Annotated in this window: 48 protein-coding genes and 1 riboswitch (2 of these 49 only partly in view); of the genes, 16 read left to right on the forward strand and 32 right to left on the reverse strand. The window is 55.8% G+C overall.

Going from position 1 to position 57,671, the window contains the following annotated elements:
- A protein-coding gene (recG, locus tag OHL19_RS19065; RefSeq protein ID WP_263359416.1) for an ATP-dependent DNA helicase RecG crosses the window boundary here: on the forward strand, positions 1-1,830 show its 3' portion. The gene continues 441 nt to the left of window position 1, outside the view; 1,830 of the gene's 2,271 nt are visible here — the last part of the coding sequence; the start codon falls outside the window, past its left edge; it ends in the stop codon at positions 1,828-1,830.
- Positions 1,831-1,869: 39 nt separating this feature from the next.
- Here the strand turns inward: recG and OHL19_RS19070 are convergent, their stop codons facing one another.
- Positions 1,870-2,316 carry a hypothetical protein gene (locus tag OHL19_RS19070; RefSeq protein WP_263359417.1) on the reverse strand — a complete coding sequence of 149 codons (447 nt, stop codon included), beginning with the start codon at positions 2,314-2,316 and terminating at the stop codon, positions 1,870-1,872.
- A gap of 91 nt (positions 2,317-2,407) precedes the next feature.
- Between OHL19_RS19070 and acpS the strand changes: the two genes are divergently transcribed.
- The 6 genes from acpS (at position 2,408) to OHL19_RS19100 (ending at position 10,801) form a co-directional block, all read left to right on the forward strand.
- On the forward strand, positions 2,408-2,809 hold the full coding sequence (gene acpS / locus OHL19_RS19075) for a holo-ACP synthase (RefSeq protein ID WP_263359418.1): 402 nt from the start codon (positions 2,408-2,410) through the stop codon (positions 2,807-2,809).
- 165 nt (positions 2,810-2,974) lie between these two features.
- Entirely contained in the window at positions 2,975-4,051 is a 1,077-nt protein-coding gene (locus OHL19_RS19080) for an MlaD family protein (protein ID WP_263359419.1), read from the forward strand.
- A gap of 144 nt (positions 4,052-4,195) precedes the next feature.
- A complete protein-coding gene (locus OHL19_RS19085; RefSeq protein ID WP_263359420.1) occupies positions 4,196-6,295 on the forward strand; it encodes a M13 family metallopeptidase in 2,100 nt (699 codons plus the stop codon).
- 338 nt (positions 6,296-6,633) lie between these two features.
- On the forward strand, positions 6,634-7,962 hold the full coding sequence (locus OHL19_RS19090; RefSeq protein WP_263359421.1) for a beta-propeller fold lactonase family protein: 1,329 nt from the start codon (positions 6,634-6,636) through the stop codon (positions 7,960-7,962).
- A 125-nt stretch (positions 7,963-8,087) separates the two neighbouring features.
- Positions 8,088-9,371 carry a lactonase family protein gene (locus OHL19_RS19095; protein ID WP_263359422.1) on the forward strand — a complete coding sequence of 428 codons (1,284 nt, stop codon included), beginning with the start codon at positions 8,088-8,090 and terminating at the stop codon, positions 9,369-9,371.
- Positions 9,372-9,553: 182 nt separating this feature from the next.
- On the forward strand, positions 9,554-10,801 hold the full coding sequence (locus OHL19_RS19100; protein ID WP_263359423.1) for a lactonase family protein: 1,248 nt from the start codon (positions 9,554-9,556) through the stop codon (positions 10,799-10,801).
- A gap of 263 nt (positions 10,802-11,064) precedes the next feature.
- Here OHL19_RS19100 and OHL19_RS19105 read toward each other — a convergent pair whose 3' ends face one another.
- The 14 genes from OHL19_RS19105 to OHL19_RS19170 form a co-directional block, all read right to left on the reverse strand.
- On the reverse strand, positions 11,065-12,159 hold the full coding sequence (locus tag OHL19_RS19105) for an acyltransferase family protein (protein WP_263359424.1): 1,095 nt from the start codon (positions 12,157-12,159) through the stop codon (positions 11,065-11,067).
- A 56-nt stretch (positions 12,160-12,215) separates the two neighbouring features.
- Positions 12,216-12,920, reverse strand: coding sequence for a UMP kinase (pyrH, locus tag OHL19_RS19110; protein ID WP_263359425.1), 705 nt, complete (start codon positions 12,918-12,920; stop codon positions 12,216-12,218).
- A 119-nt stretch (positions 12,921-13,039) separates the two neighbouring features.
- Positions 13,040-15,784 carry a glycoside hydrolase family 2 protein gene (locus tag OHL19_RS19115; RefSeq protein WP_263359426.1) on the reverse strand — a complete coding sequence of 915 codons (2,745 nt, stop codon included), beginning with the start codon at positions 15,782-15,784 and terminating at the stop codon, positions 13,040-13,042.
- Between the two features lie 92 nt (positions 15,785-15,876).
- Positions 15,877-16,710, reverse strand: a complete 834-nt coding sequence (locus OHL19_RS19120; RefSeq protein ID WP_263359427.1) for a glutaminyl-peptide cyclotransferase — start codon at positions 16,708-16,710, stop codon at positions 15,877-15,879.
- A 124-nt stretch (positions 16,711-16,834) separates the two neighbouring features.
- On the reverse strand, positions 16,835-17,665 hold the full coding sequence (locus tag OHL19_RS19125; RefSeq protein WP_263359428.1) for an oxidoreductase: 831 nt from the start codon (positions 17,663-17,665) through the stop codon (positions 16,835-16,837).
- A 12-nt stretch (positions 17,666-17,677) separates the two neighbouring features.
- Complete coding sequence (locus tag OHL19_RS19130) at positions 17,678-18,511, reverse strand: SDR family oxidoreductase (RefSeq protein WP_263359429.1); 834 nt, start codon at positions 18,509-18,511, stop codon at positions 17,678-17,680.
- A 146-nt stretch (positions 18,512-18,657) separates the two neighbouring features.
- Positions 18,658-19,278, reverse strand: a complete 621-nt coding sequence (locus OHL19_RS19135) for a TetR/AcrR family transcriptional regulator (RefSeq protein WP_263359430.1) — start codon at positions 19,276-19,278, stop codon at positions 18,658-18,660.
- Positions 19,279-19,379: 101 nt separating this feature from the next.
- Positions 19,380-20,042, reverse strand: a complete 663-nt coding sequence (locus OHL19_RS19140; protein ID WP_263359431.1) for a translation elongation factor Ts — start codon at positions 20,040-20,042, stop codon at positions 19,380-19,382.
- 121 nt (positions 20,043-20,163) lie between these two features.
- Positions 20,164-21,042: a 30S ribosomal protein S2 gene (gene rpsB, locus OHL19_RS19145; RefSeq protein ID WP_263359432.1), complete on the reverse strand. Its 879-nt coding sequence runs from the start codon at positions 21,040-21,042 to the stop codon at positions 20,164-20,166.
- A 160-nt stretch (positions 21,043-21,202) separates the two neighbouring features.
- Positions 21,203-21,598 carry a 30S ribosomal protein S9 gene (gene rpsI, locus OHL19_RS19150; protein WP_263359433.1) on the reverse strand — a complete coding sequence of 132 codons (396 nt, stop codon included), beginning with the start codon at positions 21,596-21,598 and terminating at the stop codon, positions 21,203-21,205.
- A 58-nt stretch (positions 21,599-21,656) separates the two neighbouring features.
- A complete protein-coding gene (rplM, locus tag OHL19_RS19155; RefSeq protein WP_263359434.1) occupies positions 21,657-22,091 on the reverse strand; it encodes a 50S ribosomal protein L13 in 435 nt (144 codons plus the stop codon).
- A gap of 601 nt (positions 22,092-22,692) precedes the next feature.
- Positions 22,693-23,211 carry a Uma2 family endonuclease gene (locus OHL19_RS19160; RefSeq protein ID WP_263359435.1) on the reverse strand — a complete coding sequence of 173 codons (519 nt, stop codon included), beginning with the start codon at positions 23,209-23,211 and terminating at the stop codon, positions 22,693-22,695.
- Between the two features lie 78 nt (positions 23,212-23,289).
- Positions 23,290-24,822, reverse strand: a complete 1,533-nt coding sequence (locus tag OHL19_RS19165) for a sensor domain-containing diguanylate cyclase (RefSeq protein ID WP_263359436.1) — start codon at positions 24,820-24,822, stop codon at positions 23,290-23,292.
- Between the two features lie 169 nt (positions 24,823-24,991).
- Entirely contained in the window at positions 24,992-26,320 is a 1,329-nt protein-coding gene (locus OHL19_RS19170) for a sugar porter family MFS transporter (protein ID WP_263359437.1), read from the reverse strand.
- A gap of 303 nt (positions 26,321-26,623) precedes the next feature.
- Between OHL19_RS19170 and OHL19_RS19175 the strand changes: the two genes are divergently transcribed.
- The 3 genes from OHL19_RS19175 to OHL19_RS19185 all read left to right on the forward strand — a co-directional run bounded on the left by OHL19_RS19175 (position 26,624) and on the right by OHL19_RS19185 (position 31,919).
- Positions 26,624-27,778, forward strand: coding sequence for a DUF481 domain-containing protein (locus OHL19_RS19175; protein WP_263359438.1), 1,155 nt, complete (start codon positions 26,624-26,626; stop codon positions 27,776-27,778).
- Between the two features lie 216 nt (positions 27,779-27,994).
- A complete protein-coding gene (locus tag OHL19_RS19180; RefSeq protein ID WP_263359439.1) occupies positions 27,995-30,712 on the forward strand; it encodes a glycoside hydrolase family 3 C-terminal domain-containing protein in 2,718 nt (905 codons plus the stop codon).
- Positions 30,713-30,851: 139 nt separating this feature from the next.
- Positions 30,852-31,919 carry a LacI family DNA-binding transcriptional regulator gene (locus OHL19_RS19185; RefSeq protein WP_263359440.1) on the forward strand — a complete coding sequence of 356 codons (1,068 nt, stop codon included), beginning with the start codon at positions 30,852-30,854 and terminating at the stop codon, positions 31,917-31,919.
- 38 nt (positions 31,920-31,957) lie between these two features.
- Here OHL19_RS19185 and OHL19_RS19190 read toward each other — a convergent pair whose 3' ends face one another.
- The 10 genes from OHL19_RS19190 to nuoI form a co-directional block, all read right to left on the reverse strand.
- Positions 31,958-32,710 carry a lysophospholipid acyltransferase family protein gene (locus OHL19_RS19190; RefSeq protein ID WP_263359441.1) on the reverse strand — a complete coding sequence of 251 codons (753 nt, stop codon included), beginning with the start codon at positions 32,708-32,710 and terminating at the stop codon, positions 31,958-31,960.
- Positions 32,711-32,733: 23 nt separating this feature from the next.
- The gene (locus tag OHL19_RS19195) at positions 32,734-33,666 is read right to left on the reverse strand and encodes a GNAT family N-acetyltransferase (protein ID WP_263359442.1); all 933 of its coding nucleotides are present in this window, start codon (positions 33,664-33,666) and stop codon (positions 32,734-32,736) included.
- 213 nt (positions 33,667-33,879) lie between these two features.
- A complete protein-coding gene (locus OHL19_RS19200; RefSeq protein WP_263359443.1) occupies positions 33,880-34,161 on the reverse strand; it encodes a MoaD/ThiS family protein in 282 nt (93 codons plus the stop codon).
- Positions 34,151-35,419, reverse strand: a complete 1,269-nt coding sequence (thrC, locus tag OHL19_RS19205; RefSeq protein ID WP_263359444.1) for a threonine synthase — start codon at positions 35,417-35,419, stop codon at positions 34,151-34,153. The genes OHL19_RS19200 and thrC overlap by 11 nt, the downstream gene beginning before the upstream one ends.
- 126 nt (positions 35,420-35,545) lie before the next feature.
- A riboswitch (SAM riboswitch) is annotated at positions 35,546-35,653 on the reverse strand.
- Positions 35,654-35,801: 148 nt separating this feature from the next.
- The gene (locus OHL19_RS19210) at positions 35,802-36,065 is read right to left on the reverse strand and encodes a type II toxin-antitoxin system RelE family toxin (RefSeq protein ID WP_263359445.1); all 264 of its coding nucleotides are present in this window, start codon (positions 36,063-36,065) and stop codon (positions 35,802-35,804) included.
- Entirely contained in the window at positions 36,062-36,577 is a 516-nt protein-coding gene (locus OHL19_RS19215) for a hypothetical protein (protein ID WP_263359446.1), read from the reverse strand. Before OHL19_RS19215 ends, OHL19_RS19210 begins: the two co-directional genes overlap by 4 nt.
- An 84-nt stretch (positions 36,578-36,661) precedes the next feature.
- A complete protein-coding gene (locus tag OHL19_RS19220) occupies positions 36,662-37,816 on the reverse strand; it encodes a chitobiase/beta-hexosaminidase C-terminal domain-containing protein (RefSeq protein WP_263359447.1) in 1,155 nt (384 codons plus the stop codon).
- A 173-nt stretch (positions 37,817-37,989) separates the two neighbouring features.
- A complete protein-coding gene (locus tag OHL19_RS19225) occupies positions 37,990-39,030 on the reverse strand; it encodes a HEAT repeat domain-containing protein (RefSeq protein WP_263359448.1) in 1,041 nt (346 codons plus the stop codon).
- 788 nt (positions 39,031-39,818) lie between these two features.
- The gene (locus OHL19_RS19230) at positions 39,819-41,093 is read right to left on the reverse strand and encodes a ComEC/Rec2 family competence protein (protein ID WP_263359449.1); all 1,275 of its coding nucleotides are present in this window, start codon (positions 41,091-41,093) and stop codon (positions 39,819-39,821) included.
- Between the two features lie 115 nt (positions 41,094-41,208).
- Positions 41,209-41,676: an NADH-quinone oxidoreductase subunit NuoI gene (gene nuoI, locus OHL19_RS19235; RefSeq protein WP_263359535.1), complete on the reverse strand. Its 468-nt coding sequence runs from the start codon at positions 41,674-41,676 to the stop codon at positions 41,209-41,211.
- Between the two features lie 39 nt (positions 41,677-41,715).
- Between nuoI and OHL19_RS19240 the strand changes: the two genes are divergently transcribed.
- Entirely contained in the window at positions 41,716-42,249 is a 534-nt protein-coding gene (locus OHL19_RS19240; RefSeq protein WP_263359450.1) for a molybdopterin-dependent oxidoreductase, read from the forward strand.
- A gap of 13 nt (positions 42,250-42,262) precedes the next feature.
- Here the strand turns inward: OHL19_RS19240 and OHL19_RS19245 are convergent, their stop codons facing one another.
- The gene (locus tag OHL19_RS19245) at positions 42,263-43,189 is read right to left on the reverse strand and encodes a hypothetical protein (protein WP_263359451.1); all 927 of its coding nucleotides are present in this window, start codon (positions 43,187-43,189) and stop codon (positions 42,263-42,265) included.
- 167 nt (positions 43,190-43,356) lie between these two features.
- Entirely contained in the window at positions 43,357-44,130 is a 774-nt protein-coding gene (locus tag OHL19_RS19250) for a histidine phosphatase family protein (RefSeq protein ID WP_263359452.1), read from the reverse strand.
- A 176-nt stretch (positions 44,131-44,306) separates the two neighbouring features.
- On the opposite strand from OHL19_RS19250, the gene OHL19_RS19255 reads away from it, so the two are divergent.
- The 4 genes from OHL19_RS19255 to fba all read left to right on the forward strand — a co-directional run bounded on the left by OHL19_RS19255 (position 44,307) and on the right by fba (position 50,637).
- Positions 44,307-47,015, forward strand: coding sequence for an ABC transporter permease (locus OHL19_RS19255; protein WP_263359453.1), 2,709 nt, complete (start codon positions 44,307-44,309; stop codon positions 47,013-47,015).
- A gap of 472 nt (positions 47,016-47,487) precedes the next feature.
- Positions 47,488-48,612 (forward strand): DEAD/DEAH box helicase, encoded by a 1,125-nt coding sequence (locus tag OHL19_RS19260; RefSeq protein WP_263359454.1) that lies wholly within the window; start codon positions 47,488-47,490, stop codon positions 48,610-48,612.
- A gap of 55 nt (positions 48,613-48,667) precedes the next feature.
- A complete protein-coding gene (locus tag OHL19_RS19265) occupies positions 48,668-49,075 on the forward strand; it encodes a CxxC-x17-CxxC domain-containing protein (protein WP_263359455.1) in 408 nt (135 codons plus the stop codon).
- A gap of 509 nt (positions 49,076-49,584) precedes the next feature.
- The gene (gene fba, locus OHL19_RS19270; protein WP_263359456.1) at positions 49,585-50,637 is read left to right on the forward strand and encodes a class II fructose-bisphosphate aldolase; all 1,053 of its coding nucleotides are present in this window, start codon (positions 49,585-49,587) and stop codon (positions 50,635-50,637) included.
- A gap of 121 nt (positions 50,638-50,758) precedes the next feature.
- Here the strand turns inward: fba and OHL19_RS19275 are convergent, their stop codons facing one another.
- The 4 genes from OHL19_RS19275 to guaA all read right to left on the reverse strand — a co-directional run bounded on the left by OHL19_RS19275 (position 50,759) and on the right by guaA (position 55,582).
- Complete coding sequence (locus OHL19_RS19275; RefSeq protein WP_263359457.1) at positions 50,759-51,367, reverse strand: DUF421 domain-containing protein; 609 nt, start codon at positions 51,365-51,367, stop codon at positions 50,759-50,761.
- Positions 51,367-52,587: a POTRA domain-containing protein gene (locus tag OHL19_RS19280; RefSeq protein WP_263359458.1), complete on the reverse strand. Its 1,221-nt coding sequence runs from the start codon at positions 52,585-52,587 to the stop codon at positions 51,367-51,369. The genes OHL19_RS19275 and OHL19_RS19280 overlap by 1 nt, the downstream gene beginning before the upstream one ends.
- Before the next feature lie 168 nt (positions 52,588-52,755).
- Positions 52,756-54,012, reverse strand: a complete 1,257-nt coding sequence (locus tag OHL19_RS19285) for a glycosyltransferase family 4 protein (RefSeq protein WP_263359459.1) — start codon at positions 54,010-54,012, stop codon at positions 52,756-52,758.
- Between the two features lie 19 nt (positions 54,013-54,031).
- Positions 54,032-55,582: a glutamine-hydrolyzing GMP synthase gene (gene guaA, locus OHL19_RS19290; protein WP_263359536.1), complete on the reverse strand. Its 1,551-nt coding sequence runs from the start codon at positions 55,580-55,582 to the stop codon at positions 54,032-54,034.
- A gap of 210 nt (positions 55,583-55,792) precedes the next feature.
- On the opposite strand from guaA, the gene OHL19_RS19295 reads away from it, so the two are divergent.
- Positions 55,793-56,947, forward strand: coding sequence for an acyltransferase family protein (locus OHL19_RS19295; RefSeq protein ID WP_263359460.1), 1,155 nt, complete (start codon positions 55,793-55,795; stop codon positions 56,945-56,947).
- Positions 56,948-56,966: 19 nt separating this feature from the next.
- Here OHL19_RS19295 and OHL19_RS19300 read toward each other — a convergent pair whose 3' ends face one another.
- Positions 56,967-57,671: the 3' portion of a hypothetical protein gene (locus OHL19_RS19300; protein WP_263359461.1), read on the reverse strand. 255 nt of this gene lie beyond the right edge of the window; the window shows 705 of its 960 coding nt (coding positions 256-960); its start codon lies beyond the right edge, outside the window; it ends in the stop codon at positions 56,967-56,969.

Below are 57,671 nucleotides of genomic sequence, written 5' to 3' on the forward strand. Positions count from 1 at the left end.
GAGGTTGGGCGGATTACTCCTGTTTACGAATCGCTGGGAGGAACACGGCTGGCTTCGCGCTGGCAGCGCAAGGTGCTGTTTCATCTGCTGGAGGGAATTCGCGGCAATGTGCCGGAGTGCCTGCCGCAATCGATGCTGGAGCGGCTGGGGCTGCCGGATCGCGAGACGGCGCTCAACCAGGCGCATTTTCCTCCCGAGGGTACGACGCAGGTTGCATTGATGGAGGCTCGAACGCCTGCCCTGCGACGGCTTATTTTTGAGGAGCTGTTTTTTCTTGAGCTGGGTCTCGAACTGAAGCGCCGCAAGAGCCACAAGCAGGTGGGAATTTCATTTGCCACGAACGATCCGGTGCGCGAGGCTATCCGCGAGGTGTTACCGTTTCATCCCACGGTTGCGCAGAAACGGGCGCTGGGTGAGATTGTCGCGGATATGCGAGAGGCGCATCCCATGCGGCGTTTGTTGCAGGGCGATGTGGGTTCGGGCAAGACGATTGTGGCGCTGCAGGCGATGCTGGTAGCGATTGAGAATGGCTACCAGGCGGCGATGATGGCTCCGACGGAGATTCTGGCGACGCAGCATTACCTGGCGGCGCGCAAGTTGTTGAGCCGTTCGTCGAAGTCGTACAAAGTTGTGTTGTTGACAGGATCGCTGGATCTGGATCGCAAGCGGCAGGTGCGAGGGCAGATTTTACGCGGCGAAGCGCAATTGGTGATTGGGACACATGCGCTGATCGAAGAAAAAGTTGAGTTCGCCAAGCTGGGCCTGGTGGTTGTGGATGAACAGCATCGATTTGGCGTTTTGCAGCGGTTTCGATTGATGAAAAAGCCGGGCGAGGCAGAGCCGGATGTGCTGGTGATGACGGCTACGCCGATTCCGCGCACGCTGGCGCTGACGCTTTATGGCGACCTGGATGGGAGCGTTCTGGACGAATTGCCGCCGGGACGCACACCGATTGTCACGCGCAGGGTGCCGGGTGAGCGCGCGGAAGAGGTCTGGGAGTTTGTTCGCAAGCAGGTGGCGCAGAAGCGGCAGGCGTACATTGTTTACCCGATTATCGAAGGCGCGAAAGACGATCAGCCGGAGCTGGATTTTGCCCGCGGAGAGGCGGATGCAGCGGTCACAACAGCCATCGCTGCGCCTGCGAAAAAAGCGCGCAAGAGTACGGCCAAGCCGAAGAAGGGTGAGCTTTTCCCCAAGCAGGCGGCGGCAAAGCCGGATCTTCGCTCAGCGACCGAGATGTATGACCAGTTGCGAACTGGGGCGCTCAAGGATTTGCGGGTCGGGCTTTTGCATGGGCGGCTGGATGCGGATGAAAAAGAGGTCGTGATGCGTCGTTTTCAGCGCGGCGAGATTGATGTGCTGGTTTCGACGACGGTGATTGAAGTGGGAGTGGATGTACCGAATTCGACCGTGATGATTGTGGATCATGCGGAGCGTTTTGGGCTGGCGCAACTGCATCAGCTTCGCGGGCGCGTGGGGCGTGGAGCGGCCAAGAGCTACTGCATCCTGATGACCGGTGAGAAGGTTTCACCTGAGGCTGAGGAGCGGTTGGCGGCGATGGTGCGGACGCAGAATGGTTTTGAACTGGCGGAGCTGGACCTGGCGATGCGTGGGCCGGGCGAGTTTTTTGGCACACGGCAGGCAGGACTGCCCGGTTTCCGGGTCGCGAATCTAATCCGCGACCGCGATCTGCTTGAACTTGCCAAGCTGGAGGCGGGTCGATTTGCGCAGGCTCCCGATGACTCGATGAGTGAATCGGAGCGGAAGCGGGTTTGGGATCATTTGCGCCAGTCGTGGAATCGGCGCTATGGGCTGATGGAAGCCGGATAGTAATTGAACGATTGCTGAACGATTGCGAAACGATTGCGATTAAGCCGTTTCCGAAGCGCTGCGTGGGGTGGCTGCTATTTCGGCCGGGAAGGTGTGGATTTCGAGATCGACGCTGACAATTTCCGCCCTGCAATCTTCGAAGTGGCTGCGGGTACATTGGCAGAGCGCTGTGATCTGGAGATGGGCCAATTGGCTGAGTTCCAGGCCGACTGCAGCCAACATGGTGTAGACATCGACGCAGTGCTGGCGCTCGAATTCAAAGAGCATGTTGATGATGCCGGCGTCGTTGGTTCCGCGGCTCAGCACCCAGCCGCCACAGGCAACGATGGCTCCCGTCAGCATCTGGAGGATGCGGGAGGGCTGCTCGGTCGTCGCGGCCTTTATTTGCATTGCCCACGGCAAGTTGAGCCTTGATTCCACATTGGATACGGTCGTTGCGTGCAGTGGAGCCATAGCCCTGTTCATCGGAGAAGCTTTTCCGCGCATGACAGGTGTCCCGGAGTGATACGGAAGTGCGCGGCTACGGGACAGGTTAAGCAGTCTCGGGTAGGCGTTCTGTGGTAGCCTCCATGTCAAGATGCTCGTAGGAACCGGAATCGACCTTGCCGAAATCGTTCGTATTCAGAAATCCATCGCCAGGTTTGGCGACCGATTTCTGGATCGCATCTTCACGCCACGCGAAAAGGCTTATTGCCTGCGGAAGAAGAAATCCGCGGAGAGTTTTGCCGCGCGATTTGCCGCCAAGGAAGCTGCCGCCAAGGCTCTTGGCACCGGCATCAGCTATGGCGTGACCTGGCTGGAAATCGAGGTGACGCGGGAGCCGAGCGGGCGTCCGGGGCTGAGCTTTCATGGCCGCGCCGCGCAGATGGCCGCGCGCCTGGGGGTGATCCATGCAGCGCTGTCGCTGACCCACACGGCAGAGCTGGCGATGGCGAGTGTTTGCCTTGAGGGAGCGCCTACGCTCTCCAAAAGCAGCTAGCCTTAATCGAAAAGCCGCTAACTTCAATCAAAAAGCTACTGGCCTCAATCGAAAAGCTGCTAACTTCAATCGAATATTGAAAAAAAATCAGGGCTTCGCAGCTCGTTTTGGTCTACTGGCCTGCTGCAATCGTCTGGTATTCTCACGTCATCGAGGGTGTCTGCAATGCCGAGTCAAAAAGAACTGAAATGGTCGCAGCTTAAGGTTGGCCTGTTGGCCACCGCTGCACTCGCTGCACTCACCGTTCTTATTTTTCTCATGTCGGGTTCGACGGGCGGGTTGTTTACCCACAAGCTCAAGTTCCACGCCTACTTTGAAAACGCTAACGGTCTGAAGATTGGCGCACCGGTCACGCTGGACGGAGTCACGATCGGAAACGTGAAATCGGTGCAGATTCTTCCCAACCATAATCCGGCTGCGGTTGAGGTTGTGGTTCATGTCGGGGAAAAGTACCTGCCCTCGTTGCATACCGACTCCACGGTGGCGATCAACCAGGCTGGCGTGCTGGGCGATGCTTTTATTGATATTTCGTCAAACCACGCTACCGGGCCGCAGCCTGTGGACGGCGCGACTCTCACCGTCTCCGGCAAGCCGGGCATCTCGGATGTGATTGCGAGCAGCCAGGAGTCGATCCAGTCTGTCAACCAGGTGGTTAAAAAGGTCGGCATCCTGATGGACACGCTCAACACGGGTAAAGGGACGGCGGGCGTGATGCTCAACGACCCTGAGGTGGCCAAGAAGATCGTTCTCACCATCAGTCAATTGCAGGCGGTAACGGGCGCGATCTCAAGCGGCAAGGGCTCACTGGGCAAACTGATCACCGATGACGAGCTCTACAACAAGGCAAACGCGACCATTGGCAAGCTGAATAACATCGTGGCCGACCTGGATAGCGGCAAAGGCAGCGCGGGCAAGCTGCTGAAGGACGAGAAGCTTTACAGCAACCTCAATGCCGCGATTAGCAACGTGAACGAGCTACTGGGTGGCATCAACGCGGGCAAGGGCTCCCTGGGCAAGCTGGCCAAGGATCCCACGGTCGCGCAGAATCTCGGGGATTCGCTGGGACGCCTGAATGAGTTGCTCAAGGGAGTAAACGAGGGCAAGGGCTCACTCGGCCAGTTGGTTGTAAACAGGCAGTTTTACGACAATCTCGATAACACCCTGGCGACATCAAGCCAGTTGCTGGATGCGATCCGCAAGGATCCGAAGAAGTACCTGACCATCCACGTCAAGGTGTTTTAGGGCTGCAAGTCCTGCTCGCGAGCATAACCGACTGAATCGTCAGCATGTTACCTTTGCTATTCAGCAGTCGATGTCCGTATGGCTGCGCCAACTCATGCGGAAGGCCATGCCCGTCCGAGCCAGCTCCGTGCTCAAGGATTTCACATGAATCTGCTTCGCCCTGCGTTTACGCTTGCCGTTGCTTCGGCATTGCTCGCGGCCACTTCGGCCTTTGCTCAATCCACATTTGCCACCCCAGACGATTCCAGCATTCCGACCCAGCCCAAGTCTGTGAGGAGCCTGGACCTGGACTCCATCGACAAGACGGCTGATCCCTGCACCGACTTTTACCAGTACGCCTGCGGTAACTGGGTCAAGGACAATCCGATTCCCGGCGACCAGACTCGCTGGATGCGCTCTTTTTCGACGGTTGGCGAGCACAACCGCTATCTCCTCTGGCAGGAGTTGGACGCCGCTGCGAAGGCGCCGAAAACTCCGCTGGAAAAGAAATATGGGGATTACTACGGCGCGTGTATGGATACCAGCCTCATCGAGCAGAAAGGCTTGACACCGCTCTCCCCGGCCTTGAGCAGGATCGCGAGCCTCTCCGACGCGAAAAAACTGTCTACGCTGATGGGCGAACTGCTCTCCGCGGGTAGCCCGGCTCCCCTGTTCTCGTTTTCTGTGGGCCAAGACGAAAAGGATTCCAGTAAGCAGATTGCAGAGACCTTCCAGGACGGTCTGTCGCTGCCTGATCGAGATTACTACCTGGTGGACTCCGAGCATTTCAAGACGATCCGCGAAGAGTATGTAGCCCATGTGACAAAGATGTTCACCCTGGCTGGTGATACGCCGGAGAAGGCGGCAACGGAAGCGGCGACTGTTTTGCGCATTGAGACAGCTCTGGCCAAAGGGTCCACCAGCCGCACGGATCTGCGCGAACCGCAGAATCGATATCACATCTACACGGTGGCTCAATTGGAGGAGATCACGCCGAATTTCGCGTGGCCGGTTTATTGGAAGGCTATTGGTATCCGCCACTTTGATTCGCTCAACGTCGCTACGCCTGAGTTCTTCAAAACCGTAAATCAGTTGATTGCTACTGAACCTGTGGATGCCTGGAAAGCGTATTTCCGGTGGCACACCATCCATTCCTTGGCGACGAATCTGCCAAAATCTTTCTTCGATGAGAATTTTGCTTTCTTTGGGAAGACTCTGGCCGGACAAGCTGAACCAACTCCTCGCTGGAAACAGTGCACCTCCGGGACCGATCAGGCACTCGGCGAAGCCGTTGGCCAGGACTGGGTCAAGGAGAACTTTCCGCCGCAGGCCAAAGAAAGCATGGATAAACTGGTCGCTGCCCTGGAAAAATCACTCGGAGACGATATTCGCACTCTGCCGTGGATGACTGAGCCGACACGGAAAGCAGCCGAGGAGAAGCTAAACCTTATCCGCAACAAAATCGGCTACCCCGAAAAATGGCGCGACTACTCCGCACTGACGATTCATCGCGACGACCTGATCGGGAATATCAACCGCACCAGCATCTTCAGCCGCAATTACGAGTTGGACAAGCTCGGCAAGCCTGTGGACGAAAAAGAGTGGGGCATGACGCCGCCTACAGTCAATGCCTACTACGATCCGTCGATGAATGATATCAACTTCCCTGCCGGTATCCTGCAACCCCCATTCTTTGACTTCAAAGCAGATCCGGCGGTTAACTTTGGTGGTATTGGCGTTGTGATCGGTCATGAGATGACGCATGGCTTCGACGACCAGGGCAGCAAGTACGACGGACACGGCAACCTGCGCGAGTGGCAAACTGCGGACGATCGCAAAGCATTTACCGAGCGCACGGATTGCGAAGTGGCTGAATACAGCGGCTTTGAAGCCTCCCCTGCGCACGACGATCAGCCAGCACAGAATCTCAATGGCAAGCTAACCCTGGGCGAGAATACCGCTGATAATGGCGGATTGCGCATCGCTTACCTGGCTCTGCTGGATACACTCGCCTCTGAGGGCAAAACCATTGACGACAAAATTGATGGCTACACCGAGGCGCAACGCTACTTCCTGAGCTTTGGCCAGGTATGGTGCCAGAATCAGACGGACAAATCCGCTCGCCAATCGGCGCTCGTCGATCCTCATTCACCGGGTCGCTGGCGCACCAATGGCTCTGTGCAGAACTTCGATGAGTTCGGCAAAGCCTTTGGGTGCAAAAAGGGTCAACCCATGTATCCGGAGCACTCGTGCCGGGTCTGGTAGTTTGATAGATGTGGCATGAAAATTCAGGCCCGGCAGCGTAGCTGTCCGGGCCATGATTTTGATGCAATGCACTTCAGTCGCCGAGACAACGCGGAGCGCCAAGATGCAGATTCTCCACCGAATCTGTCGATTAGCTCGATACCGGATTTTCGGTCAAAACGTCCAAAGCAGCAGCAACCAAGAGGGCTGAGTGTTTCGAACGGACGTTGTGTCCTGTAGAAACTATGCACAATGGCCCTGCGCCTTTTACAATGCAGCGAGGGACCCCATCCCCACCCAGCTCTGCTGCGGAACATGAAACCTGACGGCTTCAGGCTGGATCAGGACGAAGGAATCGCATGAAGTTCAGGAAATTCGGCAAGACAGTGCTGACCGCTGCCCTCAGCTCGGCAATCGTATTCAGCCTCAGCTCTTGCGTTCGGAGTTTTACCGTAGGCTATCTGTATGTAACCGGTACGGTGACGGCGACCCCCTCCGGCAACGGAATCGTCACTGGATTCAAGATTGATAACAACACCGGCAACCTGCGGCCTCTGGACGGTCTGCCAGTTTCGAGCGGCGGCGCCAATCCAGTCCGCGCAGTCCTGCTGTCCGGCGGCAACTTCGTATACGTCCTGAACCGCGGCACGACCGCGAGCGGCGGCCCGAACTGCACCACGACCGATCCCTGCCAGAATTCGAACATCCAGGAATTCGTCGTCGGCGGCAATGGCATCCTGACTCCGCAGGAGACTTTCTTTACGCAGGGCCGCAACCCGTTCCGCCTGATCTCGGACACGACGGGCAAATTCCTTCTCGCCATGGATCATGACGCGCCTGCCTCGACCTATTGCCCCAGCGTTGGCGCAACTTCAGGGTCCTGCGGTGACATCACGGTGTTTGCGATCGATCCGAGCACTGGCCGTCTTTCGCTGGTGACGAACGCTCAGCTCACTTCATCGTCTGGCTCGCAGGTGACCTACTTCCCGATACCGGCCAGTCCTGTCGACTTTACGATGGCTTCGGGATTTGTTTACACCCTGGCTGGCGCTCCGGGCACACCGCAGACCTACTATGCCTACACCTACAATTCGACCTCTGGCCAGTTGGCAACGACGCTGAACAGCGCTACGGCAGTCAACAATGGCGAAGGTGCACAGATGAAGCAGGGTACGGCGATCATCTTTGCCGGCGGCAGAATCTACATTCCTGACGTCGAGCCACTCTCTGCGAATGGCGTAACCAGCCCCAGCCAGATTGTGCCGCTCACCATCAACACGACGGGCGCACTCGGCTCCCTGGTCGGCGGTCCGGTACCGAACGATCCGGCTGAGACTGATCCGATTTACCTGATCATCGAGTCGAAGGGCAAGTTCCTTTACGTGGCCAACCAGCAGGGCGCCAGCACGGCAACCGGCGCAGGAATCGCAGGTTTCACCATCGATCCGTCGTCCAGCCAGTTGAGCGAAACTCCCGGTTCTCCGTGGGGCACGGGTGCAAATCCGCAATGCCTGCTCGAAGATCCTTCCGCTCAGTACATCTACACGGCCAGTTCCGACAGCTCGTCGGTTACCGGCAAACTGCTTGATCCCATCTCCGGCCAACTGGACGCAATGCGCGGCAGCACTGGTACATTCGCACTCAAAGGACCAGCGAGCTGGTGCGTAGCAACAGGCCGTACAAACTAGTCTGATTGTTTGTGCCTCACCTTCCCGGAAGGGCCCGCCTCAACCGCGGGCCTTTCTGCTAACAAATCAACCTGGCAGATCTGCTCCATAGGCCGATTTGCCATAGTCAGCATTGAAGGAAACGCATGAAGTTCGGCAAAGTCGGCCAGGTTGGACTGGTCTCCGCCATCGCACTTGTAGTGGCCACCTTGTTTACCGCCTGTGGCAACACCCTTACCGTTGGCTTCATGTTTGTGCCGACGAACAACCTGACGCCCGGTCAGATCGAAGTTTACGAGGTTGACTCGGAGTCAGGCTCGCTACGGACCATCCCGACCTCGCCATTCCCTTCCGGCGGCCGGGATCCCATCGCTGAAGCTACCAGCCCGGACTTCAACAATCTTTATGTCATCAACGAAGATGACAACAACATTGTTCAATTTGGCATCGGTACAGACGGCAAGCTTTATCCGCAAAGCACGATCAATACTCCGGGATCGTTTCCTATGGCCACGGCCATGAACACTGCGGGTTCGTATCTTTACGTGGTTGATACGCTGCAGCCTATTCCCGGATGCAGCCTGACCAATGCTTGCCCAGGCGACATCGCGGCTTATGCCGTCACCTCGACTGCGACTTCTGCTACTGCCGGTTCGAATGGCGCAGGATCGCTGGGTCAGGTTTGCAGCGCGCCTTCTTCCGGAACGCCTACCTGCACTGTTGGCAACCCGGTCATCAACTCCAACGGCCAGGGTTACCTGCCGTTGCAGCTCACGCCCACCGACAAGACAACGGTGCTGACACCGACAGCGGTCAACGTGCTGACGAATGGCAACTTTGTCTACGTCACTGCGTTCAACGCCTCGACCAGCCTGGGTTACCTCTTCAGCTTCTCGGTCGGTGCAAACGGCACGCTTTCTCCTCTGAACGGCGGTCTTCCGGTCAATATCGGTGCGCAGCCGGCTGCGATCGTCAGTGACGCCGCTGGTCAGTTCGTTTACATTGCAGACGAGCTCAAAAACGCCGTTTCGACCTATGCCGTCAACAGCGATGGCAGCTTGAGCCTGAAGAGCATCGCAAGCACAGGCAACCAGCCGACGGCGCTTACCATGGACAGCACAGGCAAGTTCCTCTACGTCACGAATGCCTCGGACGGGAACGTCTCCGGCTACACCGTGAGCAACGGCACGCTGACCAACACTGGTACTTACGCTGCCGGTTCTCAGCCAGTGGCTATTGCAATTGACCCGCGCCATGTTGGTTTCCTCTACACTGTCAACTTCCTTGGAAGCAATCTCAACGGCTACCAGATCGATCCAACAACGGGCGTTCTAAACAATGCACAGCAGTCTCCATACGCATCTACTGTGCAGCCGACTGCCATTGCTGGCATCCCGCACGGTGGCATTACGACTGCGGCTAAGGAATAACGATGACTCCGGTTGCAAGGGCGCGTCTAAACAACGAGCCCTTCACCGCAAAGCAGCAGTTCAGGTTTTAGGCATACTTCTCAGGAACTAGCCCAACGCCGTCTTGAGCTTTTACAATCAAGACGACACAACTTAACCAGTTTCTTACGGCCATATGCTATGGCCCACGATGAAGGAAGCGCATGAAGTTTAACAAAGTCGGCCAAGTAGCCCTGGTCTCAGCCACCGCTCTTATACTGGCCAGCGCGTTTACCGCGTGCAATCCCGTAACCATTGATTTTCTTTTCGTGGCTGGCGACAACAACAGCACTGTGAAAACTCCAGTTGACGGCCAGATCCAGACCTTTGAGATCGACCGCGTCTCAGGCGCGCTCAACATCGTGAACTCGACGGTTTCATCGGGCGGAATTACCCCTGTTTCTGAAGCGGTCTCCACGGACTTCAAAAATTTCTATGTCGCGAACCAGGGCGACAGCACATTGGTTCAGTTCGGCATTGGCGGCTCTGGACAACTGACTTCGGTCAAGACGACTACGATGAGTGCTGAAGGCAACACGCCGGTCGCCATCACGATGAATGCTGCGGGAACGCTGCTCTTTGTTGCGAACCGATATCAGCCAGGTTGCAATGTGGCCACTGACGGGGCTGAGACCTGCAATGGCGGCGCGCTGGCGGTCTTCCCTGTCGGGTCGGACGGTACTCTGGGCGCTTCTGTTTCCAACGGTAGCCTGAACTATTGGCCGGTAGGCATCAATCCTACCTCTGTGAATTCCCTGGCAAACGGAACGGCGGCATATGTCTCCACATATAACCCGACTTCCGGTATTGGTTTCATGTACGGTTTCTCATCTTCTGCTGCGGGCGCTCTTACAAGCATTGCCGGTACCTCCAATATCAGCGGCAAGCCGTTCCCCTCGGGAGTCAAGCCGGTTGCAATTGCGAGCGATCCTACCAGTCGCTTTGTCTACGTGACGGACTTTGCTCAGAACGAATTGATCGCCTTCAGCGTGCTGGATGGCGGCGTACTGAATCCTCTAATCAATGGACCGTTCAAGACGGGCAACCAGCCCTCGGCGATCACGGTTGATCCGCGCGGCAAGTTCATTTACATAGCCAACGAGCTTGACAACACGGTCTCGGCCTACAACATCGACCTGTCGACCGGCACGCCATCGGCCGCGGTCAACACCACCGGCAGCACGACCAATACCACGGGCACACAACCTGTCGCTATCCTGGTCGATAACGCTTACGGCCGCTATGTTTACACCGCCAACTTCCTGGATAACTCGCTTACCGGCTTCCTGCTGAATTCGAGCACCGGTACGATCACCACGACGCAAAGCGGTCCTTACCCATCCGTAAATCAGCCCGTGGCAGTCGTTTCTGTCCCACGCGGCAACCACTCTATTCAGGTCGTCCAGCCGTAAGCTGGAGGTACTCTGGAAGGTCAGAAAGGGCAACCCGATCGGGTTGCCCTTTTGCTTTGTCTGACGCTGCTTTGTCTGATGAAGGACGGCTGTGATACACGGGAGCACATCTCCCCGGAGTATCGGCCTTGGGCTTGCACAGGACCGTTGACCGCTGTGGATGCATGACTCTGGTGGATGGCTCTGGCAGATAGCTCGGGCAGATAGTGCTGATGAGTGCCTGCGCGGTTCAGGTTTACATGCAGCGGGCCGGAGAAATACCTCTAGGCGCCCATCCAGCGACGGAGGAGCTTCTGAGCGGGCTTCTCTACCAGGTGAAGCGTCGCCAGTCCTAATGCGACCAGGATTGCGTAGCTGAGCCAGGGGTCGAAACGTGACAGGCCGAGCGCGGGAAGCAGGCCGCTCGAGTGCAGGATGTTCCAAAGATTGAAGTGGAGCAGGTAGAGGCAGTAGCTCGACTCCCCAACGAAGACGAATGGACGAAAGCTCAGTACTCGGGAAAGCAGATTCGTGCCTGCGAGCCCCAGGATCAGGCAACCGAAGAGCGGCATGAGCAGACCATCGTGAATCAGCGCGTAGGGCACCCGTGGGCCCTGTACCAGCACGGAGTAGATGCCGGCAAACCCAAGCAGCCCCAGACCAAGCCGCAAGAGGCCTTCGCGCGGTATCTCTTCATCCAATGAGGCCAGCAGTACTCCGAATACAAAGCTGGCGAGATGGGGCAGTGGCGTGAATTTGAGCGCCTGCAGCCAGACTCCGTAAGAAAAGCGATCTACCTGGGCGATTCCGTCGGGGTTGAACCAGGCGTAGAGTGCGCCAGGAATCAGTCCGACCGCCCATATCAGCGACAACCGTCCCAGATGTCCGCGCAGGCGAAGCGGCTTACGCAGGGCTGCAATCCACGGAAAGAGCACGTAGAAAAAAGCCTCAGCGGACATGGTCCAATCGGGCGTGCTCCAAAAGGTGGCAAGCTCCGGTACCCAGCCCTGCAGTAGCAGCGGCGTCAGGAGGATTCCGAGCCAGAACATTCCATTGGTATGCGCCTTGTATTCGCCGGGCAGAAGCTGCCAGGCCATCAGCAGGCTCAGCAAATAGACGGGATACAGGCGGGTGAAGCGCGCCTTCCAGAAGCGCACCTTGTCCAGCTTGCCTTCGCGGGCACGGCCGGCGTAGTTGTACGCCAGCACGAAGCCGGAAAGCATGATGAAGAAGCTGACTGAAAGGTATCCTGCGTTGACCACCGGAGCCAGCGGGCCAAACCAGTCAGGATTGGAGAAATGGAAGAAGACGATATTCAGAGCCGCGAAACAGCGCAGACCTGTCAGTGCGTCTAACCGGGCTGGCTTTGGAGCTTCCATTCGCAGTTAGACGCTAGTTATGAGATCGAGGGGTCAGTATCTTGTACGGCGATACATCAGGACGTAACAATCGACCCAACCTTCTCTCCAAGCGCGACCCGGCGGATGTTTCCTGGCTGGTTCATGTTGAAGATGATCATTGGCAGGTTGTTGTCCTTGCACAGGCTTACTGCGGTCAGATCCATCACCTTGAGGCCTTGTTTCAGGATCTCCATATAGGTGATTTCGTCGTACTTGACAGCGTCTTTGAAAAGCACTGGATCGGCGCTGTAGATGCCCTCAACCTTGGTGCCTTTCATCAACACATCGGCCTTTACTTCCATAGCGCGAAGCGAGGCGGCCGTATCGGTTGAAAAGAAGGGGTTGCCAATGCCGGCGGCAAAGATGACCACGCGGCCTTTTTCAAGATGGCGGACGGCGCGGCGGCGAATATACGGCTCCGCGATCTGGTCCATCGCCACGGCGGTCATCACACGGCATTGGACGCCGTGTTTTTCGATGGCATCCTGCAGAGCGATGGCGTTGATGACGGTAGACAGCATGCCCATGTTGTCGGCGCTGACCCGGTCCATCTCCTTGGCGTGCTCAGCTACGCCGCGAAAGAAATTACCTCCACCGACGACGATTGCGACTTCAACGCCAAGGGCGCGAACTTCGACGATTTCGTTGGTGATCTCAATGACGCGCTCTGCATCGAGGCCAAAACCTCTTTTGCCAGCAAGCGCCTCGCCCGAAAGCTTAAAAACGATCCGCTTATACATGCCTTTTTGAGTATCGCATACCGTCCACGAAATACCACTGGTATGAAAAGAACCAGAATCCGTCCAATCAGACCAGCCCAGAGCGCCCGCTTGTTAACGATCTGCGTCTTCGCGTGAACCTACTTCCACGTATGCGCCACGATGGGCAGGCCAGTTACCGGCCAGTGATCTACTTGCGCATTCGCATTGAGCACGACGGGCACCTGCGATCCGGTATCGGAAACACCTACGTTCCATCCATCGACCACCACAAACGGGGCTTCGCCTTTCAGATCTGCGGCGTCCGCCTCTACGGTGATCGTCCGGCTTTCGTTCGGTACCAGCGAGACGTAGTTATCGCTGTAATACACAGGGAGCACGCGATCCGTCCAAGGATCTGCTGAAGGATCGGCTGCATTGCTGTTGCCGGCTTTGCCGCGACGCAATTGCAGATGAGCCATGAGCGCTACCTGCGTTCCGGGGTTGTGCAGCGTAACGGTGATGTGCAGCTTGCCCTCGGCATCATGCCGGGTAGCCTTCGCCTCCAGCCTGATTGTCTTCAGCGAATTGAGCGCCTGTAGATCGTCTGGCCGCTCTGAAGTGCCACGCCAGTAGAAGTTATCCGACAGCAGCTTGCCATGTGCGTCTTTCAGCTCAAGTTTGACGAAGTTCACGTCTGTGAGCCCCTTCGGACGCTCCTCGGGGCCTACCAGGGATGCCAGATCGATTGCCGAGCTTGCAGGTCCGGTGACGGGCATCTCGCGCTTCATGACTTCTGTGCCGTCCAGATTGTAGATGGACGCATAGGCTATTGCGCCGGTCAGGACCTGTGGCAGATTGTTGATCACTTCGACGGAGCCGGTCAGTTCATTGAGCTGGATATGCACCATCTCTCCAGCCTTTTTTGCACCGAAGAGCGAAGAGTTGGCTTCGAGATCGTGGTGGTAGAACTGCCATACAAAGCTCGGCTGCGCAGGGTTGCTCATCCAGGTAATGATCGCGGTTGAGGGATTGAAGAGCTTCGCATTTCGTCCCTCGTACATGGCTCGATAGGCCTCGTAGTTTGCGAGTTGGCTCTTGCGCACGAAGTCGGCCATATTGGCCAGCTTGCCGTAGCGGTCTGCGAGCGTTTTGGGATAGGTGTCTCCGTGCGAAGCACCCCTGGCGAGATCATGCTCGGCCCAATCGTCGTTGATCTGCTCCCAATCCTTCTGCGGCATCATGCCCTGGAGCGACTCGATCGTCGGAATGGACGAGCTGCCAATCTCCGTCTTGAAAGCCTCAGTGAAGATGTAATACTCGCGTGGCGTACGCCACCAATATGGGCCGCCTGAGTTGACTCCTGCGCCGGATGTGGAGCTCGGCTGATAGCGACGCGTCGGTTCGAGCTCGGCCATCAGTATGCGGAGCTGATCGTCGATCTCCTTGGGCGGAAAGCCTTCATTGCGCGCGCACCAGATGGCGATGGCCGGGTGGTTGCGATAGCGCAGAATCTTATCGCGCACATTGGCCATATACGTCGGCAGATCGGTGGGATTCGGTCCATCGGATGGATTGGGCTGGAAGAACTCATCCCATAGCAGAATGCCGTACTTGTCGCACAATTCGTAGAAATCTTCGCCGGTGCTCTGCCCTACCCAGTTGCGAATCATGTTCATGTTCGCAAGCTGGTGCATGCGAATCTCGGCCTCAAGGCGCTCGCGTGGAATGCGCTTCATCGCCTCATCGAGGCCCCAGTCACCGCCTCGAATGAATACCTTGACGCCATTCACAGAGATGGTGAGGTTCTCGGAATCGGGCACAGAATACGAAATCTTGCGAACGCCGAATTGCAGCGTCTGTCCGTCGGAGATTTTGCCTGCCACGTCAAAGCTCAGATGCAGCGAATAGAGATTCTGCGGGCCGTATCCGTTCGGCCACCATAACTTTGGATTCAGCAGATGGAGCGCCTTGAACTCCGCCGGTTCGAACTTGACGATCTGTGAGGCATGAGGAGCGAGTTCGACTGATTTTTCTACAGAGACATCGCCAAAGCTGGCCTTGAAAACGCCCTTCTCCGCCTTGCCTGTAACATTTTCAACTGTTGCCGAAATAGCCACATCGGCAGAGTCTGTCCTAGGCAGTGGAAGGTCTGTGGTGACGAGCGGATCCTTGACGGTGACCGGACCGGTTGCAGAGAGAAAGACCTTTTCCCAGATGCCGGAATCCCTATCGCGAATCGCAGGAATCCAGTCCCAGCCGATAGTTGAAAGAAATGTCGGTCCATCGATTGCCGTGATGCCGCCATTGGGGCCGAGTCCGTTCGCGATGGTGTGCTCATGCGGATCGCCGGGATGGGGCTGGGGTGTGATCAGAACTGCCAACGCAGCCCGTTCGCCGGGCCGGGCCAGTTCGGATATGTCGAAGACGCCGCGCTTGAAAGCGCCCGTCATCGAGCCGATCTTCTTGCCATTTACCCACACATCGGCGGAGTAGTTGATGCCATCGAAATTAAGCCAGACCTGTTGCCCTTTGTAGGCCACTGGCACCACAAAGGTAGTCCGATACCAGTACGAACTCTTGTTCAACGTCTCTGGAATTCTGTCAGGCCGATTGTTTTCGCCATAGAGCGGCTCGGGGTATACTCCGGCCTTTACCAGCGAAGTCAGCACCGTGCCGGGAACGACGGCGGGATACCATCCCTGCGACTTGTATTGGACTGAGGCGATCGCCGCACCCGCATCGGCACTGGCCTGGGGCACCTTGGCCGCGTCCTGCAACTTCCACCCGGACGAGAGAACGAATTGCTCCGGTTGAGATGTAGCAGCCACTGCGTGCGGAACAGCGAACAATACAAATGCAGCAGCCAGAACAACGAGCGATACTTTCTGAACAGAAATCCGCAAGGATGTACCCCTTCATTTCACAACATGTTTTACCGGAATAATCTTAACCGTTGGAGCATGACCTGTACCGCTGCAATCTTTGCGCAGCTTGATCATGGGCGGGGAGTGTGGCTCTTGCCCGCAGCAGGAACAAGAGGGGCAGAAGGATTTATGATCTTCACTTCAAAAATTCTGGGCCACTGCTTGCCTGTAACAAAGATTCGATCGCGCTGTGCGTCATAGGCAATCCCATTCAACACGGACTCACCATTGATTTTTTCGGTCTCTGGCAGGATGCCGGTGAAGTCGATCCAGCCAATAACGTGGCCGTCGCGTGGAGAGATTCTCGCGATCAAATCTGAGTGCCAGACATTGGCGTAAATCTCACCATGAATGTACTCCAGCTCATTCAGTTGACTGATGGATTTGTTGCCGTCTTTGACCGCGATGTGACGAATCTCTTTGAATGTCTCCGGATCGCGAAAACGCAGGATATCCGTGCCGTCACTGGTGATGATCTCTTTTGCTGTACGCGTCATGCCCCAGCCTTCGCCGGTATATGCAAACTGCTTGATCAGCCGAAGCGAGAAGCGATCGTAAACAAAGCAGATGTGCGATTGCCACGTCCATTCATACAGATTGGGGCCCCAATCTATGATTCCCTCGCCGAAGTATGGCGCAGGCAGATCACGGCGCTGCAACACCTTGCCGCTGTCAGGCTGAATGGCGAGCACTGCCGAGTGGCCTTCCAGCCCTGTTCCTTCATAAAAAAGCCCGTCGCGGTAGAACAGCCCTTCGGTATAACTCTCCGTCGAATGCGGATATGTTGCGACGATCTTGTAATGCGCAACTGGAGCAGCCGGACTGCAAGCCGGTAAGAGAATGGCACAGAGCGCAACAGCCCTGAATAACGATAACGATAGGGTGCGAACGGAAAAAGCGGTCATCGTGCTCCACGATAACAGAGCCTCCCCGCTGCAAGAAATCCGGCAGTCTCATGGCCGACGAGCAGCAAAAATCCCGAAGCAAAAACTTCGGGACTTTTACTGCGCCTGCATGTACAGCTCTGGTCTAAAAATCCGTTGAAAGGCTCAACTCGCGCCACTTCAGGTCAGACTCGGCACGAATTCTATCTCCCTGTTCTGCCGCACGTACCGCATCGCTGCCCAGGAGTAGTCGCAGCGGTGGTTCAGGCACGCTCGTAATGTACAGGATTGCCGCAGCAGCCTTTACTGGATCGCCAGGCTGCTTGCCGTTATAGTCGCGCTGGAAGCGGGCCGTCTTGCCTACCGTGGCATCGTATTCGGGACGCCCTTCGTGCAGTGCCGAGGAAGAGCCTGCGAAGTCCGTGCGGAAGCCGCCTGGTTCGATGATGGTGACTTGAACGCCGAGCGGCCCGACCTCTTTGGAGAGCACTTCGGAGAAGCCTTCTACGCCCCACTTCGCGGCTGCATAGGGGGCTCGCCCGATGGGCCCCAACCTGCCTCCAATCGAAGAGAACTGAAGGATATGGCCAGCGCCCTGTTGCCGCATGAGAGGGAGCGCCGCCTTGGTGACGTTGATGACACCGAAGAGATTCGTCTCAATCTGTGCGCGAAAATCCTCGATTGTCGTCTCTTCCACCGAATTTACATCGCCGTAGCCTGCATTGTTTACGAGCACATCCAAGCGCCCAAAGGCTTCAACTGCGACATTGATCGCATCCTCCGCGGCTTGAACGTTTGTCACATCCAGCGCAATGGTACGCACTTGATCGCCGTATTGTTTTGAAAGATCCTCAAGCTGCTCCGGGTTGCGCGCGGTGGCTACCAGCTTGTGTCCTGCTGCTAGTACCGCTTCGGCAAGAGCACGACCCAAGCCTCGCGAGCTTCCTGTAATCAACCATACTTTTGACTCTGACATTTGTAATTCCCTTCAGTTGGATTTCGCTTGAAACTGTGAGCGCATAAAGGCCATGTACTCGGCCTCCGATGTTTCACGACGCATTTTCACGAGTGGTTCAATATCTTTTGTCGCAACGTAGCGAAGCTGATCTGTTCCATCGGTCGTGGCAAGATAGATCACTTCCGCTACGTCGAGTTCAGTGGCGTGGCGATTGGCACGCAATCCGGCGAACAAAGCTGCGGCTTGCGTAGCGAACTCGTTGTAGTCTGCAATGGTCGAGTTCTGCACTGCTTCCAACTGGCTGCGCTTGCCAAAGTTTGTAGACAATACACCACCAGGCTCGATCATCTTTACCTGGATATTCTGAGAAGCGAGTTCGTAAGAGAGCGCCTCTGAAAAACCTTCCAGGGCAAACTTGCTTGCACAGTAAAGCGATAGAACTGGAAGCGCGAAGACTCCTGCGCCTGAGCCAATGTTGAGAATTACACCGCTCTTGTTGCTGCGGAAGTGCGGCAGGATGGCGCGTGTCGTATCCATCACGCCAAAGACATTTACGTTGAACTGCTGCAGCACCTTTTCGCGTGGAGTGGTTTCGAAGATGCCTGCCAATCCGAAACCGGCGTTGTTTACGAGCGCATCGATCTTTCCAAAGCGTGCGATGCCTGCTTCAATTGCAGAGGTGATGCTGGCTGCATCTTCCACATCCAGGCGTGTGATAAAGATGTTCGGATTGGATGCGAGCTCGCTTCCCGCGTCTGGGTTGCGCATGGTTGCGATGACATTCCAGCCCTGCTGTGCGAAGTATTGCGCCGTCGTCTTTCCGATGCCTGACGATGCTCCTGTAATCAAAACTGTTCGGCTCATCCTCAATCTCCTTTTAAGTTTTAAGTTTCCCAAACTATAGATCGAATGTTCGTTCTATTCGATTCACAAAAACATAGTGAACCCAAACAAGGTACGAACTGTATTTATTTTAAATCGAACGTTCGTTCTATTGCGAGAATAAACTATCAATCCGCAGCAATTGCCTTCCATATAGCTTCGGCAACCTTTTTCAAGGCCTCTGGTTTGATTGCGTCTTCCTTCTGGGCGAGTCGCGCGGCAAGATTAAATGTAAGTTCTTCAATGACAACCTTCGGTAGATCCCGCAACACTCCGCCCTTGCTCCTGGGCCGAAAGAGCTTCTCGTATTGCCGCCTGGCGATATTGAGCGCCTCATTATCCTGGTCTGGAGTTTCAATTGCATCCGACGAATTGCAGAAGGATGAGTTGAGATAGAGATCGAGGAACCTTGTCTCCCGGCTATGGGAACGATAAAAATTGTAAGCCCGAATCCACATGGAACAGAAGGCCTCTTTAGGAGTCAGATTCGGCGAATATTCTGCCAGCATCACATGCCTTTTTGCAGAGCGAATCTTCCTGTAAAGAGCGTGGATGATATCTTCCTTGCTCGGAAAATAATGATAGATCACGCCGGCGCTGGCGCCTGAGCGCTTCGATACCAACGACATCGGAGCGTCATGAAAGCCACGCTCTGAGATGAGATTGAGCATCGCGTCCAGGATAGCTTCCTTCTTATCTACCCTGGGAGGCGCGGCTTTCTCTATTTTTTGTATCTTGCTCGATTTCACAGGAAACCTCGAACGTTCATTCTACTGAAATGCTGGGCGATCCATGCAGGAAGGCCCGAAGCATTTGAGCTTCGGGCCTTGGGTGTAGCAATTGACTGCAATTACTCTGCGGCTGTTTCGATCAGCTTGGTGGTGGCAACGGTCCAGTTCGGATCGCCGACCTTGAAGCGTGCGAAGCGGCGTACGGTGATGTTCTCACCAAGCTTGCCGACCTTCTGCGCGATCAGTTCCTTGATCGAGAGCGACTGATCCTTGATGAAAGGCTGCTCAAGCAGGCAGACTTCTTCGTAGAACTTGGCCATCTTGCCCTCGGCGATCTTTTCTACTACCGCGGGCGGCTTGCCTGTGGCAGCAGCCTGCGCTTTGTAGATTTCGCGCTCGCGGTCCAGATCCTCGGGAGTAACATCTTCCGGCTTTACGAACTTGGGGTCCGTGGCCGCGATGTGCATCGAGATATCCTTCAGCAGGTTCTGAAAGTCATCGGTACGTGCAACGAAGTCGCTTTCGCAGTTCACTTCAAGCAGAACACCGATCTTGCCGCCTGCATGAATGTAGGTGCCTACGGCGCCTTCGTTGGTGCTGCGGGTGGCCTTCTTCTGCGCTGAAGCCATGCCACGCTTGCGGAGGACTACGAACGCCTCCTCGATGTCGCCCTTGGATTCCTGCAGGGCCTTCAAGCAATCGCCCATCGGAGCGCCGGACTTCTCGCGAAGCTCCTTGACCAGACCTGCGCCAATCTTTTCTTTTTCGGTTGCCGTCGTCATATTTTTCCCCTGTCCCTTAGATTCGTCTCTCGTCAGAAAGTCGCTGACGCAAGAAAAGCGTGGCACTTGTCAACAGGCGGCCACGCTTTCCTCATTGTGCGCGCTTAATGTGCGCCGAAGATTACAGTGCTGTTTCAGCCGCCTCAGGTTCTGCGTCAAGTGCCGAAACAACGCCCGGAGCCTTGCGAATTCCGCCGCCGAGTGCAGCCTCGAGATCGACTACGTCGCCAAGCTCTTCGCCGTCAGCCGATGCATCGATCGAAGAAACTTCCGCCGGTGTTTCGGCTTCTGCTACCTGCTCGAACTGCTTGTCGCCGACGAGATTCACGCCCTCGATCGCCGAATCGGAGATCTTGGAGGTGAACAGGCGAATGGCGCGAAGCGCATCGTCGTTGCCTGGGATCACGTAATCCACAACCGTGGGGTCGCAGTTCGTGTCCACAACGGCGACGACGGGGATGCCCAGCTTGCGGGCTTCGCTCACGGCAATCGCTTCGTTGTTGGAGTCAACGATGAAAAGCGCGTCGGGCAGACGCTTCATGTTCTTGATGCCGGCCAGATTGGCCTGCAGATGCTTGCGCTCGCGCTCAAGCTTGATGACTTCCTTTTTGGTCAGAAGTTCATAGCGTCCATCGGTCGCCATTTCGTCGAGTTCCTGAAGGCGCTTCACAGACTTCTGCACGGTCACCCAGTTGGTCAGCAACCCGCCGAGCCAGCGCTGGTTGATGTAAGGCATCCCCGCGCGGTTGGCTTCTTCGGCCACTGCATCCTGAGCCTGACGCTTGGTGCCGACGAAGAGAATCGTCTTGCCGCCAGCGCACAGGTCGGTGACATACTTCGACGCGTCCTTGAACATCTTGAGAGTCTTCTGCAAGTCGATGATGTAGATACCATTACGCTCGCCGAAGATGTATTCCTTCATCTTTGGGTTCCAGCGCTTGGTCTGATGCCCGAAGTGAACACCTGCTTCGAGCAGCTCCTTCATAGTGATAGTGGCCAATGGGGCTCCTTATATCGTTGCATCCGGGCTGACGTTCGTCTTGTCCGGATTAAGTTCGCTTACGCGAAGATTGTGGTACCTAGCCGAGAACTACTGCTTCCAGCCATCCAGCATAAAAACAAGCCGGACAGACTGGAAGCAGGCAGCTCGAAGCTGAAAGCTATCTCTTCGAGAACTGGAAGCGTGCACGTGCACCCTTCTGTCCGTACTTCTTACGTTCCTTCTGGCGCGCATCCCGCGTCAGGAGGTTTTCCGTCTTCAGCAGATTGCGCAGCTCAGGATTGAAGACCACGAGAGCGCGGGCCGAACCCATTTTCACGGCATCGGCCTGAGCCGAAACTCCACCGCCCTTGACCGTGGTGATTACGTCAAAGGTAGAAAGCAGCTCAGTCAATACCAGCGAACGCTTGGCAGCAACACGCTGCTGCTCGGTTACGAAATACTCTTCGTAGCCTTTGCCGTTAACCTTGAAAGCACCCGTTCCGGGGCGCAGAAAAACACGAGCGATCGCCGACTTGCGACGGCCCGTTCCGTAGTACTGAACCAAATCTGCCATGAACGTTTATTCTCTCCGGGGCTTCTGCAACCCCTAAAACCAGAATTCCTGAAAATTGTTATGCCTGAATCTCGAGCACTTCCGGCATCTGCGCTTCGTGAGGATGCTTGTCGCCGCGATAAACCTTGAGCTTTCCGCCCATGGCGCGACCCATCTTCGACTTCGGCAGCATGCCCTTCACTGCTTCTTCAATGATCTTTTCGGGGCGGCGATTCAACAGGCGCGTGAAGGACTCTTCGCGCAGTCCGCCGGGAAAGCCGGTGTAGCGGCGATACAGCTTCTGCTGTGACTTGAGGCCGGTCAACCGAACCTTCTCTGCATTGATGACGATTACGTGATCGCCCATATCAATGTAGGGGACATACTTAGGATTATTCTTGCCGCTCAGCACATTGGCTGCCTGGGTTGCAAGACGGCCCAGGGTTTTGCCACTGGCGTCCACCACAAACCACTTGCGGTTAATCTCTTTCGCGCTCGGAATATAAGTCGACATCTCGCTCCTACTTCTCAAATCCAACAAAAACTTGCGTGCCATGACCGAATGCAGCCATAAACCAGCACAATTTGCCCACGCCAAAAACGGCGGGGCCATTCCTGAAACCCACGGCTAAACAATCCTGTTCGCGTGAGATGCGCTGGACCCTTCCGGGTCTTTAACTTTCCGATCGGGCCTTGACATCTAACCAGGCTCGCCTCTGAAAGGTGGTGTATTTCTGCTTCAGCTTCCTGGGTTTTCTCTGAAAGCCAAGGGCGAGGTGCAAGCACATCGAGCCATTGCCACAAAAACCATAGAACGCTTAGAACTACTGTTCAGCAGACGCAACACCGCGCAAGGACTTCAGAATACCCGAATTGCAGCGCAGAGTCAACGGAATCGAAGGCCTGGTATTGGGTCAGTTTGGGGCAATTTTCCTTCCGGGAAAGAAAGGAGAAGCAGATTCCCTTCGGGAATGACAGCCAGAAGGGCAACGGCAAGGGCAAGGCAAGTACAACGGCAAAGGCCAGATAGACAGCGGCTAGGGCCAAAAGGACAGCGACAAAGCCGGTGGCTATCCCGCCAAGGGTGCGCCATACTCGGCAAGCAACATTTCGATTTACCTGCCCTGCGCGTTGATTTGGCTGAAGATGCCGTCTAATTCCACGTAAAGTGGCGCTCCGGTCACTGTAAGACGCTTTGCTTCAATCCAGTCCGGCCCTGAGCACATACGCCCGGTTCTGGTCTTTGGATCGACGATCCAGACTGTCTCGACGCCCATATCGCGGTAATCCTGGGCGCGTTCCTGCGTGTCGGAGTAACTATCATCCGGGGACAAAATTTCAATGACCAGCAGCGGCGGATCGGTCAAGATGTCTGGCTGTGGACCAGTCGCCAGAACAACCAGGTCCGGTATTCTGACCCTGCTCTGCGAAACCTGCACCCGTTGTTCTGTGCTGACCAGAACACCCCACTCATTCTCGTGGGTTCCGAACCAGATGGCCAAAAGTGCTTGAACCCTAGCATGTTCCCACTTGCCCACGTTCCGCTCCCGGATCTCACCGTCCACATATTCGCGATCAGGCCGATAGCTGGTATCGAGATACTCGCTCAGAGGGATGTGTGTGATAGCGCCCATAATTCGGGATCGTAGCATAGGTTCGCGTCCATTGCTTGCAGGATCGTCCCTATAAAGATCTTGCGGCAAGCCGCAAAGTTAGTCTGCATTCTGCCCGATCGTGTCGGAGACGCGCACCATATTTCGCCCCTCATGCTTGGCCCGATACAGGGCGTCATCCGCGGCCTTAATCAGCAATGTCTCGTCTGAAGAATTGTCCGGCCGGATCGTAGCTACCCCGACGCTGATGGTCACAATCCCCGGTTGGCGTGCAAAATGAGCGAGATTCGCATCCGCGACCGCCATTCGAATCAGATCTGCGATGATCACTGCTCCCTCAGCGCCTGCTCGCGGCAGAATCACTGCGAACTCTTCGCCTCCGTATCGTGCAGCAAGATCCGCACCTCGCAATGGAGCCTTGGCCAGAATCATGCCGATCGTTCGCAGGCAGGCATCTCCGGCCACATGCCCGTAATGATCGTTGTATAGCTTGAACTGATCCACATCGATCATCAGCAGGGAGAGATATCCATGCTCGCGGATGGCCCGCCGCCACTCGCGCGCCAGTTGCTTGTCAAAGGTTCTACGGTTGGCGATGCCGGTAATGTGATCGATCCCGGCGAAGGTGTCCGCCTCCTGGTAAGCCTGGGTCAACTCCTGTTCGAGCCGGTCTCGTTCTGCCAGGGCAGCCGAAACGGAGTATAGAACCACCAGCGAAACACACAAGAAGCATTGCAGCAGAAATATGCTGTGCAGCAGCGGGCCTACGTGCCCTGCCGAAGCAGTACGCGCTATCGGAAAAGGACCGCGGCCATGTGCCGTCAGGTAGGCTGCAGGCACAGCCATCAGAAACAGGCCAATGGCAGCGCCGGAGCTTCCCAGCCGGAAGATGGCCAGCACCTGCAGCGGGAAGAGAATAAAAACAATCGGAAGACCGTACTGCGCGAAGATTGCCACAGAGAGCCCGGTCAAGGCGAACAGGATTGCGATGGTTTCATACCGCTTGCCTGGAGCGAGCAACGACGTGAGCTCCTCCGGCTGAATCGCCAGCACCAGCGGGGTCATGATCGCAATTCCGATTGCATCGCCCACGAACCAATTCACGACGCCAAGAAAGCCCGTTGGATCGCCTTGCAGCATCCGTAGGAGCAGCACAACCAGTGCTGAGGACAGCGGAGCCAGCACCACGCCGATCAGAACAAACCTGCCAAGCGTGCGCAGCTTAGTCAAATCCGGCTGACGCCAACCGTCTCTAGCTAATAATGCCGCTGCCAGTGCTACCTCAACGGTATTGGCCGCCGCAAAGATCAGGGATCGTTCGAGTGGAAATCCGTATATCCGGTGAATGAGTACGCTGGCGACTACACCGCCCAACAGGTAACTGGCCCAGTTACGACGCGGCAGCTTTAGTAAGACTGCCAGCAGGATTCCGTTTGCGGGCCACAGTATGTCTGCCTGGGCTGGCGTTTGCCCCAGGATCACTCCGCCCCAGGACGCAACCAGAACCAGGAGCAACACCGCTAGCCAGAGCATGAGGGAGTCTGGCTTCTTCCAGAAGATCATGTACGTAAGAGCCGACCCCTGGCTAGATTCTTTCTCAGGGATGCTTTCTAAAAGAAGTTGCCCTTCCATGGTGCACCTCCGCGTCCGCAAGAAAGGCAAATCATAACCAAGCATTCTCATTCCGTCCATTTTTATCTGAGGACGAAACGTCTTTGATAACAGAGGCGCCTCCATGCCTCGTAACTACACTTTCTACCTAACTCTTTCTAACTATCTCTTCCTAACTATCCTTTCCTAACTATCCCTTTACCAGACGGCGCTGAAGAGCTTCCAATGTTTGTCCCTTGGTCTCTGGATAGAAGAACAGCACCACCACAAATTGCACTACAGTCATAGCTGCGAAGAAGACAAACGGAGCACCGCCAGACTTAGCCGCGAGGATTGGAAAAATAAGCGCAATCGCCGCGTTCATGATCCAGTGAGAACTATTGCCAACGCTCTGGCCTTTACTGCGCACGACGTTGGGGAAGACCTCGCCGATATAGACCCAGATCACCGCTCCCTGTGAAACGGCGAAGAACCCGATGTATGCGATCAATAGCCAGAGCAGCGCAGCCTGATGCGATTGCGTGAAGAAAACATAGGCTACTCCCGAGAGGCAAATTGCTGTTCCAGCCGCACCAATCAGCAGCAGCGTCTTGCGCCCGAGGCGATCGATCAAGGCCATGCCGATGAGGGTGAAGAGCAGGTTTGTCGCGCCAATCGCAATGGCCTGCACGTCTCCGGACATCTGACTGAAGCCTGCAGCGGCAAAGATATTGTTCAGGTAATAGAGAATGGCGTTTATACCCGCCAACTGGTTGAAGGCTCCGATGGTGATTGCGAGGAAAAGCGGGAAGCGGTATTTCGCCTGGAAGACCGGCTCGTTGGCAACGGCATGGCTCTCGCGCAGAGCCTGTTGAATATCGGCCAGTTCAGCTTCAGGGTTAGGGTCGCCCATCAGGCGCAGAACTTCCTTGGCCTCATCAATGCGGTCCTTTGAGACAGACCAGCGCGGGCTGCGGGGAATTCCAAACAGCAGCACCAGGAAGAGCAGAGCTGGAATCGCTGCGACTCCGAGCTGTACTCGCCATTCCAGCGGTCCGAGATGCAACAGGCGAATTCCGAAGTTGGAGGCATAGGCGAGCAGAATGCCGATGACGACGTTGATCTGGAAAGTCCCAACCATGCGGCCGCGCCATTTGGCAGGAGCGAGCTCCGTAATATAAACCGGGCCCAGCACCGAAGAAGCACCAATGCCCAGCCCTCCCAGAAAACGAAACGCCAGCAGGGCTGGCCAGTTCCACGCCAGTGCGCACCCCAGCGCCGAGATGACATAGAAGATCGCAGTAATCCGAAGCGTTTCACGTCCGCCAATCCACTGGCCGATTGAGCCTGCAAACATGGCTCCGACAACGGTGCCCGCAACGGCAATGAATACAGTGAATCCCTGCGTCCGATCCGTAAGGTGGTAGAGATGAGTGAGCGCTCCGATTGCTCCCGCTATCACTGCCGTGTCAAATCCAAAAAGCAGGCCGCCCAGTGCGCCACTGACGGTTGCCTTTACAAGATAGAAGTTGGGTCGCATCGCTCTCCCGTGGTCAAAACAGACGTTTCAGGAACATGGGCCATCATACATGCCGACTAATGGTGATGTACCGATTATGGAAACGATACCAAACCTTGCGGCAATGCGTTAACCCGCCACCGTGCCAGGTATGTTCTGACCATGGAAATTCTTTGAATTTGGGCCAATAAGTCCGGAAACTTTTAAATTCGTTCTAAAGTGGTCAACTTTGCACTCTTCTGCAAGTAGAATGCTCCAAGGCTGGCGGCACTATGCCTGATTGATCGATGTCCGTTGCCGCAGCCAGAAAGGAACTTTACTTTCGTGCGTTTTCTTAATCCATTTGCTCTTCGGCACCGTTCTGCCGCGCTCGCTGCCTCTCTTCCAATGATGGCTGCGCTGTTGCTTCCCACAGTTACGTTCGCCGACACGATCACGCTGAAGAATGGCGATCATCTCACAGGAACAGTTACCCAGCTTGCGGGTGGCAAACTCACCCTCACCACAAGTTATGCAGGCGATCTGACAATTACCTTTGACCAAGTAACAGACGTGAAGCTCGACAAGCCAGTTGTGCTCTCCAGAACGAACAAGGTCGGCAAGAAAACCGAGACTAAGACATCCAACATATCGGGCATCGAGCGCACGAACTCCGGTTTTACCGTGACGACGCCCAGTGGCACTGAGCCTGTGCCTGCTGCGGAGCTGACCACCCTGCGCACTACAGCCGGCGAACAAGCCTACCAGGCATCGCTGCATCCCGGATGGCTCCACGCATGGACAGGCGCGGCCAATGTCAGCTTTGCCCTGGCTCGCGGTAACAGCAACACGACGACTCTAGGCCTGGGAGCGGCGTTCACACGGCCTACCCCCACGGACAAGACATCGCTCTACTACAACGAGATCTACACGCATGATGGTCTGGCGGACGCAACGACGGCCAATAACAACTCTGCCGGTGCGCGGTACGACCATAACCTCAACCCCAAATACTTCGGCTTCGGCACTGGCGATTTCTATACAGACGCACTCCAGGAGCTGGACCTGCGTGCCGTTCTCGGTGGTGGACTTGGCTGGCATGCGATTGCAAAACCCAAGCAGCAGTTGGACATCCTCGGTGGACTTGTCTGGACGCATGAAAGCTACAGCGCTGTTCCTGCCAACGATACGACCACGCCAATTACGCCCGTGGTGCCGCCCCAGGTCAACAGTTTTGCTGCCCTCGATTTTGGAGAGCAGTACAGCCGCCAGATGGGGTCGAACAGCACCTTTACCGAACAGGCTTACATCTTCCCAAATCTAGCCGACACCAGCCAGTTCCGCTTCACTCTAAACAGCGTGCTGAGCACGAAGATCAAGTCTTTTCTCAGTTGGCAGACCGCAGTCAACGATGTCTACGTCACCAACCCTCCGTCCGGAACCAAGGATAATGACTTCATCCTGACGACCGGCCTTGGCTTCACCTTTAGCCGGAAATAAACAATCGGACAGGAGCGGGCAGGGAGAAACGATCTTTTCCTGCCTGCTCATGCCCAGCCCGGCTCCCGTGTGTAAGCAATAATCCTCTGAAATTTATAATTATCCTTAAGTAAAGCGATATATCTAGCCAAACTCCCCCCTCTCGCGTTACATTTCTTCCGATAAGTTTTTAAAACTATTTCGGTGCCAGGTCTTCGCAAGAAGGAGAACTCCACGATGAAATCCAATCGCTCGCTTACCCTGCTTCCCTATGCTGTCCTGCTGGGTGTTTTTGCATTGCCGTGCGCTGCGCAACAGCCCGACTATCTCAACACGCAACTGACGCCTGAGGCCCGCGCTCACGATCTTGTCTCCCGCATGACGCTGGATGAAAAAGCATCGCAGCTTGAGGACTGGGCGCCTGCGATTCCGCGCCTCGGCATCCCCGACTACCAGACGTGGAATGAAGCCCTGCATGGGGTTGCGCGCGCAGGGTATGCGACCGTATTTCCGCAGGCTATCGGCATGGCGGCTACCTGGGACCCGAAGATGGTGCATACCATGGGTGACATCATCTCCACCGAAGCGCGCGCCAAGTATAATCAGGCTCAGCGCGAGGGCAATCATCGGATCTTCTACGGCCTCACCTTCTGGTCGCCGAACATCAACATCTTCCGTGATCCTCGCTGGGGACGCGGGCAGGAGACCTATGGCGAAGACCCGTTCCTGACCAGCAGGATGGGAGTCGCCTTCGTCACCGGTGTGCAGGGAGATGATCCGGACCATCCGAAAGCCGTGGCAACGAGCAAGCATTTTGCCGTGCACAGCGGACCCGAATCGCAGCGCCATACTTTCGACGTGCATCCAAGCCAGCGCGATCTCGAAGAGACGTATCTGCCCGCCTTCCGCGCAACGGTCGTGGATGGCCACGTCAAGTCAGTGATGTGCGCCTATAACGCCATCGATACCTTCGCGGCCTGCGCCAATAAAAATCTTCTTCAGGATCATCTGCGCAAAGCATGGGGTTTCAATGGCTTCGTCGTCTCCGATTGCGCAGCCATCATGGACGTCTTCAACGGCCATAAGAACGCGCCTGACATCCTGCATGCCGCCGCGATCTCTATTGAAGCAGGGACTGATCTTTCGTGCAGCATCTGGGCGCCGGGATTCAACACGCTCGCCGATGCGGTCCGCCAGAAGGTCGTTTCAGAAGACCTGATCACGCGCTCCGCCGAACGCCTGTATACCGCGCGCTTTCAGCTTGGGCTCTTCGATCCACTCGGATCCAATCCGCTGGACAACATTCCGTTCAACGTAAACGACTCCGAAGCAGACAGCTTTCAAGCGATGAAAGCCGCAGAGGAAGCGATTGTTCTGCTCAAGAATGACGGCACGCTTCCCTTCATGGAGACACCTGCCAAAATTGCGGTCGTGGGCCCGGAGGCAGACCTGCTGGTCGGCCTGGAGGGTAACTACAACGGAGTTCCCCGCATGCCGATTGAGCCGATCGACGGCATTGTCGATCAGTTCCCTGGATCGCAGATTCACTATGCGCAGGGCAGCACCCTGGCCGAGGGGGCGAAGGTTCCAGTGCCGCGTACGGTCTTCAACAACGGCACCGGATTGTTGACCGAGTTTTTTGCCACTCCTGATTGGACGGGCCGTCCGGTAGCCACGCGCACCGAAGCTGGCATTCAGGACAACTGGGGCGATTCGCTTCCTGTCGACGAACTCGACACGCACACCTACTCCGTGCGCTGGAGCGGGGCTTTGGCTGTTCCCGCTGCGGGTCATTACACCTTCAGCATTGAGCCTGAGGATGCTTTTCCCTACTCGCCGAAGGATAGCTTCCGGCTGACGCTCGACGGCAAAGTTCTGGCCGAGGGCGACCTTCGTAAAAAGATTGATATCTCGGCCATGGGTAACTTCAAATCCGCTCCGGGAGCATCGCCCAGCGCGCCGCCGATCATGAACGGCAATGCTCCAGCCGTGGTCTCTGTCGACTTTGCCGACACCACTCCGCATGAGTTCAAGCTGGAATACAGCCACACCGGCGATCAGGCCGGCGGCGGACTCTATCTCAAGTGGGAAGCACCAGCCCAGGCCCAGCTCGATGAAGCCGTTGCTGCTGCTAAGAAATCCGATGTGGTGGTCGCGTTTGTCGGGCTTTCTCCGCAGTTGGAAGGCGAAGAAATGCCGATCAAGATTGATGGCTTTGCGGGCGGCGACCGCACCAAGATCGCACTGCCTGCAGCCCAGCAAAAACTGCTTGAAGCTGTCGCAGCAACCGGCAAACCAGTCGTCGTTGTGCTGATGAGCGGCAGTGCAGTTGCGCTTCCCTGGGCCAAAGATCACGCCGCTGCGGTACTCGAAGCATGGTATCCGGGCGAGCAGGGCGGAGCCGCGATTGCACGCACTCTTGCCGGAATTAACAATCCCGCAGGTCGCCTGCCTGTCACGTTCTATAACAGCGTGGACGATCTGCCCGCCTTTACCGACTACAGCCTCAAGGGACGCACCTATCGTTACTACACAGGCAAGCCGGAGTGGGGATTTGGTTATGGTCTTAGTTACTCCAGCTTCAAGTACGGGCCGGTGAAGCTATCCGCACCCAGCATTCAGGCCGGTCAACCTTTGAGTGCAACTGTCAGCGTCACCAACCTGAGCAAGATAGGCGGCGACGAAGTGGTCGAAGCCTACCTCAAGACACCACAGACTGAGGGACCGATCCACTCGCTGGCGGCCTTCCAGCGTATTCATCTACAGGCGGGAGAGACACGGGAAGTGACTCTTCATATCAATCCCCGCCAACTCTCCAGCGTCGATGACAAGGGTGAGCGCAGCGTGTTAGCCGGCAAATATCAGCTCACAGTAGCATCAACTCAACCCCAGGAAACGGCAGTCAAATCTGCTGCCGACTTCACCGTCACCGGTTCGCAGGCGTTGCCTCGCTAACCGCATCAACGTATCAAGGCTCATAAATGGGGATACCCGGATCTCGCAATTGAGATTTGGGTATCTTAAGTTGCCTCTCATCTTTGAAATGAGGTGCCATTTCATTGGCTACGGAAACAAAACAAGTTAGGATTATCCCGTGAGTCGCAAAGGTAGCCGCACAACCGTTCCCAGCAAACCCGATATTCGCACCGTGGCAGCATTGGCCAAGGTCTCGATTGCCACCGTCTCACGCACGATCAACTCCTCGCCCGCCGTCAGCCAGAAGCTATCGCAGCGCGTCTGGCAGGCCATCGAGCAGTTGAATTATTTTCCGAACACCCATGCGCGCAGCCTGGTATCAGGCCGCAGCCGCATTTTCGGCATCATTGTTGAAAACATTACCAATCCCTTCTTCCCCGAGCTTATCTCCAGCTTTGAAGAAATCGCCGTCGCTCACGGCTACGAAATCCTGGTCAGTTCCTCCAACATTAACTCCGCGAGCCAGCTCACCAGTTGCGTCCGGCGCATGCTTGAGCGCAAGGTCGAGGGCGTTGCGGTTCTGACCTTCGGCAGCGAGGAGTCGGTACTCGATCAACTCTCCATCCATAACATGCCGATTGTTCTGGCCGAGTTTCACCTTGACGATCCCAAGGTCAGCACGATCCTGCTCGACTATTCAGCAGGTATTCAGGCCGCCGTTCAGCACCTCGTCGGGCTTGGCCATAGCCGTATCGGATTTCTAGCCGGCCCACACGAACTCCACTCCGCCGTCACCCGCGTCAAGGACTTCCAGAAGTCCATGGCAGACGTTGGTCTCTCGGTCCAGAAGAGCTGGATCATCGAATGCGATCACACGCTCAAAGGCGGCGTTGTCGGGTTTGAAAAACTGACCGCGCTTCAAAACCGTCCAACTGCGGTCATCTGCTCCAACGACATGACGGCTATTGGAGTGTTGCGCGCTGTTTACATGACTGGCCTGCGCGTACCTGAAGATCTTTCCGTCATCGGCCTCGACGATATCGACTTTGCCGAGTTCACTTTGCCGCCGCTCACGACAATTCGCCTGTCGCGACAGGAGTTGGCGAAAGCCGCGTTCGATGCACTATTACTGCAGGCTGAGAATGCAGCCAATGGTCCGAACGCAGCACAAGTCATCCAGCGTGAGTTTCTGGTCTCGACCAGTTTGGTAGTCCGCGGCTCAACTGCCGGGCCCAGCCCCGACTAAGGTCGGACTAAGCCCCTACAAGGCGATGCAGGACTAAATCAGGCAACCCGGCGTTTCGTCGCGAACTCATACGAAGCATCGCGCCGTTCTTTTTCTCGCAGGCGTTGCACGGCATCATGACTTCGCCAGGCAGCCGTGCGCCGATCGGGAAAGACCTCCGCATCGCCAAACCGAACCACTGCTGTAAATCGCTCCGTTCCAAGAACCCTCATCAGGTGCGGGAAGAACGATTCATCTCCAAACCAGCAAAAGTGGCTCTCGGCAATATCCGCCGTCCATGGCTCGTAAAAGATTGCCGCTGGAATCACGGCCAGTCCCGCCTCGATCGCCGGTGCAAACAGCGTGGAGTGAAAGCGCTGTACTTCACTGCCATCCGTGCTTGTCCCTTCGGGAAAGAGCAGGACCGGCACCCCTGAGTCCAGCCGCAGCCCCATCGACTCTGCTGTATCCCACGCACTCAGACGGCTACCGCGATCGACGAAGATTGTTCCACCCAACCGCGCCAGGAAGCCAAATGCTGGCCAGGAGGCGATCTCGCTCTTCGCTACGAACGCGCATGGCAGAGCAGCACTGCAAATCGCGATATCCAGATAACTGAGATGGTTGGCGACAATCAGGGTCGGGCCATTCGGCAATGGGCCCTCGACTCGGTAGCGAATGCCCATGGACGCCAGCGTGATCCGCCCACAAAACTGCATCCACTCCGCCCGTTGATGCGGAGAGATAGGACCGCGAAGGCGCGTGAGACCGAAGCGCAGCCAGCACACCATGAAAGAAAGAAACAGGACCAAGCCGCTTCGCGCGGCCCTTCCATTCACTGGGTCAGCGGCGCCAGGAAGCGGTTCCGCGCAGACGACGAAATCGTACGCAGATCCAACAGCGTCAGGAAATCGATCGTCCCAAACTCCTTATCCCAGGCGGGAGCGCTGCAAATACGCGCTCCAATTGCCAGATACGTCCTGAGCAATTTCGGCACCTTTACAGCTTCCTCCGAGCTTTCATTCACAACAGCATCCGGGCACTCAAACCCACGCATGGGGATCGTTTCCAGCTCCTGCGCAACGCGATAGTTACCAAGCTGGCGATACATTCCCCAGCCCTCGCGCGGGTCTACTGAATTCAGCGAGGAGCACCCAATCAAATAACGCAACTGCATGTCTGTGGCGTACTGTGCAATTCCGCGCCAGAGCAGGGTAAGCACCTCAGGGGTGCGATGTTCGCGATCAATGGCCGCGCGCCCCAGTTCGAGGATCTCTCCACGCATCGATTCATAGATGGAGAGGTCGAACTCCTGCTCGGAGTAGTAGCCCAGGTTTTCGCGCGCAGTGGCTCCGGATTGCATACGGTAAGTGCCCACGATACGCCCATCGGCTTTGTCTTCCACCAGCAGGTGCTCGCAGAAGAGGTCGAACTGATCCGTGTCCAGGCCTGTCTCGTACGAGGACTCAAGCCCTTTGCCTAGTTCTATATTGAAGACTTTAAAACGCAAACGGCAGATAGCATCGCGATCCACTACGGACTCAGCCAGCCGGACGCGATAATGACCAACCTCGGCATGAATGCGAGGACGCGGCGGATGAACTGGAGTGCAGGGCTCAACCTCAGCAACCGAACCCGCAATTGGCAAAAGAGCTACCCCGCCACCCGAATAGAAATCCGGGTAGGAGCCAGAAAGCGATACATCCCAAAGCGGTGTGGCAGCCACCGCCGACCTGGAAGCAACTGGAACGCCTGAACGGGTAATCACGCCGACAGTATGGAGCGTTTTCTGCTAAAGGACGGTGAACTTGCTGCAAATACCGTGCAAATTTTCAGCAGTTCCTTATTTAGGAAAACACTGGAAATCGTTGGTTATCTGGATATGACTGCCTGAGAAATACTCCACCTTCCGCTCTCCGCCGAAAAATGTAAAAGGCCCACGCAATGAGCGCGGGCCTCGGGTTAATTCGTATTGCGAAGGTTAGCAGCAACCGCCGGCAATCGAGGGGATCACCAGCACTTCATCGCCATCCTGGAACGCATACTTCTCGTTGCCGAGAAAGCGAATATCTTCCTCGTTTACATAAAAGTTGATGAACTTGCGAACCTCGCCATCCTCGCCACGCAGATGCTGGCGCAGCGCGGGAAAGCGGCCTTCCATATCTGTCACCAACTCCGGCAGGTTCGCCGCATTGCTATCAATCTCGCGAACGTTATTCGTATGTTTCTGAAACGCATTTGGCAACACTACCTTAACTGACATATTCCACTCCCGCGCCCGTTAAGGCCGCTTGCTGTTCTTCGAGATACGTTACAAAATCCGACATACGAGGCCGCACTGGCACGGACTGCTGGTAGGCGCCGGTCAGTACATCCGTGGTCTTGAGGCCGTTGCCGGTAATGCAGCTTACGGTCAGTTCATCGGGCTTGATGCGTCCATGCGCGTAGAGACGAGCGGTGACAGCGGTTGTAACTCCGCCAGCCGTCTCGGTGAAGATGCCTTCAGTCTCAGCCAGTTCCTGGATCGCCGAAACAATCTCGATGTCTGAAACATCCTCGGCCCATCCGCCCGTCTCGCGAATTACGCGAATCGCATACGGTCCATCGGCAGGATTGCCAATCGCCAGCGAGCGCGCAATCGTGTTCGGCCGCTGCGGCTCAATGCCGTCCGCGCCATTCTTCACTGCTGTTGAAATCGGCGAGCATCCAGTCGCCTGGGCACCAAAGAAACGAACATGCTTCTCTTTCACCAGGCCGAGAGCAATCAGTTCGCTGAAAGCCTTTTTGATCTTGGTGATGAGCGATCCGCCGGCCATCGGGACCACTACATTGTCCGGCAGACGCCAGCCGAGCTGCTCGGCGATTTCATAGCCCACGGTCTTCGAACCCTCAGCGTAATAAGGCCGCAAGTTCACGTTCACGAAACCCCAGTTGTACTTCTCCGCAATCTGCGAGCAGAGGCGGTTGCAGTGGTCATAGTTGCCGTCGATGCGAATCAGTGTCGCGCCATAGACCTGCGTGTTCAGGATCTTCGCCGGTTCCAGATCGGCGGGTACGAGGATGTAGGTCTTCAATCCCAGGCGAGCCGCGCCGGCAGCTACTGCGTTCGCCAGGTTGCCTGTCGAGGAGCAGCCGACGGTATCGAATCCAAAGGCCTGGGCATTGGCCAGCGCGACCGCGACGACGCGATCCTTGAAGCTCAGCGTCGGCATGCAGACGGCATCATTTTTGATGTAGAGATTGTTCGCGCCAATGCGCTTGGCAAGACGCGGCGCTTCCACTAGCGGAGTCAGACCGGCAGGAGTCGTGGGAACATAGCTATCCGAAACCGGCAGCAACGCACGGTAGCGCCACATGTTCAGCGGTCCTGCAGAGATGGCATCACGGGTAAAACGGGAGCGGGCATAATCTAAGTCGAAGCTAACTTCCAGGGGAGAAAAACACGAATCACAGATTGACAGCGGCTGATTCTCGTAACACTTGCCGCACTCCTTACATCGCAGTTCATAAGACGCAGTCATAATTCCCTCACAGTGCGAGAGTCGCTGAGTCCGAATACGGGTACGCCTGTCTCGGCTCAAAAGTGAGCAAACTTGAGAGGATTCAATTGCGGAAACGCCCAACCCAAAAACCAGTGCGCTTCCCGAATCTCATGTCCCCCGTTACCGGGCGAGAGTTGACACCGTGATCCTCTGTTGCGGAGGCCGGTTGTCGTGGCGTCGCAGGGCTCGTCCCTCAACCACTCTTCATGAAATCCAAGCCTGTTCCCGTCAGGAACAAACCAGAATATGTATTGTTGATACCATACCCGGCACTCGGGTGCAACCCACCTCGCAGCGAATGGCGTGAAGCGCGCATCCAACGGTCGTCCTTCTTGGTTGGATTGAGAATGCAAAATTGCGCTCAAATTCTGCGATAAACCTGCCCGCGCGACTCGATATCGACAACCAGAAGATTCGGTTCTTTGATCAATAAAAGGATCCTATACCCACCCACGCGGGCGGAACGCTTATCACTCCCCTGCAGCGGATAGGAATTTGTCGGATTCAAAGGATCAGCCGCAACAGCTTCAATCTTTTCGGATATTCGCTTACGGGTTGGTACATCCAGTGCATTGAGGCTTTTTGCAGCGCTTTTTGTCAGAACAATTTCAAGCGGCAACTTCACTGCACAGAAGTCCAGGAGACAACGTTACCCGCGGTCAAATCTGCGAGGGCAGCATCGAACTTGCAAGAGACTTCATCTCGCGTCATCATGGCATCAAGCCAATCAATGACATTTAATATTCGTTCAGAATTCACTTGTAATTGAGTTAGTTGCTTGCCAATCAAGCTTTTTGGCGGAAAGCTGCCTCGGTCCGAGAGAACTCGATTGACTAGCTCGTACATACGTGAGAGATAATCTCGAAAATCCTGGGATCGCTCATTCGATGAATGCTCAGGAAAAGCATGAGCAGGAACTACATATTCTATAAAGTGATCAAATTCATCAAGGGCGCGTGTCGTGTCTCGATTAAGACTCGCAAGCCGCTTATAGATTTGCCAATGCTGAAATAAAGAGGATGCTTTGGCCCCTGGGCGCGCAAGAGCTGCAGCGATTTCGGATGCCTGGGCAAGAGCACCAAATAAGCGTGCATTCCATAGGTCACTTCCAACTTCCATCGCCACGCTAGTAGTCATCGGTCCCTCATCCCTGTGGTCAATTCATTGCCAGACTACTCTCCATAATTCTACCTGACAGTATAACGCCGAGAACTTTCCTTGTCAGTTGGCGTAGAGGCGAACATAATCGACCTGAAAATCGGCTGGAAACTCAGCAGTTGCGTCGGGGTTTTTCGGCCAATCTCCGCCCACAGCCAAGTTGATCAACAGGAAGACACTATCCCCTGTATCGAATGGCCAGACTGGATTTTTGAACTTTGTCAGGCTCTCAGGATTGGTGTAAGTCACATACGGCTTCGAGGGATCATCGACGTAATACGCGACAGAATCCTTCTTCCAGATCATCCCGTAGGTATGCCATCCAGACGCCGTTTGGCCTTCAGGAAAATAGAATTTCGTTCCCAGGCCATCGTCGCCGACGAAGCCTTTTCCGTGTATCGACCCCTCATTCCAATCCGGCTTCAGTGCAGCGTTCACCCGCTCCAGAATGTCCTGCTCGCCTGAGGCTGGCCATCCGACGGTTGCGATGTTGTTGCCCAGCGTCCAGAAGGCAGGCCACATTCCCTGCGCCTCAGGAACCTTCGCCCGAACCTCAAGCCGCCCGTACTGCAGGCTGAACAATCCCTGCGACTTCAGCCGTGCCGAGGTATAGGCGCCGGTCGCGGTTTTACGCGCCACAACATGCAGCAAACCATCCGTGCCGACGTAGGCGTTCGGCTGCGACGGATCGCATGGCGCGGCAGTCGATCCCCATGCGCAGTAATCTTCCAGCTCATGATTGCCAAATCCACTGGAGCCCGTTTCGTAGCCCCAGACCGTCGCATCCGGCTGCTGATTTGCGCTCGTCTTGTTGTCGAACTCATCACTCCAAACCAGCGTTCCCGCTGGAATATTCAGAGCAAAGCTCTTGCGAACGACAGCGCTATCCCGATTGCCAGGAGCCGTCGCGTAGGCCGTTACCGTCGCATTGGAAGTCACCAGAAACGGCGCTTGATAAATTGGCGAAGTCGCAGTCGGCGCCATCCCGTCAACCGTGTAACGCACCGTTGCTCCCGGCGTTGGGCTGGCCAGCGAGACAATGACAGCTCCGTTTTGAGCGGCCTTCGTGCTCAGGATTGGCACGCCGGCCTGCATGGGCGTCTGGGCCGAAGCCGTCAAACTCAGCCCTCCATCCATTCCATCGATACTCAAACCACTGCTCAAACCACTCAGCAAAACAATCGCCAGGACAGACACAACAGCCTTCATCACAGACATCTACCTCCAGATAGCAATGCGCACCAGCAATGCGGACGAGTTCAATTACATCATGCACGCCCACGGTTGCGCAGGGATCAGGATGGAGTTATGACAAAGGGGCCGGACTCAGGGGCCAGGGTTGTGCTCCGGGCTCAGTGTTCAGGCTCAGTATGCAAACTCAGTATTCAGGCTCACAGCGGAGTGCCTGGGAAATGCTGCCGAAACGCGAGTTGCACCCGTTCACTGCCCGAGGACACAACCGCCTGCGCCACCCGGGCTCGTATCTCTGAGGAGTCGTAAACGCGGCTGATTGCCTCCAGCGCCGACGGTGCCAGCCTCGCATCCTCCTCAATCACGTCCAGCAAAAATTCGATTCCCGCACTCAATCGTGTCAGCGCAATTGCGTTGTCCAGCACGGAGCCAAACCATGCGTCCGCACCCTGGCGCCGCCGCGCTACCAGCGCTTTGAGCGCCTCGATGTTGTGTGTATCCGCCAACGAATATGCGGCCTCCGCAGCCGTATCTTCCTCGTCATCCAGAAAATCAGCGACCAGTTCAATTGCGGCGGGGTTGCTGCCTTCAAGAGCGAGCAAAGCCGAAAAGCATACTCCCAGCACTTCAGGATCTTCTTTCCGAAGCAGTACGCGCATCTTCAGCAACAGCGAAGCAGTGGGGCCGCCTGCCAGCCCGATCGCGCGGACGGCTTCCATCCGCACCGTCTTGTCGGAATCAATCAGCGGCTCAAGCAGCAGGTCGAGCAATTCGATATTGTTCAGTCCAGGACACGCGACCAGCGCAAGAGTGCATGTTCCGCGCAACGCACCGGCCGTATCGGACTGCCCGCCCCAGACCGGTTCTTCCTGGTGATGCCGCAGCCCGAGCAGATATACATTCGCATCGCGACACTCCATTTTCACCAATGCCTTGGCCAGTGCGCTCTTCGCCCAGCACTGTGGATCATTCTTCACCGGATCGATAAAAAAGCGTTCAAAGGCTGCAAGGGCTTCGGGAAGCAATGCCTGTAAATTATGTTCCGTGGCAATTCGTGCAGCCTTGGCGACTAGATAATTGTTTGCGTGCCCGAGTGCTTTTCGTACCTGCGCGATATCTTGAGCATCCACCACACGGCCGCTCATGGATTCCAGTTGCGCAAGTTCACGCTCAAACGATCGGTTCGCAGAAATTCGCGTCCCAGTTGAACTGAGTGCTGCTTTCAACATCATGGAACTCATTCCCTTCGTTCCGCACCACAGAGCCCTCCCAACGGGGCTGCTTACGCCACGAAATACTTCGCCTGTGGGTGATGCACCAGAATTAAGTTCAAACCTTGTCCCGGCTCAGGGTGATAGCCCTCGGCCTGGTGCATACCGATGGCTTCAGCCGTTTGAGCATTTTGCCTGCGCCCCCGGGCTCAGGTTTGTGGGATAAACAAAAGAGTACCCTGATCTACGATACTTTTGTTGAAAAAGGTCAGTTACTCGCGGAGATTCTCTGTCGGCTATTCTTCGGCAGAGAACGGCTTGCCTCGTGAACGAACCAGGCGAAGGCTCCTGTCGGCCCGATAGAAAACCTTACCAGGAGAGATATTTCGCGGGATCCTCAATCATCACAATAGTGAAGCTGACGACATCGCGTTTCTAAAATTTGTGCAAAGCTCTCCCGGCAGATCAAATTCATCCGCAATCGATAACCTGCCCCGCCTGCCACATGGGTAAAAATTAACTTGAGTTTAAAGGTGCTCGAAGTCTCACGCCTGACTTTATCCTCCTGAATTTTCTATACGTCCGAATCAGTCGATACATATTTGCAACATCGTGCGTGAACTTCCCTGCGCAGCGCTTTGAGCCGCCATAAGGCCTTTAACGTCGCTTGACGTCCCTCGACCTCATCGATTCCTGAAAAGCATCTTCTACTCAAATATGGATACAGATTTTTCAATCCGCAATCTGTATAAGTTCGCGCAGACAGCACACTGTCAGCAGAAAAAATATGCAGGCTGCTTCTACACGGGACACGGCGCCTAACTTGGATAGGGTCCGAATACGGCCTTAACCCTGCCGCTCTCATCTGCATCCTCAAGCACCATCACGCGAAACTCTGCCCCGCCAGGAGCTACCCGCACCACGACATGCCCCTGCTTGCTCTTGAATGAATCCGAGAAGCGCGCACACGCCAGCTCCGTCGCTGGATTCAGGCTCAGACAAAAGACATCCCGCGGCCCAGGATAGAGGATCGGCGAATAGATATTCGCCAGCGTGGAGATCGCCGGATGCGAAGCGTGCCAGCTTTGCAGTATCCAGACGCGAGGCTGCACAGCCTTCACAAACTCCGGCCCCGTCGCGTCGAAATACCCATGATGGTTACAGGTGGAAACGCTCACCGGGCCAGACACGCGGCCTGCCGGCGTCTCAATATCTCTCCACGGATCGCGGCCGTAATTTGTATCGCAGTTCAGATCGCCGCCGTTGAAATAGCTGAACTTGCCATAGCCAATTCGCAAGGCGATCGAACAGCTATTTTCCATCGATGTGGGGTTCGGCCCAACCGATACTTCGGGCGGAAACATGAGCTTGCTTTCCTCGCCCTGACCGGTCCAAACCTGGCCGTCGCCGGAGAGAACGCGCACGCCAAACTCGGTATATCTGCTCTTTGCATGTTGCAGCTCGATCTGGCTCGCGGACCCGACGTGCATTCGCTCGACCACCGTTCCGCGCTTTGCCACGGACCTTGCAAAAGCTGCGTAATTTAACGCCGCAGGATCGGTGATCGCAGCCGGATAGTTGTAATCGGGAAATCCCCTGTCAATCAGCCGGCGAATCCTGATCGCTTCAGCCACATCCGAAATGCCCGTGCGTTTGTAATCACCGAACGCGGACTTTGGATTCTCAGAGCGAACATCCCCGACATGATCGCCGTGCAGATGCGTCAGCAGAGCGTAATCCAGCTCTGGCCGACCTGTCGCCGTAAGCTGCCGCTGAATATAGCCAGCGATCCATTCGCCCGGACGCTTGCTGGCGTCTGGTTTCACCACATTCATGGCAGGCCCTTGTGTCGCCGATGCGCCTGCATCGATCAGCAGCGAAGTTCCATCCGGCATGATAGTCAGCGCTGAATTCCCACGCCCGGTATTGATGTGGTGGATATCGAGAAATCCCGGCTGCCACGGCTCCAGTACAGCACCCACAGTGTCAGTACTAACAATTGCCGCCGATTCCTCAGCCGAAGCCGTCATCCCCGGCAAAACTGCCAATCCAGCCGAAGCCCACAAAAATTCGCGCCTGTTCCAATTCATCATCCGGTTAGTCTATCCAGCCAGCCTGAGATGGAATGTAAAAAGCAAAAAGCCCTGCCGCGATATCTGTAGGAATATCGGGGCCAGGGCTTTCATGAAATCCACTTCAGGGAATAAGCTATTTCGCCGTGAGACTCGCCACCGGCACCAGCATGTCGTCCTTGCGCATGACCAGGCTGGTCGCGTTCAACGAAGCCAGCTCAAAGCCATGCCCATGCGTAATCGCATCCGTCGGGCAGGCCTCGACACAGTAGCCGCAGAAAATACAGCGGTTGTAGTCGATGTTGTAGGTCTTCGCGTAGCGTTCGCTGGACGAAATCCGCTTCTCTTCCGTATTCTCTGCTGCCTCAATAAAGATGCAGTTCGACGGGCAGGCCGCCGCGCACAGAAAACAGGCTACGCACTTCTCGAGGCCATTTTCGTCGCGCTGCAACTCGTGCGCACCTCGAAAACGCGGTTCAAACACGGCTCCACGTAACGGCCCATCCCCGTCGGGATAATTCTCTACCTGCGTCGGCTCCAGCATCTCCTTGAAGGTGATGCTCATGCCCTTGGCAATGCCAGCGATGTTGCGCACAATCGACATAAGCCCAGTATACGATGGATCCCGGAGGGTTTTCATCCCATGCGCCTGTCGCTTTTCATTCCAGCACTGCTGATATTGACCAGCGCCGGTTACGCCGCGCCCCGGCAGGACGCCATGCCAGCCGAAATTACCGCCAAACCAGCCAAGCCCCTCGGCCCGGTAGCGCCCCTTCGCATCAGCTACAACGGCCGAGCCGAGGAATGGACCCTCGCCACTCTCGCCAAATTGCCTCACAAAACCATCCAGGTCTACAACGAACACGCCAAGGCCACCCAGAATTACTCCGGCGTCCCACTCGCTGACCTGCTCACGCGGATCGGAATACCCACCGCGCCCCGCGGCAAGGAAATGCGTCTCTACCTCGTCGCCCAGGGCGTTGACGGCTACCTCGTAACGTTTTCGCTCGCCGAGGTTCTGCCTAACTTTCGCTCAGGCGACATCCTCGTAGCCGACGCTCTCGAAGGCAAGCCCATTCCCGAAACCGGCCCTTTGCAACTGGTTGTCAGCGAAGACAAGCGCCCCGCGCGCTGGGTCCACAGCATCGTCGAAATTCGAGTGCTGACCGCCGAATAAAGGCGGACACGCGTTACTTTTTGGCTCCCGGCGGCTCAGACCGTCCGCGATTATTTGCAGGCGGAGTCGTAGTTGGCCGTCTCCCCGTCTTTGCGACACCGCCCAAAAACACTGCACAAAGATCCGAGTCCTGCCCGCGTGCCAATGTAGCCAGCGCCGGATCGGCCTGCCCTGGATTTGCTTTACACAGCTCGCGCTCCATTTGACCGGCGTGGTCTGGTCCCAGCGCCTGCATCTGCTCCAGCCCGCTCGCCGGATCGACACTGTACTGGTAGACAAAATCCTCGGCTGGCTTGGTCTTGCCATAGTCGAAATGTACCCACGTCGCCAGCACGTTCCGCCCTGGAGGCTCGGTGAGCAACCCGTAAATCTGGGTACGCGTCACCCCGTCGATATTGCCAGCGGCCCACAACGGGGCAGCCTGGTCCCCACGCAGCCATCGCGCCCGCCATGCGTGGGCAGCAACGTTGTAATAAAGCGTTGTGAAAAAAGTGGAAGCATCGCAACCCGAGCAGTCGTCGTAGACCAAACCCAGCTCCGGCACGAACTCGCCACCGAAAGTCGTCCATCCCAGCACCTTCGGATTTACGGCATGGAACAACGGCTGGGACTCATGCTTTGAAAGCGAGACACTCCAAACCGTATAAGCATCGGCCTGTGGACTCGACTGCGGCGTCTTGCGCTCCGCGGTCAGCACCAGCGCCGAATCCCACTGCACACCTATCTCGCGAATCGCGGTCCACTTTTCAGCCTTGAGCGAAGTCGTCACCCACTGCACAATGGCCGCGTCCTTCTGATCATGAAAATCAACCCAGTGAAAGGCATCGAGCGCCGTCTGCGCACCGGCTGGACGAGCTGCCAGCATCAGCAGCGCTACCGCAAATCCCAGCGAACAAACACCCTTCAAATGCCGGGTAAACCTATCAGGCGTGAACGACATATGCTCTCTTGCCGAACGAAGCATCAATCGGGGAAATTGGAGCCACTGAAGCAATCGCATACCTCTAGTATGCCCCGCAATCACGGCTCGCCAGGCAACACCCTGACTACTGGACATCTCATCAGTAAACGCCGGCATCGAGGCAGGCAGCGACCGGGGATGGCAGATCAATAGTGTTTGCGGTTATATTCCTTCAATTCCAGCTTGCCCTGAGTACCGGCGTCGGGGTTGCCAATATATCGCGTTACCCCGCAGGTTACCGGCTTCTCGTTCTCATCCAGATCTTTGAACCGCTCCGGACTCAGCCGCTCAAAATTTGCGCGTGTAGCCAGGATCGTCAGATGATGCGTCATCGTCAGCACCCGTTTGCCTGCAAACTCCCGGATCAGTGTCGCGATCCACGAGAGATTTCGCAGCCGCACATCGGGGATATTCTCACCGTTCAGATAACGGTAATCGTAGTCTCCCAACAGAGTGTGCAGCTTACCCTGGTCGGGATTCATCACCTGGTAGATTCGCCAGTCGCTGTAGAGCAGCGCCAGCCCGTGATCCTGCTCGCGGATACGCTCGTCCTCAATAACTCGCGCGCCCGCAAGTTCCGGCCATTCCTCGATAATGTGGCGCAGCGTTTCCTTTGTCCTGAAATACGGAGAGACAAATATAATCTCGGGGCAATGGGCCTCGGACTCTCGCATCTTTCTTCCAGTCGTCCGGGCCTGCTCGATTCCCCGCGGCGTAAGCGGGGTGTCCCTGTCACTGATACCGAGCCAATAACGCTCGTTGAGCACCAGCCCCAAAGCCTGCGTCACCGGATTTAGCCGGTTCGTATCAAACAATTCGCGAAACCGGAGATACTCCGGATCGGCCTCTTTCTTTGCTTTGAGAATGTTATAAGCCGACTCAGCATGACGAATCAGCAATAACTCCTTCGGCCATTTCATTGTTTTTATCATCCGTCCGATTATCTCAAATTCAAAAAAACAGCTTAATTATCTACGTCGAAGATCAAATTGAATTGACAGGCAGGCTGAGGCTCAAGTAACTTTTCCCCTAAGAGAATTATGGGAGAAACGAAAGAAGCGATACCACGCGCATCGCTTCCTTCAAGGAGACGCACATGCTTCCTGATCTGAACGAATTTCTGGTACGTCTAAAATCGCTCTTCAGCAAACGGCGTCTGGACAACGAGATGGCCGAAGAGCTGGAGTTTCATCAGACTCTCCTGCGCGAAAAACTTCTCCGCCACGGCGTGCCTCAATCCGAGTTGGATACGGCGACCCGCAAGACCTTTGGCAACCAGTCTCGATGGCAGGAGCGTATCCGCGAGCTATGGCAGTTTCGCGCTATTGAAAACCTGCGGCGCGATGTGAGCTTTTCCATCCGCCTGCTGAGGAAGTCTCCCGGCTTCACGGCTATTGCGCTGCTCACACTGGCGCTGGGAGTCGGAGCCAATACATCCGTATTCTCCCTGATCAATGGGCTTTTGCTGCGTCCCTTACCGGTACCCAATGCACAACAATTAGCCGTGTTGCGTATGGAGGAGGGTGGTCCGGTGCCTAACTATAGTTTCATCACGCCATTCTTCCGCAGCCTGGAATCACGGCATGATCTATTCGCAAATGTCTTCGCCTACAACCCGGACAAGTTCCAGGTCAAAGGTCAATCCGGCAATGAAAATGTCGTGGGTGTTTTGGTAAGCGGACAATATTTTCAAGCCCTGCAAACTCCGCCCCTGCTGGGCCGCTATCTCACGCCCGAGGACGACCGCCCGGGCGGCAGCTCAGCAGGTTTGGCCGTAGTGATCAGCGAGAGGTTCTGGAAGAGCTGGTTTAATCGTGCGCCCGATGCCATAGGCCGCAAACTGATCGTCGCCAACGTTCCCTTTACTGTCGTCGGCGTCATGCCTAAGCGCTTTATAGGAGCTGACCCAACGCAGAGGCCGCAGATATTCGCTCCACTTTCTGCAGACCCTATCATCGACGCGCCAAGAAATCACATTGATGGCGGAATTCATGCATGGTGGCTGACCGTTGTCGCACGTATGAACCCAGGCATGACAATCGATCAGGCCAATGCTGCGCTGCTGGCCGTTTCCAACCCAATCCTGCACGAGGCATCCACAGACGCAAGCTTTACTACGGAGGAGGAGCGCGGGCATTTTCATTTCGCGGCTGAGCCCGGATCGCGAGGATTCACCTATGCGCGCATCCTGTTTCGAAAGCCGCTGATCGCAATGTTTTCCATGTGCGGAGGCATCCTGCTGCTCGCCTGCCTCAATCTCACCAGCCTTCTGATGGCTAGAAGTGCAGCGCGCGAACGAGAGCTGGCAACTCGTCTCGCACTGGGCGCTACGCGACGCAGGCTCATCCACCAACTACTCATCGAGAGCCTGTTGATCGCGATCATTGGCACGGCACTTGGATTGGTTGCAGCGCCTTTGGTAAGTCGCTCTCTCGGGGCAATGCTGATGAGCGCCAATTTCGCTGAACAAGTCCAGCTCGATACCTCATTGGATCTGCGCGTCTTCCTCTTCGCGGCTCTCATTGCGGTCACGACAGCAGTTCTCATTGGTTTGGTACCTGCATTGCAGGCTACCGGCGGCGATCTCAACGAACACATCAAAGAAGGCCAGTCAGCCAACAAGGCTAACCAGAGTAGAAAAGTTTTGCCTCGCGTACTTATGACTCTGCAGGTAGCGCTGGCGCTCGTCCTTGTTGCAGGTGCAGGCCTGCTCGCGACCAGCCTCGTAAAGCTTTATAAGTCCGGTGCAGGATTCGATCCCAACGGCCTGGTTAACATCGCTTTCAGCATGGATAAGCAGCAGCTTGAGGGCGACCAGTTAATGCAGGTCTATCAGCACATCGGCGAAGAGCTTGAGCATCAGCCGGGAGTCAAGAGCGCCAGCTTCGAATTCATCGTCCCGCTTTCCCATCGTGGCTGGAATGGCAGATACTCCGCCCCTGGTGCAGAACCCAAGCTCATGTGGATGAATGCTGTTGGCCCGAAATACTTCGCGACAATGCAGATTCCTCTTTTTATGGGACGCGAGTTTACATGGTCAGACACCAAGGCTTCCGGATTGAAAGTAATCCTCAACCAATCTGCGGCAAAGTTGCTCTTCCCCAATCGCAACGCCCTTGGTGAACAAATTACCGATCCAAGTACGAAAACCTCTTACGAAGTTATCGCTGTTGTTGGAGATACAAAGTACAACGACATGCGCGCACCGGCATCGGCTATCGGCTACGTTCCAATTCAACAGGACGAGCAGGAAAAGCCATCGCTGACTGCAGTGATTCGACTTGATCCAACCCATAACCAACAAGCTCCACTGGCCGCTGCTGCCCACGCAATCGCGAGCCGACTGGCGCCCACTATCCCTGCACCGACACTTACCAGCATGAGCGAGATCATGGATAACTCCATAGGCGCGGAGAGAATGATGGCCGTACTCGCTATCTTCTTTGCCGGCTGCGCTCTGCTGGTCACAGGCATAGGCCTCTACGGAACACTGGCGTACTCCACTGCGCGCCGCACCAGTGAGATCGGCATTCGCATGGCCCTGGGCGCGCAACGAGCGGGAGTCATCGCACTCATCTTCCGCGAGAATGCGGTGGTCGCTCTCGCCGGTTGTGGCACCGGCCTTGTCGCTGCAATCCTCGCGTCGCGCGCGCTGGCCAGCTTCCTCTACGAAACATCTCCGCGCGATCCGTGGATCCTGGTCAGCTCCGTAGCAGCCTTAACCTGCATCGCCTCCGCAGCATCGCTGCTTCCGGCAATCCGCGCCTCAAAGATAGAACCAATCACCGCCATACGCTGCGAATGATAGGGACGCCTAAGTAACGAACTGCTTACGGAAGCGGCTCAGGCAGTTGACAGATTGGTAAACTATGCTAATCTGAATTTGCGCTCAGTTGTTTGGTTGTGAGCCGTTCTTGTGCTCAGCAGATATGAGACCCCCTGGAAAAGGCTGGGTTCACTGCGACAGAGTCAAGACCGCCCTGCAAAGCATTTCTCCAAGCCCCTCAGCGTAACCGCTCTGTTTTGTTAGTTCGAGCGGACAGCAGATCGAAGGAAGCGACCTTTTCAGGTTTGCACCTAGCGATCAGAGGCAGCGTGCGGCAGGGCCGGGTTGAGCATTTGACTTCCACTCAACCACTTGGATTTATTCCTCTTCGGTACTCCACTACGCGAATTTATTGTCTTCTTTCCGGTGCTTGAAGCCGCCGTCGAGATCTATCCGGGCCCACAGCCCTGGCATACAGCCATGCTGTGCGCGGCCCCACATAAGGATACAAGTGACTCAATTTGCAGACTTTACCATTTCCGAAACGCTCAAAAAGCGTATCGCTTCCCTCAACTTTGTAACCCCGACCCCAGTACAAGCTGGCGCGATCCCACCGGCGCTCGAAGGCAAAGACGTTCTCGCCACCGCCCAGACCGGCACCGGCAAGACCCTCAGCTTCCTGATTCCGATTCTGGAAAAGCTGGCCACTACGGAATCCCGTTCCGCGACCGCTCTGATCCTGTTGCCGACACGCGAACTGGCCATGCAGGTCGAGGTAGCCTTCCGCAGCCTCAATACCAATCCGGCGAACACTGTCGCCCTGGTAGTTGGTGGCATGGCCGAGGGTCCTCAGTTACAACTTATCCGCCGCGGCGCACGACTTATCGTTGCCACGCCAGGCCGCCTCGAAGACTATCTCAACCGCAAGCTCGTTAAGCTGGACCAGGTGAAGATTCTCGTACTCGACGAAGTAGATCGTATGTTGGATATGGGTTTCAAACCAGCCATCAAGCGTATCGCAGGCTGCCTGCCACTTAGCCGTCAGACGTTGTGCTATTCGGCAACTCTGGATGCGCAGATTCGCGAAGTCGTTCGTGAGTATATGAGCGACCCTGTCCGCATCGAGATTGGTTCTGTGCTCAAGCCTTCTGAGAATGTCGAGTTACAGACATTTGAAGTTGAGCAGGATAGAAAGCAGGAGCTTCTCGAGCACTTACTTGAAACAGGCGAAGGTAGCTTCCTTGTTTTCGTTCGCACTAAGCATGGTGCAGATCGCGTAGCCAGCCGCCTCGTTCGTTCAGGACATTCGGCAACGCAGATTCATGGCGATCGTTCGCAGGCACAGCGCAATCAGGCACTTAAGAGTTTCTCTGAAGGCCGTCATCGTATCCTCGTCGCAACCGATGTTGCTGCTCGCGGAATCGATGTTAAGCATGTCGCTCACGTAGTTAACTATGATATCCCGAAGGTAGCCGAAGACTTTGTGCATCGCATTGGTAGAACTGGCCGTGCACAGAGCCGCGGAATCGCTTCTACCTTCGCTTCGGCATCCGAACGCAGTGATTTACGTAAAATCGAACGTTCTTTGTCAATTTCCATGAAACGATTTAGGGTCACAGCGCCACAAACCGCGTAGACTATTCGTACCCGCGCATTCTACGGGTTTCACAAACTGAAAAAGGGGAAACACCATGGCTGGAGATCTGCAACTTACCTGTAGCGACTGCGGACGGGAATTTACTTTTACTGCTGCTGACCAAACGTTCTTCCAGGAACGGGGATATTCGACGCCAAAGCGCTGCAAGCCTTGCAGGCAGGCCAAGAAGGCCGACCAAGCCGGAGGTGGCGGCGGATTTGGTGGCGGCGGAAGCAGCTACGGCGGGGGCGGCGGTTATAGCTCACGCGCATCCACCGGAACCGCAGTTGTTTGCTCTGGCTGCGGCCAGCAAACCACTGTTCCTTTTGAACCAAGGGGCGATCGTCCGGTATTCTGCCGCGATTGCTTCCAGGCACAAAAGGGCGGCGCGGGCGGCGGCGGTGGCCGTGGACGCGGCGGCAACGACCGTGGCGGTGGCGGCGGACGCGGCGGACGGTACTAACGTACTGTTACGCTAACTCGCATAACTAAGTTACAAGAAGGGCCTATCTTCGAAAGAAGATAGGCCCTTTGGCTTTTAACCTATAAGATCTTTTTAAATCCAAGAGACCGGTCTAAGAAATCCGATCCAAGAAATCTATTGATACTTAGTTTGAAGATCTCTGCTGAATTGGTCGGCATCTTATGCGATATAAATTGCAGTTATCCCTCGACCATTGACTTTCATCTGGCAGGAACCAGGAGCTGTTGTCCCTCTCACATCGATTGTGTCAGGACATGGAATGGCAAACGCGCATGCAATCCGTCGCATTGAACACTGCAAACAGCACGCTTAAACGCGCTCGTCGTTGAAACATATTCAACCATCCGATCGTGACCAATTCGGTTGGCAAGTGTCTGGTACCATTAAGGACGATTGCTGCTGCTGGCCCTGGTCGCCGGGAATGCGAAGACGAAGCGCACACGACTGACGGATCAGGCTGTGGGAGCACATACACAAGGAGAATTCCCATGCCTCTAGTTTCGATGCGCCAGCTACTCGACGAGGCCGCCAAAGGCGGTTATGGCGTCGGTGCCTTCAACGTCAACAATATGGAACAGATCCAGGCCATTATGGAAGCCGCGCAGGAAACCAACAGCCCTGTCATTATTCAGGCCAGCCGCGGAGCACGTCAGTATTCTCAGGATAAGTTTCTGTACCACTTGATGCTGGCTGCTGCTGAACTCTATCCGCAGATTCCGATTGCCATGCACCAGGATCACGGCAACAGCTTCGAGACCTGCAAGAGCGCAATTGAATTAGGCTTTACCAGCGTCATGATGGATGGATCCTTAAAGGCAGACGGCAAAACGCCTACAGAGTTTGAAGAGAATGTCGAAGTTACGCGCAAGGTTGTCGACTACGCGCACGAACGCGGCGTAACGGTCGAGGGCGAGATCGGCGTACTCGGCGGCATCGAAGACGGACACGGCGCAGGCGGCACTGGCCTGGAGCATGTCACCGATCCTGACCAGGCTGTGGAGTTTGCCGAGCGCACCGGCGTGGATGCGCTGGCGATTGCCATCGGCACCAGCCACGGTGCTTACAAGTTCAGCAAGAAGCCGGATGGTTCCGTATTGAAGATGGACATCCTGATCGAGATTCACAAGCGGTTGCCCAAGACGCATCTCGTAATGCACGGCAGCTCGTCTGTGCCAAAGGATCTGCAGGACATCATCAATCAGTATGGTGGTCACCTGAAAGAAACATGGGGCGTGCCGGTTGAAGAAATCCAGCTCGGCATCCAGCACGGCGTACGCAAGATCAACGTGGACACGGACAACCGTCTCGCCATCACCGGCGCAATCCGCAAGGTGCTGTTTGAGAGCCCGGAGAAGTTCGATCCCCGCGACTACAACAAGCCAGCGCGTGAAGCGATGCAGAAGGTTGTGGCTACGCGTATGACGCAGTTTGGACAAGCCGGTCACGCAGGCGACTACACGCAGAAGGCTATCTCCGAAATGGCCGCCGGATACAAGAACGGCACGCTGGATACGCGTCCTTCCCTGGCTGGCGCACACTAAAACGACATCGCAACCAGACTGAAAATGGCCACTTCCGCATATGCGGAGTGGCCATTTTTATCGAACTTTTTTCGACTTACCCATTTGCCCAGCAGGATCACTGCATGGAACGAAATCCGCGTTATGCACCGTTCAATCGAGCTGCCTTCAGATTCGCAATCTCCTGGCTCAGCCCTTCCAGGCGCGCGAGTAGCTCGGCATGGCGCTTATCATCTACCGACGGGTTGGCGCCTTCAACATAAAAGGTACCGTTCGGTTCGAGCTCGCACTTATGAACCTGATCTATATTGTTAAATCCCTGGCGGTGGATGACGGAGAGCAGGTCCGCCATCGTGAGCGACTCGCTCTCCATAGCCTTCTTATCGATCTTTCCATCTCGAACGAGAATCGTGGAATGCCCCTCCAAAGCGCCCGTAATTTTGCGAGAGCGATAGAGAATTCGCGCCATGATCCAATTGATCGCCAGCAGAGAAAACGCTCCGATTATGCCGCCCGTGACGGAGTTATCTTCACCGATAATCGCGTTCTGCACCGTATTGGAAAGCGAAAGCAGAACGACAAGATCGAATGGATTGAGCTGTGCCAGTTCCCGCTTGCCAAAGAGGCGCAGCAGCAGAACCAGCACAATGTAGACGACCGCAGGGCGCAACAGCTTCTCCAGAATGGGAAGCGGTAATTGGAACATGTGGTCCAGCGATGGCGAAAGAACGGTGTGCAGCAGAGATTGCATCAATGTTTTCTCTCGAGTCTCAGATTGACATCCACGGTGCGTACATCCTCGTTTAGATGCAGTGTGTAGCGCAAGTCAACTGTGGCAAAAACACGTTCCAACGCGGGATTTACGTCATGAGTAGCAACCATGCCCAGGATTGCTCCTTCGTTAAAAGGAGTACCTGCTGCAACCGGCCATGCTTTGAGAATAGCCGCTCGCAGATCCTCGCTCACATTTTCGACGGTAAGTTTACCCATCGTATATATGGGGCCTGGCTCCGCTGCTACCGTGTAGCTCACCGTACCGCTGGCGGCATCGAGCGTTTGCGTTGGCAGAATCTGTGCCTTGGCATAACCCTTGTTGTGATATTGGCGCGCCAGAAACTTCCACTCTTCTCGCAGCTTTGCCGGGGAGACAACTTCGCCGGAATGCAGCCTCGATTGCTTATCGAAATCCGCCTGAGTCACGAGCATCCCCGGAGCAAGTTGCACATGCGCAAGCTTGAAGACAGGCCCCTCCGTCACAGTCACCGCGTATGGAAGATGAACACCTCCAGCGTCGACAACCGGGGTGAGCTGGACTGTAGCCTGAGCAGCTACCTGGAGATAGCCAAGTTCTGTATAGAAGTTGACCAGGTTCACCTCCAACTCACTTGCACTGCTATAGGCGTTGTAGGGTTTGCCGACATTCTTTTGCAGGATCGTGTTGGCCTTCGCCGCAAGATCGGCCGAGGCGCCATCGAGGTGTATCTGGCCAATCGCTATCGGCGGATTGGACATCAGAATGCTCATCGCGCTGGCAGGTTCCGATACATGTTCGCTGTAAGGCACGCTCACGAGCGTAGCCTGGATTCCTTTCGCCGCAAGCTCCTGTTCGAGCGCCTTTCGGACGTCTTCTAGCAAGGTTCCGTCCATGGGAACTTTACCGTGATAAAGCGGTAACTGCGCGTGTAACTTCGCGTCGAGTTCTTTACCCTCCACAAGAGGGAGATTTTCATACCGGATCGGATAGAGAGCCTTTGCCGGAACGATCTGAAAGACCAGATCCTGCCCATTGAACGTAAACGTCAGGTTCTCGAATATCCCGGTATCCATCAAGATTTTGGAGTGTGCGTTCATGTCGGCAGCAGTGAGTACCTCGCCTTTTTTCAGGCCTGAGGCAGCAAGCAGCTCTGCATCCGAGTACTCGGGATCACCCTTGAACTGGATGGACTTGGGTTGGAATTGCTGGGCCGCCAAGGGCAATGAAGAAACTGCGGACAGGAGCGCTAAAGACAACAAAATTGAACGGAGCATATAACGGTAGAGTAACAAGCGCAGCTATAACTCGACAGTAAATCCGATGTATTCACAGACTTATAAAGAATCCCCGGGTGCGCTTGCCGTCGCCCCGGGGATGGACCGTACTTAACTGCCTGAAATCGCTACTCGAACGGCGTCGACAGTGCGATCCTTATACCCCTGCCACGTAAGTTCCGCGGCTCTCTGGAGTGCGGATTCACTCATGTGATGGAGTAAGTCGCGATCCTGATGTAGCTGTAACAAACGAGCGGAGATTGCTTCGGGATCACGGATAGGAACGATGAACCCATCCTGTTGATCGCGCAGAATATCCGGGCCTCCGGTGTTGGGAGTCGTGATCACCGGCAGTCCCTGCGAAAGCGCTTCGCCAATCACCAGGCCGAAGCCTTCAAACAGGGATGGAAAGACAAAAACATCATGCTGGCGCATCTCGGAGAGAATCTCCGAATGAGGCAGAGATGGAATCCAGCGATGCGTGTTGCAGGCTTTATCAAGAGCCTCTGAGCTGCCGACTTTACGGCCTACCACGGTGAGAGTTACCGCGCTGCCTAACTTATCGATAGCTTCAAAAAGATAAGAGATGCCCTTACGCTGCGCAAGGGAGCCGACATACAGAACGCGCAACGGCTTTTCTTTGCTCGTAACTTCGCGGCTCGCTGCAATAGGCCGCGGCGTTCCATAGGGAATAACTACTATTTTCTTGATTTCTCGTGGATATAACTTCAACGTGCTGCGGGTATAACTACTGGCGACCACAATCGTATCTGCCAGTGCTATCTCTTCATCCTTGCGAGCCAATTTCGCTGGGCTGTCGGCGAGAGCATTCAGAGTGCCCTTCCATGCCGGTTGCAGTTCCGCTTCTTCAATGGCGATTTCACGATTGGCTCGCCAGTAACCGATAGGCAGGTCATAGATGCAATGAACGCCAAGCTGGCGCGCCTTGCGAAACTGATGCAGCGCTCCGTCTTCATAAGCGTAAACGCCTCGCAGCCCCTTATATCCAGGCAAGCTGCGAGCGACGAAGCGATCTATGTCCGCATAAACGTTATCGATGGAGAAATAACTTGTCTCAGGCGTAACGAAATGCCGCTTCCCTGCCCGTATGAGAAAGTTGCGCACTAACTCGCGGAAGGGACGTGTGTGCACTAACTCGGGCGGCAACTGAACGCGAGTGCGGCGCTGCAACATGGCGCGCACGCTGCCCGGAACAAGCTTGGCCAGCGTACTTTCCGGACGCCACAGGATACAGGTATAAAACGCTTCGAGTAACTCTGCCTCGTGCAACGCACTTACTACGGCAGATACATTCGCGTTGCCCGTTGGATGACTGACGATAACCTTTGCTGAAGATTGAGGGCTCATGCTCTCCGGGGCCACTGCGTTACTCCCACTCAATTGTGCCGGGTGGCTTGGACGTGATGTCATAGACGACGCGATTGATGCCACGCACTTCATTCACGATGCGGCTGGATATGCGCTTGAGCACTTCGTAAGGCAACGGCACCCAGTCCGCTGTCATGCCATCTTCAGAATGTACGGCTCGAACCGCGCAGGTATTGGCATACGTGCGTTGATCGCCCATCACGCCGACGCTCTGCACCGGTAGCAGCACGGCAAAGCTCTGCCAGATTTTCGTGTAAAGTCCAGCCGCCTTGATCTCGCTGACGACGACTTCATCCGCTTCCTGAAGAATGGCAACACGCTCGGCAGTAACTTCTCCAAGGATGCGAACAGCGAGGCCTGGGCCGGGGAACGGCTGGCGACCGAGGATATCTTCCGGCATGCCGAGATCGCGGCCAATGCGTCGGACCTCATCCTTGAAAAGATCGCGCAGAGGCTCAATCAGTTTCATCTTCATCGTTTCAGGCAGACCGCCGACGTTGTGATGACTCTTGATCGTCTGCGATGGGCCACGCACGCTGGATGACTCGATCACATCGGGATAAAGCGTGCCTTGAACAAGCCAATCGACCCCGCCCGATTGCTCCGCGATGCGAGCAGCCTCATCGTCAAAGACAGCGATAAATTCGCGACCGATGATCTTGCGCTTGGTCTCTGGATCCGTCACACCGGCCAGTTTGGCCAGAAAGCGCTCGCTCGAATCGACAGGCACAAGATTCAGGCCGAGCTTGCCGCGCAGATTTTGTGTGACCTGCGTGAACTCGTTCTTACGCAGAACTCCATTGTTCACAAAGACACACGTCAACTGATCGCCAATAGCGCGATGCACCAGGACCGCAGCCACGGACGAATCCACGCCACCCGACAGCGCGCAGAGAACGTGGCCTTTGCCAACCTTCTCGCGAATCGCGGCCACGGTGGACTCGATAAAGTGCGAGGGTGTCCAGTCGCCCTTGGCTCCACAGAGGTTGAAGACAAAGTTGCGGATAAGCTGCGGCCCAAGCGGGGTATGATGCACCTCGGGATGAAACTGCACGGCCCATATCTTCGCGGATTCATTGGCAATACCTGCCAGTGCATTCGAGGTGACAGCAGTCCGGTGAAAGCCCGCTGGAAGTTCGAGGGCCTCGTCGCCGTGGCTCATCCAGACCTGAATCGTCGGGGGCAGATCGGCAAAAAGCGGCGACTTCGGGTCTTCGATCGTGACCTCGGCGTGACCGTATTCGCGCTTGCTCGCCGGAACGACCTTGCCGCCAAGATGGTAGGCGATGAACTGCAATCCGTAGCAGATACCGAGCGTGGGAAGGCCAAGCTGCAGGATGGCGGGATCGGCATTGGGAGCGTCAGCGTCATACACCGACGATGGTCCGCCGGAAAGAATAATGCCGATCGGCGAATATGCCAGAATCTCCGCAATCGAGGCCGTACAGGGAAGAACGGCTGAGAAGACGTTCTGTTCACGAATGCGGCGCGCGATGAGTTGCGTGTACTGCGAGCCGAAATCCAGGATGACTATGCTTTGGGTGTCCACTCCATAGTTTGGCAGGACGACGGTAGGGGTGGCAAGCGGTTTTGGCAGTTCGAGCGCCCGGCAACTCATTCGCAGGGAATACACGACTGTGCGTTATTCTGATATCAACTGGTTGCCTGGACGCATAAAGCAACCCAGACCCGCTTGAAGAAAAGCTGGTTTCGATCTGGTGACGTTGTTCCCCCAACAGTAAAGCGAGATCCCTGACCAATGTTTGCCTGGCTTTCCCATTTCCGCCTCCGCCGCATCATCACCAGTAACCGGTTCATTCCCGAGGTGGATGGGTTCCGGTTCCTTGCTATTTTTATGGTGATTGCTTCGCATGTATTTGTGCAGATTAACCCGCCAATCGGTACCGGCCTCTTCCCAACGCTCTTTCATCGCGCGGTAGAACATGGCAAGATCGGCGTCTGCCTTTTCTTCACAATCAGCGGATTTATCCTCGCGCTTCCCTTTGCGCGCCATAATTTACTCGACGCCAAGCCGGTCAAATTGAGCAGCTATTTCAAGCGCAGGCTGACCCGTCTGGAGCCGCCCTATGTGCTGGCGATGCTGGTGCGCTTTCCGATGGTGGCTTTCTATAAACATGCCGCCGTTGGAGCCGTAGCCGTACATCTGCTGGCCTCGCTCTTCTATGTGCATAGCCTGGTTTACAACCAATACTCCACGATCAACCCGCCTGCGTGGTCGTTGGAGATTGAGGTGCAGTTCTACATCCTGGCGCCACTCCTGGCTGCGGTTTTCTATGTGCGGCCTGCGATCCTGCGAAGACTGATTCTTGTAGTCGCAATACTCGCAGCAGACTATGGATCGCACGCCTGGATTAATCCGGAGAGCCGTGTTGCACTGACGTTACTGGCGTTTTCGCAATTCTTTCTGGCCGGTTTTCTCTTGTGTGAAATTTATCTCTCGCAGAGTCATCCCAAACTGCCCCGTGTTTGCTGGGATCTGCTCGGCCTCGTCGCGCTGGGCTGGATTCTCTTCGGGACAAATTATCAGATCTATATGCTGGTTCTGCCCTTCGCGACAATCCTGTTGTATCTGGCGGGCTTTCACGGATGGGCGGTACGCGCTTTCTTCGCCTTCCCAGCCGTCAGCATCATCGGCGGCATGTGCTACAGCCTCTATCTCACGCATACGCTGGTGCTTACTGGAGTTGCAATACTGCTGGGGCACATGCACATGGCACGTTTGCCTATCTGGATAGGAACACCTGCAATTTTTGCCTTGAGCTTTGCAGCAACGCTTGCGATAGGAACGATCTTCTTCGTCCTGATTGAGCGCCCCTGCATGGATCCCGAATGGCCGCAAAAGCTCGCGCGCAAATTCAAAGGAACAGGCAAAGCAGATATCGTCCGCACCTAGGAAGTTCCTGTCAGAGCCTTTACCCGCGATAATGCTGGCGAAGGCTCTGATAGGACTTAAGGCGGACAATCTGGAAAAGATCGTTGGCGATCAGGTACAGGATTCCAATCACAACGTAGAGATTGTTCATCGTGCCTTGCCCGAACTGATCGCTAAATGGCAGCGGCGCGGCGCAAAAGACCATCGCCAGGATAATCAGCGCGATCCGTACGATGCTCATCACCAGGTTGACCTCGGCCAGCTTGCTTGAGAGCGACTTGCCGAGACGGAAGCTGCGACCAATCGCGGCCACAAGTGAACAATTTTCCTCGACCAACAACACCGGAACGATGCCCACGATCCAACTGGTAAAAGCCCAAGCAGTAAACAAGCCCAGCGAAATGACAATGACCCAGCAAAGATATCCGAGCAGATCGGGATTGACGGTCGTCGTCAGATGCGTAGCGGCGGCCCAGGAAACTCCGCGAAACCAGAGATAGAAGAAACCAAGCTCCGCGACCAGCCACAATCCCTGCGCCAGGATGATGCCCGGGAGATGCCGAGAGAACGTGCTTTTTGCCCCGCCATTCAGCCCGTTCATGCGATGCAATACCAGCGAACGGCCCAACCCGGAAACCATTGCCCACACAAGAATCGCCACCGGCACCAGCCAGTGCAGAACCGCAATCACCTCGGGCAGATAAAGCGACGCAGCGTTGGCGAGAATCACCGAAGAACGCCAGGG

It is taken from the genome of Acidicapsa ligni (genome assembly GCF_025685655.1).
In the GTDB taxonomy this organism is placed as follows: Bacteria; Acidobacteriota; Terriglobia; order Terriglobales; family Acidobacteriaceae; genus Acidicapsa; species Acidicapsa ligni.

Excerpts from the sequence above, each read along its gene's own strand:
- OHL19_RS19070 (WP_263359417.1), bottom strand. The coding sequence starts at position 2,316 with ATGCGCGGAAAAGCTTCTCCGATGAACAGGGCTATGGCTCCACTGCAC.
- OHL19_RS19245 (WP_263359451.1), bottom strand. The coding sequence starts at position 43,189 with ATGTCGTTCACGCCTGATAGGTTTACCCGGCATTTGAAGGGTGTTTGT.
- OHL19_RS19215 (WP_263359446.1), bottom strand. The coding sequence starts at position 36,577 with ATGACTACTAGCGTGGCGATGGAAGTTGGAAGTGACCTATGGAATGCA.
- OHL19_RS19090 (WP_263359421.1), top strand. The coding sequence starts at position 6,634 with ATGAAGTTCAGGAAATTCGGCAAGACAGTGCTGACCGCTGCCCTCAGC.
- OHL19_RS19265 (WP_263359455.1), top strand. The coding sequence starts at position 48,668 with ATGGCTGGAGATCTGCAACTTACCTGTAGCGACTGCGGACGGGAATTT.
- OHL19_RS19285 (WP_263359459.1), bottom strand. The coding sequence starts at position 54,012 with ATGAGCCCTCAATCTTCAGCAAAGGTTATCGTCAGTCATCCAACGGGC.
- thrC (WP_263359444.1), bottom strand. The coding sequence starts at position 35,419 with ATGACTGCGTCTTATGAACTGCGATGTAAGGAGTGCGGCAAGTGTTAC.
- OHL19_RS19120 (WP_263359427.1), bottom strand. The coding sequence starts at position 16,710 with ATGACCGCTTTTTCCGTTCGCACCCTATCGTTATCGTTATTCAGGGCT.
- OHL19_RS19180 (WP_263359439.1), top strand. The coding sequence starts at position 27,995 with ATGAAATCCAATCGCTCGCTTACCCTGCTTCCCTATGCTGTCCTGCTG.
- OHL19_RS19080 (WP_263359419.1), top strand. The coding sequence starts at position 2,975 with ATGCCGAGTCAAAAAGAACTGAAATGGTCGCAGCTTAAGGTTGGCCTG.
- OHL19_RS19220 (WP_263359447.1), bottom strand. The coding sequence starts at position 37,816 with ATGTCTGTGATGAAGGCTGTTGTGTCTGTCCTGGCGATTGTTTTGCTG.
- fba (WP_263359456.1), top strand. The coding sequence starts at position 49,585 with ATGCCTCTAGTTTCGATGCGCCAGCTACTCGACGAGGCCGCCAAAGGC.
- OHL19_RS19230 (WP_263359449.1), bottom strand. The coding sequence starts at position 41,093 with ATGATGAATTGGAACAGGCGCGAATTTTTGTGGGCTTCGGCTGGATTG.
- OHL19_RS19250 (WP_263359452.1), bottom strand. The coding sequence starts at position 44,130 with ATGAAATGGCCGAAGGAGTTATTGCTGATTCGTCATGCTGAGTCGGCT.
- OHL19_RS19165 (WP_263359436.1), bottom strand. The coding sequence starts at position 24,822 with ATGGAAGGGCAACTTCTTTTAGAAAGCATCCCTGAGAAAGAATCTAGC.
- OHL19_RS19225 (WP_263359448.1), bottom strand. The coding sequence starts at position 39,030 with ATGAGTTCCATGATGTTGAAAGCAGCACTCAGTTCAACTGGGACGCGA.
- OHL19_RS19140 (WP_263359431.1), bottom strand. The coding sequence starts at position 20,042 with ATGACGACGGCAACCGAAAAAGAAAAGATTGGCGCAGGTCTGGTCAAG.
- OHL19_RS19255 (WP_263359453.1), top strand. The coding sequence starts at position 44,307 with ATGCTTCCTGATCTGAACGAATTTCTGGTACGTCTAAAATCGCTCTTC.
- OHL19_RS19160 (WP_263359435.1), bottom strand. The coding sequence starts at position 23,211 with ATGGGCGCTATCACACACATCCCTCTGAGCGAGTATCTCGATACCAGC.
- OHL19_RS19095 (WP_263359422.1), top strand. The coding sequence starts at position 8,088 with ATGAAGTTCGGCAAAGTCGGCCAGGTTGGACTGGTCTCCGCCATCGCA.
- rplM (WP_263359434.1), bottom strand. The coding sequence starts at position 22,091 with ATGTCGACTTATATTCCGAGCGCGAAAGAGATTAACCGCAAGTGGTTT.
- nuoI (WP_263359535.1), bottom strand. The coding sequence starts at position 41,676 with ATGTCGATTGTGCGCAACATCGCTGGCATTGCCAAGGGCATGAGCATC.
- OHL19_RS19200 (WP_263359443.1), bottom strand. The coding sequence starts at position 34,161 with ATGTCAGTTAAGGTAGTGTTGCCAAATGCGTTTCAGAAACATACGAAT.
- OHL19_RS19100 (WP_263359423.1), top strand. The coding sequence starts at position 9,554 with ATGAAGTTTAACAAAGTCGGCCAAGTAGCCCTGGTCTCAGCCACCGCT.
- OHL19_RS19275 (WP_263359457.1), bottom strand. The coding sequence starts at position 51,367 with ATGCAATCTCTGCTGCACACCGTTCTTTCGCCATCGCTGGACCACATG.
- OHL19_RS19125 (WP_263359428.1), bottom strand. The coding sequence starts at position 17,665 with ATGTCAGAGTCAAAAGTATGGTTGATTACAGGAAGCTCGCGAGGCTTG.
- pyrH (WP_263359425.1), bottom strand. The coding sequence starts at position 12,920 with ATGTATAAGCGGATCGTTTTTAAGCTTTCGGGCGAGGCGCTTGCTGGC.
- OHL19_RS19170 (WP_263359437.1), bottom strand. The coding sequence starts at position 26,320 with ATGCGACCCAACTTCTATCTTGTAAAGGCAACCGTCAGTGGCGCACTG.
- acpS (WP_263359418.1), top strand. The coding sequence starts at position 2,408 with ATGCTCGTAGGAACCGGAATCGACCTTGCCGAAATCGTTCGTATTCAG.
- OHL19_RS19105 (WP_263359424.1), bottom strand. The coding sequence starts at position 12,159 with ATGGAAGCTCCAAAGCCAGCCCGGTTAGACGCACTGACAGGTCTGCGC.
- rpsI (WP_263359433.1), bottom strand. The coding sequence starts at position 21,598 with ATGGCAGATTTGGTTCAGTACTACGGAACGGGCCGTCGCAAGTCGGCG.
- OHL19_RS19295 (WP_263359460.1), top strand. The coding sequence starts at position 55,793 with ATGTTTGCCTGGCTTTCCCATTTCCGCCTCCGCCGCATCATCACCAGT.
- OHL19_RS19240 (WP_263359450.1), top strand. The coding sequence starts at position 41,716 with ATGCGCCTGTCGCTTTTCATTCCAGCACTGCTGATATTGACCAGCGCC.
- OHL19_RS19130 (WP_263359429.1), bottom strand. The coding sequence starts at position 18,511 with ATGAGCCGAACAGTTTTGATTACAGGAGCATCGTCAGGCATCGGAAAG.
- OHL19_RS19085 (WP_263359420.1), top strand. The coding sequence starts at position 4,196 with ATGAATCTGCTTCGCCCTGCGTTTACGCTTGCCGTTGCTTCGGCATTG.